This is a genomic window from Streptosporangium canum (assembly GCF_900113865.1).
In the GTDB taxonomy this organism is placed as follows: domain Bacteria; phylum Actinomycetota; class Actinomycetes; order Streptosporangiales; family Streptosporangiaceae; genus Streptosporangium; species Streptosporangium canum.
Window position 1 is genome coordinate 1 of record NZ_FOQY01000020.1, and the last position, 57,671, is coordinate 57,671.

49 protein-coding genes (1 of these 49 running past the window's edge) are annotated in these 57,671 nt (G+C 71.8%); 20 read left to right on the forward strand and 29 right to left on the reverse strand.

Going from position 1 to position 57,671, the window contains the following annotated elements; all coding sequences use genetic code 11:
- Positions 1-84 precede the first annotated feature (84 nt).
- The 4 genes from BM085_RS26080 (at position 85) to BM085_RS26095 (ending at position 5,697) form a co-directional block, all read left to right on the forward strand.
- Positions 85-216, forward strand: coding sequence for a SapB/AmfS family lanthipeptide (locus tag BM085_RS26080; protein ID WP_012892884.1), 132 nt, complete (start codon positions 85-87; stop codon positions 214-216).
- An 89-nt stretch (positions 217-305) separates the two neighbouring features.
- Positions 306-1,979 (forward strand): ABC transporter ATP-binding protein, encoded by a 1,674-nt coding sequence (locus tag BM085_RS26085; protein WP_093889555.1) that lies wholly within the window; start codon positions 306-308, stop codon positions 1,977-1,979.
- The gene (locus tag BM085_RS44635; protein WP_177245270.1) at positions 1,976-3,667 is read left to right on the forward strand and encodes an ATP-binding cassette domain-containing protein; all 1,692 of its coding nucleotides are present in this window, start codon (positions 1,976-1,978) and stop codon (positions 3,665-3,667) included. The genes BM085_RS26085 and BM085_RS44635 overlap by 4 nt, the downstream gene beginning before the upstream one ends.
- On the forward strand, positions 3,664-5,697 hold the full coding sequence (locus BM085_RS26095; RefSeq protein WP_093889556.1) for a prolyl oligopeptidase family serine peptidase: 2,034 nt from the start codon (positions 3,664-3,666) through the stop codon (positions 5,695-5,697). The genes BM085_RS44635 and BM085_RS26095 overlap by 4 nt, the downstream gene beginning before the upstream one ends.
- A gap of 68 nt (positions 5,698-5,765) precedes the next feature.
- Here the strand turns inward: BM085_RS26095 and BM085_RS26100 are convergent, their stop codons facing one another.
- From BM085_RS26100 to BM085_RS26120, 5 genes are all read right to left on the reverse strand, one after another.
- Positions 5,766-7,658, reverse strand: coding sequence for a CocE/NonD family hydrolase (locus BM085_RS26100; protein ID WP_093889557.1), 1,893 nt, complete (start codon positions 7,656-7,658; stop codon positions 5,766-5,768).
- 370 nt (positions 7,659-8,028) lie between these two features.
- Positions 8,029-8,226, reverse strand: coding sequence for a hypothetical protein (locus tag BM085_RS26105; protein ID WP_177245268.1), 198 nt, complete (start codon positions 8,224-8,226; stop codon positions 8,029-8,031).
- Positions 8,227-8,455: 229 nt separating this feature from the next.
- A complete protein-coding gene (locus BM085_RS26110; protein WP_093889559.1) occupies positions 8,456-8,839 on the reverse strand; it encodes a DUF1048 domain-containing protein in 384 nt (127 codons plus the stop codon).
- Between the two features lie 2 nt (positions 8,840-8,841).
- Positions 8,842-9,171 carry a PadR family transcriptional regulator gene (locus BM085_RS26115; protein WP_093889560.1) on the reverse strand — a complete coding sequence of 110 codons (330 nt, stop codon included), beginning with the start codon at positions 9,169-9,171 and terminating at the stop codon, positions 8,842-8,844.
- A gap of 214 nt (positions 9,172-9,385) precedes the next feature.
- A complete protein-coding gene (locus BM085_RS26120; RefSeq protein ID WP_093889561.1) occupies positions 9,386-10,069 on the reverse strand; it encodes a response regulator transcription factor in 684 nt (227 codons plus the stop codon).
- 298 nt (positions 10,070-10,367) lie between these two features.
- Between BM085_RS26120 and BM085_RS26125 the strand changes: the two genes are divergently transcribed.
- Positions 10,368-11,531 (forward strand): cytochrome P450, encoded by a 1,164-nt coding sequence (locus BM085_RS26125; RefSeq protein WP_093889562.1) that lies wholly within the window; start codon positions 10,368-10,370, stop codon positions 11,529-11,531.
- 177 nt (positions 11,532-11,708) lie between these two features.
- Here the strand turns inward: BM085_RS26125 and BM085_RS26130 are convergent, their stop codons facing one another.
- The 3 genes from BM085_RS26130 to BM085_RS45340 all read right to left on the reverse strand — a co-directional run bounded on the left by BM085_RS26130 (position 11,709) and on the right by BM085_RS45340 (position 14,680).
- On the reverse strand, positions 11,709-12,470 hold the full coding sequence (locus BM085_RS26130; protein WP_093889563.1) for an SAM-dependent methyltransferase: 762 nt from the start codon (positions 12,468-12,470) through the stop codon (positions 11,709-11,711).
- A gap of 96 nt (positions 12,471-12,566) precedes the next feature.
- Entirely contained in the window at positions 12,567-13,709 is a 1,143-nt protein-coding gene (locus BM085_RS26135; RefSeq protein WP_093889564.1) for a helix-turn-helix domain-containing protein, read from the reverse strand.
- Between the two features lie 431 nt (positions 13,710-14,140).
- Positions 14,141-14,680 carry a hypothetical protein gene (locus BM085_RS45340; protein ID WP_218158831.1) on the reverse strand — a complete coding sequence of 180 codons (540 nt, stop codon included), beginning with the start codon at positions 14,678-14,680 and terminating at the stop codon, positions 14,141-14,143.
- 2 nt (positions 14,681-14,682) lie between these two features.
- On the opposite strand from BM085_RS45340, the gene BM085_RS45345 reads away from it, so the two are divergent.
- Positions 14,683-15,111: a hypothetical protein gene (locus BM085_RS45345; RefSeq protein WP_218158832.1), complete on the forward strand. Its 429-nt coding sequence runs from the start codon at positions 14,683-14,685 to the stop codon at positions 15,109-15,111.
- 391 nt (positions 15,112-15,502) lie between these two features.
- Here the strand turns inward: BM085_RS45345 and BM085_RS44640 are convergent, their stop codons facing one another.
- Positions 15,503-15,676, reverse strand: coding sequence for a hypothetical protein (locus tag BM085_RS44640; RefSeq protein ID WP_177245272.1), 174 nt, complete (start codon positions 15,674-15,676; stop codon positions 15,503-15,505).
- Between the two features lie 116 nt (positions 15,677-15,792).
- On the opposite strand from BM085_RS44640, the gene BM085_RS26150 reads away from it, so the two are divergent.
- Positions 15,793-16,458 carry a phage minor capsid protein gene (locus BM085_RS26150; protein WP_093889566.1) on the forward strand — a complete coding sequence of 222 codons (666 nt, stop codon included), beginning with the start codon at positions 15,793-15,795 and terminating at the stop codon, positions 16,456-16,458.
- On the opposite strand, the gene BM085_RS47485 is transcribed toward BM085_RS26150, so the two are convergent.
- Together BM085_RS47485 and BM085_RS26160 are read right to left on the reverse strand one after the other, a co-directional pair.
- Positions 16,346-16,876 carry a DUF732 domain-containing protein gene (locus tag BM085_RS47485; RefSeq protein WP_093889567.1) on the reverse strand — a complete coding sequence of 177 codons (531 nt, stop codon included), beginning with the start codon at positions 16,874-16,876 and terminating at the stop codon, positions 16,346-16,348. The genes BM085_RS26150 and BM085_RS47485 overlap by 113 nt on opposite strands.
- A gap of 532 nt (positions 16,877-17,408) precedes the next feature.
- Entirely contained in the window at positions 17,409-18,569 is a 1,161-nt protein-coding gene (locus tag BM085_RS26160) for a winged helix DNA-binding domain-containing protein (protein WP_177245274.1), read from the reverse strand.
- A gap of 248 nt (positions 18,570-18,817) precedes the next feature.
- Between BM085_RS26160 and BM085_RS26165 the strand changes: the two genes are divergently transcribed.
- The 5 genes from BM085_RS26165 to BM085_RS26185 all read left to right on the forward strand — a co-directional run bounded on the left by BM085_RS26165 (position 18,818) and on the right by BM085_RS26185 (position 27,371).
- On the forward strand, positions 18,818-20,035 hold the full coding sequence (locus BM085_RS26165; RefSeq protein ID WP_093889569.1) for a hypothetical protein: 1,218 nt from the start codon (positions 18,818-18,820) through the stop codon (positions 20,033-20,035).
- Positions 20,025-21,221 (forward strand): hypothetical protein, encoded by a 1,197-nt coding sequence (locus BM085_RS26170; protein WP_093889570.1) that lies wholly within the window; start codon positions 20,025-20,027, stop codon positions 21,219-21,221. The genes BM085_RS26165 and BM085_RS26170 overlap by 11 nt, the downstream gene beginning before the upstream one ends.
- Before the next feature lie 217 nt (positions 21,222-21,438).
- Positions 21,439-22,905 carry an RNA-guided endonuclease IscB gene (iscB, locus tag BM085_RS26175; protein ID WP_245789704.1) on the forward strand — a complete coding sequence of 489 codons (1,467 nt, stop codon included), beginning with the start codon at positions 21,439-21,441 and terminating at the stop codon, positions 22,903-22,905.
- A gap of 122 nt (positions 22,906-23,027) precedes the next feature.
- On the forward strand, positions 23,028-25,985 hold the full coding sequence (locus BM085_RS26180; RefSeq protein ID WP_245789705.1) for a coiled-coil domain-containing protein: 2,958 nt from the start codon (positions 23,028-23,030) through the stop codon (positions 25,983-25,985).
- A gap of 39 nt (positions 25,986-26,024) precedes the next feature.
- Positions 26,025-27,371, forward strand: coding sequence for a threonine/serine exporter family protein (locus tag BM085_RS26185; RefSeq protein WP_093889573.1), 1,347 nt, complete (start codon positions 26,025-26,027; stop codon positions 27,369-27,371).
- Positions 27,372-27,500: 129 nt separating this feature from the next.
- Here the strand turns inward: BM085_RS26185 and BM085_RS26190 are convergent, their stop codons facing one another.
- From BM085_RS26190 to BM085_RS26205, 4 genes are all read right to left on the reverse strand, one after another.
- On the reverse strand, positions 27,501-28,109 hold the full coding sequence (locus BM085_RS26190; RefSeq protein ID WP_093889574.1) for a cupredoxin domain-containing protein: 609 nt from the start codon (positions 28,107-28,109) through the stop codon (positions 27,501-27,503).
- A 283-nt stretch (positions 28,110-28,392) separates the two neighbouring features.
- Positions 28,393-28,959 (reverse strand): TetR/AcrR family transcriptional regulator, encoded by a 567-nt coding sequence (locus tag BM085_RS26195; protein ID WP_218158833.1) that lies wholly within the window; start codon positions 28,957-28,959, stop codon positions 28,393-28,395.
- Positions 28,960-29,144: 185 nt separating this feature from the next.
- On the reverse strand, positions 29,145-33,047 hold the full coding sequence (locus tag BM085_RS46895) for an AAA family ATPase (protein ID WP_093889576.1): 3,903 nt from the start codon (positions 33,045-33,047) through the stop codon (positions 29,145-29,147).
- Positions 33,048-34,175, reverse strand: a complete 1,128-nt coding sequence (locus tag BM085_RS26205) for an exonuclease SbcCD subunit D (protein ID WP_093889577.1) — start codon at positions 34,173-34,175, stop codon at positions 33,048-33,050.
- A gap of 165 nt (positions 34,176-34,340) precedes the next feature.
- Between BM085_RS26205 and BM085_RS26210 the strand changes: the two genes are divergently transcribed.
- Positions 34,341-35,831 (forward strand): alpha/beta hydrolase family protein, encoded by a 1,491-nt coding sequence (locus tag BM085_RS26210; protein ID WP_093889578.1) that lies wholly within the window; start codon positions 34,341-34,343, stop codon positions 35,829-35,831.
- Here the strand turns inward: BM085_RS26210 and BM085_RS26215 are convergent.
- Together BM085_RS26215 and BM085_RS26220 are read right to left on the reverse strand one after the other, a co-directional pair.
- Positions 35,804-36,760, reverse strand: coding sequence for an alpha/beta hydrolase (locus BM085_RS26215; RefSeq protein WP_093889579.1), 957 nt, complete (start codon positions 36,758-36,760; stop codon positions 35,804-35,806). The two genes, BM085_RS26210 and BM085_RS26215, sit on opposite strands and share 28 nt — an antisense overlap.
- A 4-nt stretch (positions 36,761-36,764) precedes the next feature.
- The gene (locus BM085_RS26220; RefSeq protein WP_093889580.1) at positions 36,765-37,646 is read right to left on the reverse strand and encodes a crotonase/enoyl-CoA hydratase family protein; all 882 of its coding nucleotides are present in this window, start codon (positions 37,644-37,646) and stop codon (positions 36,765-36,767) included.
- A gap of 142 nt (positions 37,647-37,788) precedes the next feature.
- Here BM085_RS26220 and BM085_RS26225 point away from each other — a divergent pair, with 142 nt between their 5' ends.
- Entirely contained in the window at positions 37,789-39,342 is a 1,554-nt protein-coding gene (locus tag BM085_RS26225) for an LCP family protein (protein WP_245789706.1), read from the forward strand.
- A 190-nt stretch (positions 39,343-39,532) separates the two neighbouring features.
- On the opposite strand, the gene BM085_RS26230 is transcribed toward BM085_RS26225, so the two are convergent.
- Both BM085_RS26230 and BM085_RS26235 read right to left on the reverse strand, forming a co-directional pair.
- The gene (locus BM085_RS26230) at positions 39,533-39,733 is read right to left on the reverse strand and encodes a DUF397 domain-containing protein (protein ID WP_093889582.1); all 201 of its coding nucleotides are present in this window, start codon (positions 39,731-39,733) and stop codon (positions 39,533-39,535) included.
- Positions 39,724-40,551 carry a helix-turn-helix domain-containing protein gene (locus BM085_RS26235; protein ID WP_093889583.1) on the reverse strand — a complete coding sequence of 276 codons (828 nt, stop codon included), beginning with the start codon at positions 40,549-40,551 and terminating at the stop codon, positions 39,724-39,726. Before BM085_RS26235 ends, BM085_RS26230 begins: the two co-directional genes overlap by 10 nt.
- Positions 40,552-41,054: 503 nt before the next feature.
- On the opposite strand from BM085_RS26235, the gene BM085_RS43405 reads away from it, so the two are divergent.
- Positions 41,055-41,531: a hypothetical protein gene (locus BM085_RS43405; RefSeq protein ID WP_143121076.1), complete on the forward strand. Its 477-nt coding sequence runs from the start codon at positions 41,055-41,057 to the stop codon at positions 41,529-41,531.
- A 10-nt stretch (positions 41,532-41,541) separates the two neighbouring features.
- On the opposite strand, the gene BM085_RS26240 is transcribed toward BM085_RS43405, so the two are convergent.
- Both BM085_RS26240 and BM085_RS26245 read right to left on the reverse strand, forming a co-directional pair.
- Positions 41,542-43,524 (reverse strand): hypothetical protein, encoded by a 1,983-nt coding sequence (locus BM085_RS26240; RefSeq protein WP_093889584.1) that lies wholly within the window; start codon positions 43,522-43,524, stop codon positions 41,542-41,544.
- Between the two features lie 28 nt (positions 43,525-43,552).
- Complete coding sequence (locus BM085_RS26245) at positions 43,553-43,861, reverse strand: hypothetical protein (RefSeq protein WP_093889585.1); 309 nt, start codon at positions 43,859-43,861, stop codon at positions 43,553-43,555.
- Between the two features lie 209 nt (positions 43,862-44,070).
- Between BM085_RS26245 and BM085_RS26250 the strand changes: the two genes are divergently transcribed.
- The 4 genes from BM085_RS26250 (at position 44,071) to BM085_RS47490 (ending at position 46,047) form a co-directional block, all read left to right on the forward strand.
- Positions 44,071-44,367 carry a hypothetical protein gene (locus BM085_RS26250; protein ID WP_093889586.1) on the forward strand — a complete coding sequence of 99 codons (297 nt, stop codon included), beginning with the start codon at positions 44,071-44,073 and terminating at the stop codon, positions 44,365-44,367.
- Between the two features lie 211 nt (positions 44,368-44,578).
- Entirely contained in the window at positions 44,579-45,037 is a 459-nt protein-coding gene (locus BM085_RS26255) for a helix-turn-helix domain-containing protein (protein ID WP_093889587.1), read from the forward strand.
- Positions 45,038-45,039: 2 nt separating this feature from the next.
- On the forward strand, positions 45,040-45,606 hold the full coding sequence (locus BM085_RS26260) for a PIN domain-containing protein (protein ID WP_093889655.1): 567 nt from the start codon (positions 45,040-45,042) through the stop codon (positions 45,604-45,606).
- Positions 45,607-45,672: 66 nt separating this feature from the next.
- Positions 45,673-46,047 (forward strand): phospholipase D-like domain-containing protein, encoded by a 375-nt coding sequence (locus BM085_RS47490; RefSeq protein ID WP_093889588.1) that lies wholly within the window; start codon positions 45,673-45,675, stop codon positions 46,045-46,047.
- A gap of 3 nt (positions 46,048-46,050) precedes the next feature.
- Here BM085_RS47490 and BM085_RS26270 read toward each other — a convergent pair whose 3' ends face one another.
- From BM085_RS26270 to BM085_RS26280, 3 genes are all read right to left on the reverse strand, one after another.
- Positions 46,051-47,055: an enolase C-terminal domain-like protein gene (locus tag BM085_RS26270; protein WP_093889589.1), complete on the reverse strand. Its 1,005-nt coding sequence runs from the start codon at positions 47,053-47,055 to the stop codon at positions 46,051-46,053.
- A gap of 232 nt (positions 47,056-47,287) precedes the next feature.
- On the reverse strand, positions 47,288-48,640 hold the full coding sequence (locus BM085_RS26275) for an MFS transporter (protein ID WP_177245275.1): 1,353 nt from the start codon (positions 48,638-48,640) through the stop codon (positions 47,288-47,290).
- Between the two features lie 48 nt (positions 48,641-48,688).
- Positions 48,689-49,426 (reverse strand): TetR/AcrR family transcriptional regulator, encoded by a 738-nt coding sequence (locus tag BM085_RS26280; RefSeq protein ID WP_093889590.1) that lies wholly within the window; start codon positions 49,424-49,426, stop codon positions 48,689-48,691.
- A gap of 155 nt (positions 49,427-49,581) precedes the next feature.
- On the opposite strand from BM085_RS26280, the gene BM085_RS26285 reads away from it, so the two are divergent.
- The gene (locus tag BM085_RS26285; RefSeq protein ID WP_093889591.1) at positions 49,582-51,036 is read left to right on the forward strand and encodes an MFS transporter; all 1,455 of its coding nucleotides are present in this window, start codon (positions 49,582-49,584) and stop codon (positions 51,034-51,036) included.
- A gap of 337 nt (positions 51,037-51,373) precedes the next feature.
- On the opposite strand, the gene BM085_RS26290 is transcribed toward BM085_RS26285, so the two are convergent.
- From BM085_RS26290 to BM085_RS26310, 5 genes are all read right to left on the reverse strand, one after another.
- Positions 51,374-52,531, reverse strand: coding sequence for a VWA domain-containing protein (locus BM085_RS26290; RefSeq protein WP_093889592.1), 1,158 nt, complete (start codon positions 52,529-52,531; stop codon positions 51,374-51,376).
- Positions 52,531-54,843: a DUF5682 family protein gene (locus BM085_RS26295; protein WP_093889593.1), complete on the reverse strand. Its 2,313-nt coding sequence runs from the start codon at positions 54,841-54,843 to the stop codon at positions 52,531-52,533. Before BM085_RS26295 ends, BM085_RS26290 begins: the two co-directional genes overlap by 1 nt.
- A gap of 114 nt (positions 54,844-54,957) precedes the next feature.
- The gene (locus BM085_RS26300; RefSeq protein WP_031171235.1) at positions 54,958-56,025 is read right to left on the reverse strand and encodes an ATP-binding protein; all 1,068 of its coding nucleotides are present in this window, start codon (positions 56,023-56,025) and stop codon (positions 54,958-54,960) included.
- The gene (locus BM085_RS26305; protein ID WP_093889594.1) at positions 56,022-57,431 is read right to left on the reverse strand and encodes a DUF5691 domain-containing protein; all 1,410 of its coding nucleotides are present in this window, start codon (positions 57,429-57,431) and stop codon (positions 56,022-56,024) included. The genes BM085_RS26300 and BM085_RS26305 overlap by 4 nt, the downstream gene beginning before the upstream one ends.
- Positions 57,428-57,671: the final stretch of an SWIM zinc finger family protein gene (locus BM085_RS26310; RefSeq protein WP_093889595.1), read on the reverse strand. 1,130 nt of this gene lie beyond the right edge of the window; the window shows 244 of its 1,374 coding nt (coding positions 1,131-1,374); its start codon lies beyond the right edge, outside the window; the stop codon is at positions 57,428-57,430. Before BM085_RS26310 ends, BM085_RS26305 begins: the two co-directional genes overlap by 4 nt.

The window sequence follows — 57,671 nt, forward strand, 5'->3', positions numbered from 1 at the left end:
GGCTGCGAGTCCTACAAGCCGAGCAACCTCAGCCTCCTGCTCTGCCACTAACCCGTTCACACCCCCAAGAAGTGAGGTAATCCCATGGTTCTTCTCGACCTCCAGACCCTGGAAGCTCCCGGCGGCGGCCACGGCGGCGGCGGTGGCAGCACCCTGACCGTCCTGGGCTGCGAGTCCTACAAGCCGAGCAACCTCAGCCTCCTGCTCTGCCACTAGTGGACCGGGTGCCCGGGACGGCCAGCGACGGCGGCCGTCCCGGGCACCGCCCTTTCCCCCAGGAGGAACGAGCCAAGGAGGACCGAGCGGTGCGGACGGCAGATCGGCTGGTGCTCCAGACCGTACGGCGTGGTGGCCCCTGGCTGGGCGTCCTCGCCCTCACCTCCGTCGCCGGCTCCGTCGCGGAGCTGGCACTCCCCGCCGTCCTGGGCAGGACGGTCGACAGCCTCGTCGCCGCCGAGCCGGCGAGCGGGGCCTGGCTGGGCGTCTGCGCCGCGATCGTGGTCGTGGCGGTGGTCTGTGACACCCTCGGCGTCTGGGGCGCCGGCGCCGGCGGCGCCCAGGTCTCGGCGTGGCTGCGCCACCGGATCCTGCGGCACGTCCTCGGGGTCGGCCCCGCGATGACTCGCCGGTTCCCCGAAGGGGACCTGGTCACCCGGATAGGCGTGAACGCCGAGGAGGCCGGACGCGCGCCGGAGGCGATCGTCACCGGGGCGGCGCTGGTCATCCCCACCGCGGGCAGCATCGTGGCACTCTCCCTCATCGACTTCTGGCTGACCCTGACCCTGGTCGCCGGCCTCACCCTCATCGCGCTCGTGCTCCGGGCGTTCTTCCACGCGACCACCTCGATCGCCGGCGGCTACCAGGAGGCCCAGGGCGACATCGCCGCCCGCCTGGTCGACGCCCTCGCCGGAGCCCGGACGATCGCCGCGGCCGGCACCGCCGCCCAGGAGAAGTCACGGGTGCTCACCGCGCTTCCCCGGCTGCGCGCCCATGCCATGGACATGTGGCGGGCCAACGCCCGAGCCGGTGTCCAGGCGGGCGCCGTGGTGCCGCTGCTGGAGGTGGCCGTGCTGGGAGTGGGCGGCCTGCGCCTGGCGGCCGGTGACCTCACGGTCGGCGAGCTGTACTCCGCCGCCCGTTACGCCGTGCTCGGAGCCGGCCTCGGCGCCGCGCTGAGCTACGTCAACCGGCTGACCCGGGCCCGCGCGGCCGCCGGCCGGGTCGTCGAGCTGATCGGCGAGAGTCCGAGAACGTACGGCGGGCAGTCATTGGGCCCCGGCCCCGGCACCCTGGAGCTGCGCGGCGTCGCCGCGGACGGTCTCGGCGACGTCGACCTCGTCGTCCCCGGCGGATGCGCGGTGGCCGTGGTCGGCCGGTCCGGCAGCGGCAAGTCGCTGCTGGCCGCCCTCGCCGGCCGCCTGGTGGACCCCCCGCGCGGGACGGTCCGCCTCGACGGCGTGCCGCTGCCCGCCCTCTCCCCCGAGGCGCTGCGCCGAGCCGTCGGCTACGCCTTCGAGCGCCCCGTCCTGGTGGGCGACACCGTCGCCGACGCCATCGGCCTCGGCCTCGACCGCCCCGCCCCGGAGGCCGTGCGCGCGGCCGCCCGCGCAGCGTGCGCCGACACCTTCGTCCGGCGGCTCCCGCTGGGATACGACACCCCTCTGGAGGAGGCTCCGATGTCGGGTGGTGAGAGACAGCGGATCGGCCTGGCCCGTGCCTTCGCGCACGGGGAACGCCTGCTCATCCTGGACGACGCCACCTCCAGCCTGGACACCGTCACCGAACGGCAGGTCAGCGGGGCGCTCGCCGGCGAGCTGCGCGGCCGTACGCGGCTGATCGTGGCCCACCGGGTCGCGACCGCCGCGGCGGCCGACCGGGTGATCTGGCTGGACGGCGGCCGGGTGCGCGCCTACGACAGGCACCGCGTGCTGTGGGACGACCCCGGCTACCGCGCCGTCTTCCAGGTGGACGCCCCGTGAACCGGCCGATCCGCCGGGCGCTGCGGCGGGATCCGTACCAGCTGATCCGGCTCGGCGTCTGGTCCGTCGCGGAGACCGCGCCCGCTCTCATCATCGGCCTCGCCATCGCGCGGGCGATCGACGAGGGCTTCGCCGCCGGCCGGCCGGGCACCGGCTTCGCCTGGCTGGCCGTGCTCGCCGGCGCCTGGCTGGTCGCCGCGGCCGGCGCCCGGCAGGTCGTGCTGGCCGTCGCCTCCATCGTGGAGCCGTTCCGGGAGGATCTGCTCGGCCATGTCGTCGAGAGCACGCTGAACCGGTCGGCCGTGTCCGGGCGGGGGCCGGACACGGCGGCGGTGGCCCGGTCGAACCTGCAGGTCGAGCTGGCCCGTGACGCCTTCGCCTCCGTCATCACGGTCGTCAGGTCCTTCGTCTTCACCGTGGTGAGCGTGGTGCTCGGCCTGACGGCGCTGATACCGCAGGTGCTCGTGCTGGTGCTGCCGCCGTTCGTCGTCGGCCTCGGCCTGTTCCTGCTGTCGCTCCCGGCCCTGGCCCGGCGGCAGCGGGCGTTTCTCCTGGCCGACGAGCGCACCGCACAGGCGGTCACCGCCGTGACCGGCGGGCTGCGCGACATCGCCGCCTGCGTGGCGGGCGACCGGGTGGCCGCGCGGGTCGGCCGGCAGGTGACGGAGCAGGCGGGCGCGGGGCGCTCGCTGGCCAGGGTGACCGCCCTGCGCACGCTGTCGCTGGCGGTGGGGGGCTGGCTGCCGGTCCTGCTCGTGCTCGCCGGCACCCCCTGGCTGCTGCGCCAGGGGGCCGGGGCCGGGGTGATCCTCGGCGCGCTGGCCTACATCACGCAGTCGCTGGCCCCGGCGCTCGGCAACCTCGTGGAGGGCCTGGGCATCAGCGGGGTACGGCTGCGCGTCTCGCTCGGCCGCATCCTGCGCTCGGACGATCCCGCCCGCCCGGCGGCCGGACGGGACGCCGCCCGCGACGCGGGGGTCCGGCTGCGCGGGGTGACGTTCGCCTACGGACCGCACGCGGAACCGGTGATCTCCGATCTTGACCTGTCCGTCCCCGACGGGGACCACATCGCCGTGGTGGGGCCCAGCGGCATCGGCAAGTCCACGCTCGCCGCGCTCGTCACGGGCGTGCTCCGGCCGGACGCGGGGCGGATCCTGGTCGGCGGCGTGCCTGCCGACCGGCTCGACCCGGCCCACCGGGTGCTCATCCCCCAGGAGGCCTACGTCTTCCGGGGCTCCCTCATGGAGAACCTCACCTATCTGGCCCCGGCGTCGCGGGACGCCGTGGAGGAGGCCGTGACGGCGGTCGGCCTGACCGCCGTGGTGGAGCGGCTGGGCGGTTACTCCGCCGAGATCCGTTCCGGCCTGCTGTCGCCGGGCGAGCGCCAGCTCGTCGCCCTGGCCCGCGCCTACCTGACCCCGGCCCGCCTGGTGATCCTCGACGAGGCGACCTGCCATCTGGATCCGGTGGCCGAGGCCCGTGCGGAGGAGGCGTTCGCCCGCCGCGACGGCACCCTTCTCGTCATCGCCCACCGGCTGACCTCGGCGCTGCGCGCCCGGCGGATCCTCGTCATGGACGGCACGAGCGTCCGGCTGGGAGGGCACGCGGAGATGCTCGCCGCCTCACCGCTCTACGCGGACCTGGTCGGCCACTGGAACCCCACGGACACGCAGGAGCTGGTGCCATGATCTACCCGCCCGCCGAGCGGCAGCCGATCGTCGACCACCTCCACGGCCAGGCCGTACCCGATCCCTACCGGTGGCTGGAGGATCCGTCGAGCCCGGCGACGCGGAGCTGGCTGGCCGCCCAGGACGAGCTGTGGCGCGGTCACGCCGCCGCGCTCGCCGGGCGTGACGGATGGCACGCCCGGGTCGCCGAGCTCACCGGCGTCGGAACGGTCAGCCCGCCGGTCTGGCGCGGGGAGCGCCGGTTCTTCGTGCGCCGTACGGCCCGGCAGGAGCACGCGGTGCTCTACACCGCCGGGCCCGGCCAGGCCGAGCGGGCGCTGGTCGACCCGGTGGAGCTCGACCCCAGCGGCCTGACCACGCTGGACCAGTGGCAGCCCGGCCCGGACGGCGGGCTGCTGGCCTACCAGCTGTCCAGGAGCGGTGACGAGCGGTCGGAGCTGTACGTCATGGACGTCGGCACCCGGCGGATCGTCGACGGCCCCATCGACCGCTGCCGCTACGCGCCCGTGGCATGGCTGCCGGACGGGAAGGCGTTCTTCTACGTCCGCTCCCGCAAGGTGTGCCTGCACCGGCTCGGCACCTCGGCCGGGCAGGACGTGGTGATCTGCGGGGCCGACCGGTCCTACGGCCTGGGGATCAGCCACGACGGCCGCTGGCTGACGGTGTCGGCGGCGGCCGGCGGCGGCAACGACCTCTGGCTGGCCGACCTGGCCGCCTCCTCCCCGGAGCGCCCCGCGCTGCGGGTGATCCAGGAGGGGACGGACGCGGTGACGGCGCCGGCCGTCGGCCCCGACGGGCGCCTGTACCTCCTCACCACCATGGGCGCGCCCCGGGGCCGCCTGTGCGTCGCCGACCCGGCGCGTCCCGAGCCCGAGCACTGGCTCGACCTGGCCGGCCCGGATCCGGAGGCGGTGATCGGCGACTTCGCGATCCTCGGCGACTCGGTGCTCCTGGTCGGCTGGACCCGGCACGCGGTCAGCGAGATCAGCGTCCACGACCTGGCCACCGGTGAGCCACGCGGCCAGGTGCCGCTGCCCGGTCTCGGCTCGGCCGGGCGGATGTCCACCCGGCCCGGGGGCGGCCACGAGGTCTGGTTCACCTACACCGACAGCGTCACCCCCGGCAGCGTGCACCGCTACGACGCGCGCACCGGCCGGACCACGCTCTGGGCCGCCGCGCCCGGCGCCGCCGAGGTGCCGCGGCTGTCGGCCCGCCGGATCGTCTACCCCTCGGCCGACGGGACGCCGGTGCGGATGCTGGTGCTGGCACGGCCGGGGACCGGCCCCCGGCCGACGATCCTGTACGGCTACGGCGGGTTCGGGCTCTCGCTGACCCCCTCCTACTCCAGCTACATCCTGCCCTGGGTGGAGGCCGGAGGGGTCTTCGTCCTCGCCCAGCTGCGCGGCGGCGGCGAGGAGGGCGCGCAGTGGCACCGCGCCGGGATGCTCGACGGCAAGCAGAACGTCTTCGACGACTTCGTGGCGGCGGCGGAACGGCTCATCGCCGACGGGTGGACCACCGCCGCGCAGCTGGCCGCCTGCGGCGAGTCGAACGGCGGGCTGCTGGTCGGAGCCGCGGTGACGCAGCGGCCGGACCTGTTCGCCGCGGCGGTCTGCTCGGCCCCGCTGCTCGACATGGTCCGCTACGAGCGTTCCGGCCTGGGCCCCTCATGGCGCTCGGAGTACGGCTCGGCCTCCGATCCGGAGCAGCTGGGCTGGCTGCTGGGCTACTCCCCCTACCACCGGGTCAGGGACGGGGTCGACTATCCGGCGACGCTGCTGACCGCCTTCGGCGGCGACTCCCGCGTCGACCCCTTCCACGCCCGCAAGATGTGCGCGGCGATGCAGGGGGCGACCTCGGGCTCCCGGCCGATCCTGCTGCGCCATGAGAGCGACGTCGGGCACGGGGCACGGGCCACCAGCCGGGCGGTCGGGCTGGCGGCCGACATGCTCGCCTTCCTCGCCGCGCACACCGGTCTCACGGCCCTCCGCCCGGGTCCGCGCGATGCGCCCCGAAGCAACTCTCAGTAGTCGGCGTCAGCGGCACCTACGGTCACGGCCACGCCGGCCGCGACCGTAGGCGACGATCGATCCTGCTGTTACCCGATGGACGTGCCGGTGACCAGGGGCAGCGAGATCGACGTGCCGGCCAGGTCGACGGTGACCTTGGCCCCGGTGCCGGGTTCGACGTCGTCCCCGGAGCCGGTGCCGGTCACGTCGAGGTTGAAGTCGTCGTTGGTTCCGGTCAGCACCAGGCCCAGCCGGTGCCCGGCCTTGAACTCGTAGTCCAGTGGCAGCGTCTTCCAGGTGATCTGGTAGGACTTGCCCGGCGTCAGCGGCGTCTGGCGGCTGAGCGACTTGTGGTTCTGCGCGTCCATGATTCCGCGGGTGACGACGTGGAAGCCGGAGGCCGCCGTGTTGTCGCCGGCCTTGAGGTAGCAGCCGTCGTCATCAGCCGTACTCTGGCCGACGCAGTCTTCGCCGCCGATGAACTTGAGGCCTTCCGCGGATGTCGCGGTGCGTTCGCGGTAGTTGATGCGGGTGTCGGTGCCGTAGTCGACGAGCAGGACTCCCAGGTTGGCGGTCGGCTTGTCCAGCTTGAGGCGCAGGCTCACCGACGGCGTTCCGGACAGCCGCATCGCGTTCTTCAGCGGCGGGGTCAGGAAGGCCAGCCGGTTGGGGTTGGTGGTGGCGGGGTCGTCGGCCATCGCGATCTCGGTCTGGGCGGTGTCGAGGTAGCCGCCGGTGCCGGTCGAGGGCTTGCGGCCCAGGGAGCCGTCCTGCTGCGGGCGCAGGGTCGTCGTCCGCGTCGGTGCCGGCCAGCCGGCCTGGGTGATCCACCGGTCCGGGCCGAGCTGCACGTCGGCGCGCGGCCGGCGCATGATGTCGTTGGCGACGCCCATGAGTTCGTGGTCGAACCACTTGTGCAGGGTGGTGAGCCACACCTCGCGGCGGGCCCAGAACGGGTCGAGGTGCCCGTACTGCGTCACCCATTCCTTGCGCTGCACGGTGCGGGGCATCTTGGCCCACCATTCGGAGAACTGACTGCCCACGACGTTGCGGTCCTGCATGCCCATCACCGAGAAGACGCTGGCGCGGATGTTGCGCGCCTTCGAGACCGGCCCGGTCCGGTAGTTGCGTTCGTCCCAGTAGGCGTTGTAGTTGCCGGTGGCGTCGTCCGCGCCCTCGAGCAGGCGCTTGTGCACCGCCGCGCATTTCTCGTCCGGATCGAGGTCGATCCGCTTGGCCAGCTCTTCCTGCACGCCCTTCCACCAGGTGAGGACGCCGTTGTTGCGCGCCGTCTCGTATCCGCTGGTGTAGCCCGAGAGGTTCACGATCGTCTCCAGCCCCTGGACGCCGGTGCCGGCGACGCCGGCGCTGAGCGCTCCCTCGTAGGAGTGGCCGATCATCCCGGTGCGCCCGGTGGTCCAGGCGGCTTCGACCGGATCTCCCTTGTCGTCGTAGGCGGTCGCCCGGCCGTTCAGCCAGTCGACGACCGCCTTGCCGCCCAGCACGTCGGTGGCGCCGTAGGTGGTCGGGCAGCCGTCGGACAGCCTGGTGCCGAGCATGTCGACGGACACGAACGCGTACCCGCGCGGCACGAAGTAGTTGTCGTAATACATCGGGAACTTCGTCACGTTCCCGTTCGCGTCGTATTTCTTGTGTTCATTCTCGAAGCCGATGCCCGGTACGTCGTAATACGGGCTTTCGTGCATGATCGCCGGGACCTTGAGCCCGGAACCGCTCTCTTTCGGCCGGATGATGTCCACCCGGAGCAGATCCTTCTTGCCGTCGCCGTCGCTGTCGACCGGCGACTGCACCCGGACGTGCTCGCGGATGGCGTCCTCGTAGGAGAAGACCGGCTGCGTCACCCCGCCGGAGACTTCGATCTTCGGCTCCGCTGTCGCGGACGCGGCGGGTGTACCGGCGACCATGAGCGGGATCGCGAGTGCGACTGCGGCGAGGAACCCTCGCCGTTGGGCGTTTGGCATGTGTTTTCCTTCTGGGCTGGTTACTGTTGTCGGTGGCGTCGTCATGGCGCGCCAAGAAGGCGCCATGGCGAGGTCGTAGTGGCACCAGGAAGCGTTTTGCGCTTGTCGGTGCGGGGTGTGCCCCGGCCAGGCCGGCGGCATCGGCGGCGGCCGACGGAGCACGCGCAGGTGCCGGCGGGCGCGTCGGCGGGCAGCGGCATACCCGTCGTGGCGCGGGTGAATGATGCGAGGCGCGACCGGCGTCGGCCTTGGCGCAGCGTGAGCGCGGCGGGCAGCCGGCGCACCGGCCGGTGAAGAACGCCTTGCGCCGCTTCGGCCTGACGGCGCCGGCAGCGGGATCCGGTGTCCGGCAGGGCAGGTCACGGCACTTTCAGTGGCGCCGATGGCGAAGTGGCGTCGCCGGCGAAGTCATCAAGGTCGAACCCGCCGGGCACGGCCCGGCCCACACGTGCCCGACCAGGCCGGTCGCGGAGCACACGTGCCCGACCAGGCCGGTCGCGGAGGACAGGGCGATGGAGCCGTCGACGGCGGCCCGGTGGGGCCTGCCGGTGGCATCGGCGGCGGACATCAGCGTGACGGCGCCGGTCCAGTGGCTGCGAGAGCGCGGCCGGCGAGCAGAGTCCGGTCGCCATCGGCGGGTCGGCCGGCGGTGATGCCGCACGGTCTTCACCGTGACACCGGCCAAGGGCACCGCCTGGCTGATCGTCAGGTCATGTCTTCAACGCCGGCCGCGTCAGCCGTCTCGCAGGACTTCTCCAGAGGTCGCATGTAGATCGCCGGGGCTTGCCGGGGCGTCATCAGCCGGTCCCTTCTCCGTTTCCGGTGTCTTCGCCGGCGGCGCGCTCGATGGCGCTGACCAGCCGTTGCCGCTCCCGGAGTCTCCACTGGCCCTCCGAGTAGTTCGAAGCGAACGCCTCGACGAATTCCACGGGGTCGTCTCCGACGATCTCCCGGACCGGGGTGTCGTCCGCCGCGCTCTGCTCGAACAGGTCGAGGAGGTCCTCGTACATCGAAGCCGCGTCGGCACCGTCTCCCCGTCCGAAGTACATCAGGTACCGCTCCAGCGCCTCGACCGCCATGCGATAGCTCGCGGGAAGCTGTTGCGTGCGCGCCTTGTACTGCCGGTAGCGCCTCTTGTCCTCGAGCGATCCGGTGACCTTTTCGATCCACCCTGTGGCCATGTCTAACCGCCTCCTTCGCGGAGCTGTTCGAGCCGTTCGGCGAGGAAGCTCCAGGTCCTCCAGAACTCGTTGAGATATTCCCGGCCCTGCGCGTTCAGGGAGTACACCTTGCGGGGCGGCCCCTTCTCGGACGGGACCTTCTCCACATCGACGAGGCCGCGCTGCTCGACCCTGACCAGCAGCGCGTAGATGGTGCCCTCGGCGATGTCGGAGAAGCCCTGATCCCGCAGCCACGCCGTGATCTCGTAGCCGTACGCGGACCGGCCGGACAGGATCGCCAGGACGATGCCCTCCAGTGTCCCCTTGAGCATCTCCGTCGCCTGCTTGCCCATGGAACACCTCCCTTCAGCTACTCGGTGTTGCCAACTACCAGTAGACAGTAACACTGACTACTGGTACATAGCAACACTGAGTACCTGAGGGCGGACCGGGACCGCGGGCGGGGGCGACCCGATGGTACGCACGAGTCGCGATCACTACTTACCGAACCAATCCGCAGCTCCCAGTTGCTTCGGGGCTCATCGCACGGACCCGGGCGGTGGGCCTTCAGCTCCGCTCCGAAGAGCGGAGCGCCGGCCCGCCGTCCCGGTAGCGGATCAGACCGATCTCCCGCACACCGTCCGGCCACAGCCAGCCGGCCTCACGGGCGATGGTGACCGCCTCCACCCTGGTCCGGGCGCCGACCTTGACGAGGATTCGCGACAGGTAGTTGCGGACCGTGCCGCCGGACAGGAAGAGCCGGTCGGCGATCTCCCTGACCGGCGCCCCCTCCGCCGCGGCCTTGAGGACCTCCAGCTCACGGGTGGTGAGCGGGTTCTGCCCGGCGTTGAGCGCGGCGACGGCGAGCTCGGGGTCGACGACCCGCTCCCCGGCGACCACCCGGCGCACGCACTCGGCGAGCTGTCCCGCCGGGGTGTCCTTGACGACGAACCCGCGCGCCCCGGCGTCCAGCGCCCGCCGTAGCGCCGCCGGCGTCGCCAGCCCGGTCAGGATCACCGCCTTGCACGAGGGGAGCCTGCGGTGCAGCTCCGCCGTGGCGGACAGGCCGTCGGTGCCGGGCAGGCCGATGTCGACGAGCGCGATGTCGGGCCTGTGGACCAGGCACGAGGGCACCACGTCGTCACCGTGCCCGACCTCGTCGACCACCTTGATGTCATGTTCGGCGGAGAGCAGGGCGACCATCGCTCCACGGATGAGATGCATGTCCTCGGCGATCAGGACGCTTATCACCGGCCGTCTCCCCTTTTTCGGTGAGCCAATCGCGTCTCCCGGGCCACGATCACTACCCCGGGCAGTCGGACGACTACCCTGGATAGCGGAGTTAACCATCGGAGCGCCGATCCGGACGGGAAAACGTGATCCTGCCGGGCAGCGGCTCGCCGCCGCTCCACCGCGCCCTCCGGCGCGGGGTCCTCCGGCCGGATGTCCGGAACCCGGCGGGCGCGACAGGCGGGCATGACCGTATTGCCATGATCATCCGGCTCGCCGATGATGAGGGTCGTGTCCGCCGCGCCGGAATGAGGGCCTGTTGCTCTACAACCCGTTCGACCACGCGCTGCAAGAGAACCCCTACCCCACCTACGCGCGGCTCCGCGACGGAGCGCCGCTCTATCGCAACGACGACCTGGACTTCTGGGCGCTGTCCCGGCACGCCGACGTCAACGCGGCGTTCCGCGACCCGGCCCTGTTCTCCAGCGCCCACGGCGTCACCCTGGAGATGTGGGCCCCGGACGCGTCCGCCCTGGTGGGGTTCCTGGCGATGGACCCGCCCCGCCACACCCGTATGCGGGCGCTCGTCTCCCGGGGCTTCACGCCCGCCCGCGTGGCCGCCCTGGAGCCCGCCGTACGCGCGGTCGCCCGCGAGCGCCTGGCGCCGGCCCTGGAGGCGGGGACGTTCGACTTCGCCGAGGTCGTGTCGGCGATCCCGGTGTACGTCATCTCCGAGCTGCTCGGCGTCCCCCGGGAGGATCGGGCGGAGATGCTGCGCCTGTCCGAGATCCTCATCACCCGCTACGACGGCGACACCGAGATACCGCAGACGTTCTGGGAGGCCGCCGGCGCGCTGACCGCCGCCTACAAGGAGCTGATCGCCGAACGGCGGGCCCGGCCCCACGACGACCTCGTCAGCGCGCTCGTCCTGGCTGACATCGACGGGGACCGGCTCGGCGACGACGAGATCGTCGCCGTGCTCTCGCTGATCGGCGTCGCGGGCAACGAGTCGGTGACCAAGCTGGCGGCGAACGCCTGGTACCAGGCCTGGCTCCACCCCGCCCAGCGCGCGATCGCGTGGCGGGGGGCCATCGCGGCGTGGGTGGAGGAGACGCTCCGCTATGACGGGTCCGCGCAGATGGTCGCCCGCCGGCTCACCCGCGACACCGTCCTGCACGGCACGACGGTCCCGGCCGGCGCCCGGATGGTGCTGCTCGGCGCGTCCGCCAACCGCGACCCCCGCGTCTTCCCGCACGCGGACCGCTACGACCTGACCCGCGACACCGGGCAGGCGCTGGCCTTCGGGTCCGGCCCGCACTTCTGCCTCGGGGCGGCCCTGGCCCGCCTCCAGCTCAGGATCGTCCTGGAGGAGCTCGTCGCCGCGGTGGAGGGCTACGACGTCGACGAGACGGGCATCGGGTTCGTGCACTCGCCGAACCTGCGCGGCTTCCGCGCGCTGCCGACCACGGTCACGCTCCGCTAGCGCTCTGTTCCTCATCGGAAGCGCGCTTCCCCGCTGACCCGGGACGCCGGGAGCGGGGAAGGCCACCCCGGCGGCCTCGGATTCCCGGCCGCCTGTTCGCGACTCCCGCTGGGGAACATGCACGGGGGACCGGCCGGCGGCGCTCCGACGTCCCCGCCGTCCTGCTCGGGGCCGCGGTCACGTCCCGGCCGGGAGTCTGCCGACCCCGCCGTACAGTCCCGTGGGAGCGGGATCGGCGGCGGTGGGACGCCACAGCGCCAGATCGACCAGGCCCGGCTCCAGCAGTTCGAAGCCGGCGAACAGGCCGGCGATCTCCGCGCGGGTGCGCACGTAGGCCTGCGAGGCCTTCCGTATCTGCTCCTTGCGGTCCTCCCATCCCTCCACCCCGCCGTGGGAGATCGCCAGGAAGCTCCCCGCGGGCAGGGCGTCCCGGAAGGTTCCCACGATCCGCGCGGGGTCGTCCTCGTCTGAGACGAAGTGCAGCAGCGCCACCATCAGCAGGCCGACCGGCTGGGACCAGTCGATGAAGTCCCGCACCACGGGCTCGTCCAGGATCCTCTGCGGCTGCGTGGCGTCGCCGCCGACGACGCGCACCCTGTCGGAGCCGGCCATGAGCGCGCGGGCGTGCGCCAGGACGATCTCATCGTGGTCGACGTACACGACACGCGTGTGGGGCGCGATCGCGTGGGCGATCTCATGGACGTTGCCACTGGCCGGCAGTCCCGCTCCGATGTCGAGGAACTGGCGGATTCCCTGGTCCACGAGGTGGCTCACCACCCTGCCGAGGAATCGGCGGTTCTCCACGAACGACCTGCGCACGTCCGGGCTGAGCTCCAGGATCCGGCGCGCGGCCTCGCGGTCGGCGGGGAAGTTCTCCCGCCCGCCGATCATCCAGTCGTAGACGCGGGCCGGGTGCGGCTTGGACGTGTCGAAGTTCACGCGTGACCACCTTTCGCTGTCGGGGGCGGTGGGCGCCACAGTAGTTCTCAGCCGGGGCGCCGGTCTCCGGATGCGGCCGCCGGGGCGGAAGGCCGCTCACGCCAGGCAGCGGAGCCTGTCACGGACCTGCGTGAGCACGTCGGCCGTCTGCTGCGGCATGCACGCCACCACCGTCAACCTGGCGAACGCCTCGTGGTAGCCGTCGGCGTCCGGGCCGTCCAGCACGAAGTCGTTGTTGAACTGGTGGACCGAGACCACCGGGTCCATGCCGGGGATGCGGAACATCGTGAACGGCGCCGACCTCGGCAGGTAGGACGACGCGAGCCTCGTCACCTGCAGCGTGACGTGCGGCTGCTTCGACAGGCCGATCAGGTGGCTCAACTGGTCGGCCTGGACCTGCGGCCCGGCGATGCACCGCAGCAGCGCCGCCTCGTCGACGACCGCCCACAGCGTCGGCCCGCTCTCCCGGGCCAGCGCCTCCTGCCTCCGCACGGTCGTCTCCACCGCCCCCTCGACGAGGTCCGGCGGGGGGAAGGGGTTCTGGGACACGCGGACCGCGGCCGCCGCGTACTCGGCGGTCTGCAGCAGCGGGGGGACGAACTGGAGCTGGTAGGTGCGGATCAGCTCGGCGCGCTGCTCCAGGCCGAACGTCGCCGACACCCACAGCGGGATGGCGGGCAGGTCCCACCAGCCGGGCCCGCGCTCGCCGCGGGCGATCGACAGGATCGCCTCCCGCTGAAAGCGGGCGGTCACGCCGTAGAGGGTGAGCAGCGCTTCGACGTCGTCGAGTGGGGTCTCAGTCTCGGCGACGCCGTTCTCTATGGACGTGACCACCCGCTCATCGACGTCGACCATGTCCCCGGCTTGCGCCGGCGACAGCCCGCGCGCCTCCCGCAGGAGCCGCAGCCGCTCGCCCAGAACAGCGCGCTGGCCGACATCGAGCTTTCCGACGAGGCGCGGCGGGTTCTCCTCGATGTCGGGGAGGACCTGACCGCTGTCGCCGGAAGAGAAAGGGCTAGGGATGTCATCCCCCACAAGCCATCCCACAGGCACCCGGAGCAGCACGGCGAGCGCCGTGAGCTGCTCCAGGGTCGGATTGGTCCGCTGGCCCTTGCTCAGCTGGTGAATGTAGACGTGAGTGGTCTGCACTCCCGCGTCGGTGACGGCTCTCGCTGCCCTCCGGGTGGAGTAGCCGCGGTGACGCAGCGCCTCCCCCAGCCGCTCGGCGAGACTCGCCACGCATACCTCCTGTCCGGGAACGACCGTGTACGTGACGCGAGAAGCTCAGAATACGCGCGTTAACCCTCAGTTAACAAGGGTCGCTTTTGCTATCGACAAACGCTCTGATCTGCTGATATGGGCATCACGCCTAATCAAAACCCGGTGCATGTAGTCGATAGTCCTGATAATCGCCGTCTCCGCTGGTAACTCAGATTCGCACTGGCCCAACCAGGAGACGCCCATGCCCGACACCGCACGCGATACCGACAACATCGTCGTGTTCGCCCCCCGCGCCCAGCGCGCCCGCGAGAAGACCGGCCGCCGAACGACGACCGACGTCCCGGCCGGCGCCGGACTCGACGGCCTCACCGATTCCTGGCAGCTCGCCCTGGAAGCGGCCAACAAGAGCACCGAGACAATCCGCACCTACCTGCGCAACGCCCGCATGCTCATTGCCTTCTTGGCCGAGCAGGGGATGCCAACGGACGCCGCACGCGTCCGGCGACGAGCTTTCCACGCTGCCGGAGTCGTTCTTCGTCATGCTGCTCACCCGGCTCTCCATCCTGGGCGCTCGCCTGTTCGGCACAACGAACCCAGACGGCCCGCAGCACTGGCTGAAGACCAACCATCTCGACCGCGCCGCACTGTGGCTCGACCACGACGGCCGGCTCCACCGCCTCGACGGCGACGACCGACTCAGCCTCTCCCGGCTCTCCTTCAAGCTCGCCGACAACCCCAACCTCAGCCCCCAGTACGTGGCCGACGTCTCTTCCGAGTTCACCGGCCTCTGGTACCGCCGCCTCATCCTCGGCGAATGGCGCCTGGCCGAAGTCGTCGTCCACGAATCGTGGGATCCGGCCCGGCACGTCGTCGCCGAGCTGCCCGCCATCCCCCGGTGGCTCGCGCTCGCCCTGGACCACGGCACCACGAACCCGTTCCACACGCTCATGCTCGGCCTGGGCATCGACGATCGCCTGTACGTCGGGCACGAATGGCAGTGGGACTCGAAGAAGCAGCGTGGGCCCTCACTGACGCCGAGTACTCGGAGCGGCTCCGCGCCTGGGCGGACGGGCTCGGCATCCGGCCGGAGTCCACGATCGTCGACCCCAGCGCGAAGAGCTTTCGCGTGCGGCCGCACCGCGACGGGATCACCAGCACGCTCGCCGACAACGAGGTCGTCGACGGGATCCGCGCCACCGCGAGCCTGTGCGCCACCGGCCGGCTCCTCGTCAGCGCCCAGTGCCCGGAGCTGATCCGGGAGATTCCCGGCTACGCGTGGGATCCGGACGCGTCGGAGAAGGGCGAGGACAAGCCGATCAAGGTGGCGGACCACGGCGTGGACGCGCTGCGGTACGGGGTGCGGACGACGCGAAACATCTGGTCGTCGCTACTCACTGAGCCGATCACAAAATCCTCGTGATCTTGACATGACTACTGCGCGAACGGGTCGGGAGGCAGGTTCAAGATGATGAGGACCGCCACCGCGACGATGGATACCGCGAGCACCACTATCCGTGTAGGGACTGCGACAGGCTGATCACCAGACCGCGTGATGTCAAGCCATCGTTGGAACCACGTTCGCACCATAGATCCATTGTGACCGGTTTCCGTGCGCCACTTGCCCCACCCTCATCATTTAGAGCGCTGCTCTAGCAATGATAGCTTGCGGGAATCCTTATTCCCGTGAGTCCATTGGTGATGGACCCGTTCGCGCTGCCCGGGGAGATGACCGGGCAAGGCGGCAAGGGGCGGGCGGCCGAGAAGCAGGACGGGCCCGATTAGAAACCGATATGTAGGGGGTCACCGACCGCTTACGCCTTATCTCGTTCATGAAGGAACTGAGCAATGGCTACCCACGAGTCAGCGAGACGTTCAAGTCGCTCCATCAGCGCCAGATCAGTGATCGTTTCTGCGTTGTAGAGCAGACGAGCAGCATTCGCGATCGCGATATCCACTGTTGTGGTGATGTCTGGCTGGTTCGCCATAGGTTCCATCCATCTTGCTGGCAAAGGGGTCCGGCGGCGCGCCGCAGCATGAGGAGCCTAAGGCACGACGATATGCCCGGTCGCCAGGGTTTTGACCGTCCTGAGGAGGCCTTCTCGTGGCTGTGGATCAGGACCTCCTCGACCAGATCGCCGGCACCGTCGCCGACCTCTACCGGGAAGTCGAGGCCAGCCTCGTCACGGTCATCGCCGACGAGCTCAAGGCTGCGCGGCAGCGCCTCATGGACCGCGGCATCGTCTCGTTCACGGACCGGGCCGACCGCACCTGGCGCCTGTCCTCCTACGCCGAGATGATCGGCCGCACCAACGCCGCCCGCGCCGCGATCCAAGGTCAGATGGACCAGCTCGCCAGCGCGGGCATTGACCTGGTCTACGTGTCCGACAACACGCAGGAGTGCAAGAGGTGCCGGCCCTTCGAGTCGAAAGTCTTGAGGCGCGGCTCCGGCCCCATCGGCCGGATTCAGGTCGAGCACGGTACCCGCGACGGCGAGCTCGTCACCGTCGATGTGCTCGACACCCTCGACGGCGCCCAGTCGAAGGGCTTCCAGCACCCGAATTGCAGACATTCGGTGCCGGCGTCATCCCGCCCGCAGGCGGGCCCAAGGGCGGCCCCGTCGGCGACCTGCAGCCGCCCGTGGCCCAACGCCTGCTCTAGCTGGGGATCTTGTCCCGGTGACGCGGGCACAAGGCGACGACAGCCGCGCCTACCACGTATCCAGAGGTTTCAGCGCCAAGCTCATCGGCGTTGTTCATTGCGACTTTGATGAGGCTCTGCCCTCCGTCCATGGCTTTGCACATCGCTCGGCCGAGCCGTAGGAGGTCAGCCGAGCTCTTGCCCTTCAGGTCAGCCCGCTGCCGCACGGTGACCATAAACGTGGCTACGTCCTCCTTGTTCTTCCCGCCTGGCAGATCAGTCAAGGTCGGCTTCTCGCTCGGCTCAGCCTCGGCCGTACGAGACGGCCTCTCGCTCGGCTCAGCCTCGGCCGTACGGGACGGCTTCGCGCTCACTGATGCGCTCGTTGACGCGACCGGCTTCTTATCCCCGCCCAACAGGGCGACCAGTCCACCCACCAGGGCGAGCACGCCCACCACCGCGACGATCACACCGATCACCACGCCTTTCCCGCTCTTTTTCGGAGGAGGCGGAGGCGGGCCCGGCTGCCATCCCGGCGGCGGCCCCATCGGAGGCTGCTGCCACCCCTGGGGCGAGCCGGGCTGAGGGTATGGCGCCGTCGGTGGCGACCCAGGCTGCGGATACTGCTGAGTCGGCTGGCCGTACTGCTGCGGGTACTGCTGCGGAGGTTGCCCCGGCCACTGCTGGGGCTGCTGCGGGTACGGCTGCGGAGGTTGCCCCGGCCACTGCTGGGGCTGCTGCGGAGGTTGCCCCGGCCACTGCTGGGGCTGCTGCGGAGGTTGCACCCGCGCACCATACGCCCCACCCCTGACATTCCGCCCGGATCTCCTGGACGGATACCCGAAAAGGAGCGCCCGGAGCGGTCCAAACCTTCGGATCGGCCAGGCGCCGGTCCCCCATCATCGCGCTCCCCTGGAGGGGCCGCATGACCATGCCCGCTCAACCGATCCCGGACACCCAGCCCAGCCCGGCCCGGCCCCGACGACCGACCCCGTCCAGCAGCCGCCCGCGCCCACCGCGCCCCCGGCCGCCGCAGCTCCCCCGCCGGTTCGGCGCGACGGCGGGCCCGCGCCCGGCGCGTCAGCGGCCGTGGCCGGAGGAGGGCTCCCGGTGGGACACCGCCGGCGTGACGGGGCGGCCGAGGAAGCGGAAGACGTCCTCGGCCTCCGCCTGGACGGGGAGCCGCTCCGCCTCGAACGGGGAGACCGTGAGCGTGGGGCCGTTCAGGCTCCAGGTGCCCCGGATCACGCCGTCGACCAGCACCGTGGGACGCAGGACGCCTCCGCCGGGGTGCACCGCGCGGGCGTGGGCGTCGGCCAGGACGCCGGAGCGGGTGCGCCAGCCCAGGAGATACTCGTCGAAGGCGGGCAGGAGCCGTACGGCGTGCGGCGCCGGCGCGGTTCCGGACGCGGTCTCAATCCCGGCTCCGGTTCCGGACGCGGTTCCGGACACGGTCTCAATCCCGGTCCCGGAATCGGTCCCCCGCAGGCGCCAGCATCCCCCGGGCAGCTCGTCGAGCGAGCCGGCGATCAGCCGCCAGCCGGTCCGGGCGTCCCTGAGCGGAAGACCGGACCAGGCGGCCAGGTCGGCCGGGGTGGCGGGGGCATGGGCGCGCAGATAGCGGCGGGCGAGTTCGGCCAGGGAGCGATCCCGGTCGAGAGAGGAGACCACCGGGGCGCCGAGCCAGTCGGCCGCGTGCACGTAGGTCGGCTTACCCGCGCCGGGCGCCCCGTCCCGCACGCCGGGGCCGAGGACGACGAGGCCGTGGGCCGCGCCCAGGGCGGCCAGGTGGACGATCGCCTGGCCGGTGGCGGGGAGGCCGCGCGCGGACAGCCGTTCCCCCAGCTCGGCCTTCGTCAGCGGCCCCTGCCCTTCGAGGGCCCGCACGACCGCCGGGAGCAACGTCTCCGGCGACCCGGCCACCCCCTCCTGGCCGATCCGGCGGATCGCGCCGCGCGCCAGCGCCGGGCCGGACAGGGAGGTCAGCCAGCCCAGGTCCTCGGGCAGCATGTAGTGCAGGGTGCCGCGCGGCCCCCAGGCGCGGACGATCGAACGCTCCCGGACGGCGGTCTCGACGTCCTCCCGGGTCAGGCTGGTCGAGCGGACGCGGAAGGCCAGGGCCGCGGCGGTGACGTCCTGGGCCTGTACGGCCAGCAGCCGCCCGACGAGGCCGGGCACTCCCAGGAGAGCGGGCCGGTGCAGCGACTGCGCCGCGAGCCGTTCTCCGCGGAGGTCGCTCACGCCGCCTCCCGCGCGGGCCGTCCGGCGGAGTGCGTGCCGCCGGGACCGGGCGGCGGGGCCGGATCCGGGCCGGGAGCGCCCTCCGGCCTGGGGATCCTCACCCGTCACCCACCCCGCATGCCGAAACGAAACCGCTCACTCCCCCGCCCACCGGGTTACCCTAGCGTGCCGGCGCCGACCGTCGCAGTGTCACCGTCCACGCGGCGTACGGGCCGGGATTGTCGTGCGAAAGCCTTACGGTAGGGCGCGTGCCAGAGACGAACCACGAGATCACCCTCGACTCGGCCCTCACCGAGGAGGCCGTGCTCGCGACCTACCGCCGGATGTTCGCCGCGCTCGCGCGCGACAGCGGCGCGGTGGTCGACGAGCCCGCGCTGGTCGACATCGCCGAAACGCTGTTCGCGGCGTTCGCCGAGGCCGGTGAGGAGTGGCTGACCCACGAGCAGATGCGCCACGTCTGCCGGGCCTATCCGCTCGACCGGTTCGAGAACCGGCTGCGGGTGCTCAAGGGCCTCGGCGCGATCCGCGAGGTGTTCCCCAAGCCCAACCAGCTCCGTTACCGCGCGTCGTTCACCAGCGTGGTGGGGCTGATGTTCATCCGGCGGATGATGGACGACGGCGGCCAGTCGGAGATGCACCGGCTGCTCGCGCTCGAGGACCTCAACGTCGCCGACCCCCGCACGACCATGGAGGAGGCCCGCCTCAGCGCCCAGAACCTGTCGCGGGCGTTCCGGCTCTGGGCGCTGGAGCTGATCACGCTGACCGGCGGCACCATCGAGGAGCTGCGCGAGCAGGCCCCCAAGCTCTGGGGCACCGAGGAGATCGCCCGCAGGGCGCAGAGCCTGCACGGCACGATCCTCACCCGCTGGCCGGATCTCGACCGCACCTGCACCGAGCTGCGCGCCGCCATCTACTCCTACAGCGACGCCTCCCGCCGCGCCGCCGGGCGCCTGGCCGACTCCGCCGGCACCACCAGGAACCTGACCCTGCTGCCCGCGGAGACCTGGCGCACCTTCGCGCAGACCGCCAGCAAGGAGCGTCTCGCCGCCGTGCTCGACGGGTTCGTCTTCGACGCCCCCGCCCCCTGGCACGACCCCGCGGCGATCGTCCGCGCGGTGGACGAGAGTCCCCGGCCGGCGCCCGCCCAGCCCACTCCCCCGCGCTCGGCCCTGCCCGATCCCGGCCCCGCCGACTCCCACGACCCCGGCACCGGAGGTCTCGACCACCTGACCTCCGTCGCCGAGGCCGCGCTCGCCGGACGCTCCTCCGCCCGGCTGGAGGAGCTGCTCACCGCCGACGGCGAGTGGGTCTCCGCCCGCCGCCTGCTGGCCGATCTCGTCTCGGCCGACCTGCGCCCGGAGTCCCCCTACCGCCTGCGCTGGTCCGACTCCCTCACCGCCACCCCCGACACCGAGCCCGCCTGGCTGTCCCACGGCTACCTGGAGAGGACGGGCCATGACGCCTGAGCAGGCACACGCGCGGGCCAGGGCGACCGGCCCGCTCCCGCTCGGCCCCGGTGAGCCCGCCCCCCGGGGCATGGTCCGGCTGGCGCACGGCGACGGGACGGGCCTGGCGCTGCCGGTCTGGCCGGACGGGGCGACCCCGTCGCTCCTGGAGGAATACCAGGTCGCACCGGTGAACGTGGAACGATCCGGGGAGACCCGGCGGGTGCTGGCCGCGGCGCTGAAGTGCTGCTGGAGCGATCTGGGCGCCGACCCGTGGCCGGGCGTCCCCGCGCCGGTGGAGGACGTGCTGTCGGCCTACCGGGCCCTGATCGGCCGCGGCGACGACCTCATGCGCAACTGGGCGGTCGGCGCGCTGCGCCGCCTGCACGACTCGGCCTGGCTGACGGTGGAGGACGGTGTCGTACGGCTCGGCCCCCGCTGCGCCTGCTGGCCTCCTGAGTCCCACGCCCAGCTCAGGGAGTTGATGCGCCGGCTGCCCACCGGCGACGAGGGGTTCACCGGGCTGGAGGTGCTCCCGGCGGCCGGGAGTCCCCCCGCCGAGACGGCCGCGAGCGTCGCGGTTCCCGAGGGCGTGGACGAGGATCTGCTCGGCCCGTTCGACGAGCGGCGCCGGGCCGAGATCGTGGCGGCGTTCATGGCGGTGGAGCACGCCGCCGAGCCGGTCCACGAGGCACGCCTGCCCGCGCTGCGCGACCCGGTGCTCCGCCGTGCTCTCACGGAGATGCTGCAACGGCGCGGTCGCGTCCTGATCCAGGACCGCGAGGCGTGGACCTCCGGCTACGCCCCCGAGGTGACCGCCGTGACGGGCACGACGGTGGGCGAGGCCGAGCGGGCGGTGCTGGTGCTCGTGCTGATCCATTCGGTGGCGATCCCCCGGGCCGACGGCCTGCTGCCCGCCGACAGCTGGCTGTCGCCGTTCCCCGCCCAGCTCGAGGAGCTGCGGCGGCACACCAGGCTCCCCATCGGGGAGTTGGAGGCCGCGCTCCGGACCCTGCGCCACGCGGGTCTGGTGAGCCAGGTCAAGGCGGGAGAGGAGGCCGGGGGATACACCCCGGGCCCGCAGTTCCATCGACTGACCCCGCAGGCCAGACGGGGCCTGCAGGAAGAGCTGATCCTCGCCGCGGGGCCGCACACCCCGCTGGCGGCGGCAGTGAGGGCGAATCGTCGGTCAACGACCCCCTCCTGAAGGAGGGGGCTTGAGGTGCGGTGATGCGCCTTGAAGCCCCGCGTTGACCAGCCCGAGTCGATCACTTTGAAGGAGGTGCATTCGATTGACTACGTTTCACGTAGGCCAGCAGACCCACCAGCGGGTGCTTCCTCAGCCCGCTGCTCTGGAATCCACGTCAGCAGACACGCCCGAGGGTGGGCACGAAACGGGACGTGGAGGCCGTAAGGCATCCGGCGTGGAACACGGGCGAGGGGAGATCGGAACAGACGGCACCCGTCCGCTCCGGCGTCACCCCGACCCGGCGCAAGCCGGGCAGGGAGCGGCCCGTGAGGGCCATCCGGCCGTGTTCGTCCTGGACAGACGCAGCCATCCGCTTGACCCGTGTCATCCCGCTCGTGCCCGCCGCCTGCTGGCGTCCGGCCGGGCGGTGGTGGTCCGGCACACCCCGTTCGTCATCCGGCTCAAAGACCGCGCCGCCGAACAGTCCACCGTTCAGGGCGTCGCGGTCGGCGTGAACCCCGGATCGAAGCACACCGGGATCGCGGTGTTCACCGAAACGGGCGCCGGCCGTATGGGACGATTCGCCCTTCAGCTCGACCATCGCGGATCGGCCATCCGCGGCAGGCTCACCGCGCGGGCCGCGTTGCGCCGGGGACGCCGTTCCCGGAACCTGCGCTACCGCGCGCCCCGTTTCGCCAACCGGGCCAAGCCGCAGGGGTGGCTTGCGCCGTCCCTGCGCCACCGGGTGGACACCACCATGTCGTGGGTGGTGCGGCTCACCCGCTGGGCACCCGTGCGCGCCGTCCACGTGGAGCGGGTCTCCTTCGACACCCATGCCCTGTCGGCCGGACGACCGCTGGAAGGCGTCGAATACCAGCAGGGCACCCTCGCCGGCTACGAGGTGCGCGAATACCTGCTGGCCAAATGGGGCCGCAGGTGTGCCTACTGCGGCATCCAGAACGTCCCACTGAACATCGACCACATCCGCCCGCGCAGCCGAGGCGGCTCCGACCGGATCGGCAATCTCACCCTGGCTTGCATCCCGTGCAACCAGGCCAAGGGCGCCACCCCGGTCGAGGAGTTCCTGACCGGCAGGCCGAGGGGCCTGGCCCGAGTGCTCGCCAGGGCGAAGGCACCGTTACGGGACGCCGCGGCGGTCAACGCCACCCGGCGGGCGCTGTGGCGGGCGCTGGCCGCCACCGGGCTGCGGGTGCACCCCTCAAGCGGTGGCCGCACGAAGTGGAACCGATCGCGGACCGGCGCGGCCAAGTCGCACACCTTGGACGCTTTGCACGTCGGCCACCTGCAGGCGGTGACCGGCTGGCCCGGGACGGTCCTCGTGGTCAAGGCCACCGGACGTGGCGGCTACGCCCGCACCCGCACCGACCGCTACGGGTTGCCTCGACTGCGACTGCCCCGCACCAAGTCCGTCCACGGCTACGCGACCGGAGACCTGGTCCGGGCGAGCGTCCCGTCGGGAAAGAACGCCGGGGTCCACACCGGCCGGATCGCGGTCCGGACAAGCGGCAGCTTCAACGTCCGCACCCGGCACGCCCTCGTGCAGGGCATCCACCACCGCCATGTCCGTCTGCTCCAGCGAGCCGACGGCTACGGCTACACCACCCACCCGGAAACGCGACACCGTTCCGCGTTTCCTTCCCCGCCTGAAGGCGGGGGTCTCCACGCTGGAGATATTCGATGAAGGGAAAGACGGGGTTGACCGAACAGCCGGGCCAAGCTGCGAAGAGCTTGCGAAAAAGCGGAGCAGGCGCGGCTCAGGACACCGAGACCACGACGCCGGGGCTCGGGAGCCAGGCCAGCCTGATGCCGGTGGAGACACGGGCCGCTCCGAGCGAGAACGTGGTCGGGGACCGCGTGCTGATCGCCGTGCAGGCGGTCAACATCTCCCGGCTGTCGACCCACCCGGTGCCGATCGTGCCGGGCACGCTGATCGTGGTCGCGGGCGCGGGGCCGAAGGACTCCAACGGCGCGGGCAAGTCCTCGTTCATCGCGATGATCACCGCGTTGCTCGGCGACGAGCAGTGGCGTTTCGCCTCCGGCGCCAAGTCGGTCTCGGAGCTGCTGTTCAACGCCGAGCTCGCCGCCGGTGGCGGCGGCAGGTCGTGGGCCAGCGCCGACCACGGCTACATCGTCGGCGTCTTCGCCGGGGCCCACTCCGTGGACGACGCGGTGACGGTGTGGCTCCGGGTCAACCAGGAGGCGCCGCACCTGGAGATCAGGTGGATCCAGGGGGTGCGCGTGGCGGCGGCCGCCTCGGAGGCGGAGCGGGTGGCGCGGGCCGACGAGGTGTGGGCGACGCTGCCCCGCTCGGCGGGACGCCGCGACGTGGTGGCGCGCGACCTGACCAGGTTCCTCTACGGCGACCGGGTCAGGTGCGTGTCGTTCCTGTCCACCTCGGTGCGGAGCAAGGTCGCCACGAACCTGCTCTCCCAGCCGCTCAACGAGATCTCCCCGGAGCGGGTCTTCGAGGCGATCGCCGCGCTGACCGGGCTGGACGCCGAGCTCGACCAGGAGCGGGAGGCCCGGCGCGACGAGCACGTCAAGCGGGTGCGGGCGGCGCGGGCCGTGGAGCTGCTCAAGGAGTTCGAGGACGAGTCGCGGACGCTGCTGGAGACCTTCGACCGGCGCGACCGGGCCCGGGTACGGCTGGCGGACGCGCTGCGCTGCTGGCGGGGGCGGCTGGCCCGCAGGCTCGCCGACGCGGCGCGGCGGGACGAGTCGCTCGCCGGTGACCTGGAGCGCTCGCGCGCGGCGGGCGAGCGCGCGGCTGAGGCGATCGGCATGGTCAGGGCGGAGATCGCCACGCTCAAGGACGACACGATGGAGCGCGCCCTGGCCGAGGCCCGCAGGGAGCTGACCGCCCTGCAGTCCCGCGCGGCCAAGCTGGACGCCGACCGGGCCGTGGCGGAGAACGCGGTGGACGAGCTGCGCGGCTGGATCCCCGGGCTGGAGGAGCGGCGGCGGCTGGCCGACGGCCGCGACGTGGAGACCGCCGACGCCGAGCTGGCCCAGGCCAGACTGCGGCTCAACGAGGCGCTGAAGGCGCTGGGCGTGGCCGACCGGGAGGTCGAGGGGGCCGGGGCCGCCCTCGACGACGCCGAGGGCGGCCCGGCGGCGGCCCAGCTCAACGCGCTCACCGAGGCCGGCGTCGGGGCGACCGGCCTGCTCGACGCGATCGACGTGGCCGAGCATGCCCGCGACGACGAGACCACGTCCGGCCCCGCGGGGCGGAAGGTGGCGGCCCTGGGGGCTCGCGGGTGGCCTCAGGAGCACGCGGTGATCGTGGACGCGGCCGATCTGGAGACCGCGGCGCGGGCTCTGCGGGCCCTGCCCGGGTCGGTGCTGGTCAGCGCGGCGGGGGTCACCGTCGTGGGCTCGTTCGAGGCGGTGGCCACCGGCCGGGAGGCTCGCATCAAGGCCGCCGAGCAGCGGCTGCATCGGGCACGGGACACGCAGGAGACGGCCGCCGGAGCCGTACGGGTCGCCGAGGACGGGGTGGCCGAGGCGGGCCGGCGGCTGGAGGGCGCCCGGGCCGCCGTGCAGCTGGCCGACATCGAGCGGCGGCTGGCCGAGCGGCGGGCCACGCTCGCCGAGCTGGCCGGGGCGCTGGCCGAGGTCGGGCCGAAGGTGGGCGAGGCCGAGCGGCGGGCGAGCACGCTGGACTTCCGCGCCCGGACCAGGAACATGGAGGTCGAGCGGCTGGAGGGCCGCCGGGCCCGGCACGAGGCCGACCGGGACCAGGCCAGGGACCAGGCGGCGAAGATCACCTCGGACCGTGACGCGCTGGGGATGGACGCGCTGGCCGGGGAGTGGGGCGGCACGGTCGACGGGGCCCGCGAGTGGCTGGAGGCGCTGAGCGAGCAGGAGCGCCCGCTGACGGCCGAGGAGTGGTGGCGGGCCGCGGAGCGGCAGCTCGACGGGGCACTGCGCGACACCTTCCCGGGCGAGGACGAGGAGATGCCCGAGGAGCTGCGCTTCCTGGTCAGGCAGCGTGGCGAGCCCGGCGCCGGGCGCACGGCGCGCGAGCAGGCGACGTTCCCCGGCGTCTGCGCGGCCCTGTCGTCCTATCTGCGCGGCCAGGAGGAGTACGAACGGCACCAGCGCCGCCAGATCGAGTCCCAGATCGCCACCCGGCAGTGGGACCTGACCGCCTCGGCCAAGGGCGCCGAGGAGGCCGCCCAGTCCACCGCCGTGCACCGGGCCGCGCTGACCGCGGCGATCAAGGCGCGGCTGACCCGGGTCGCCGAGGAGTTCGAGAAGCTGGACACCTCCTACGGAGGCTACGGCGCGACGCTGGAGTTCCCGGTGCCGCCCGCGCCCGCCGACCCGGAGCAGCGCTGGGCGTGGCGGGTCACGCCCAAGTGGCGCCGGGGCGAGGGGCAGGGCTTCGTGCCGTACAACCGGCGGGCCAACACGGCGCTGATGGACGAGAAGGCGGTGAAGCTGGTCTGCGCGGCGGCGATCGCGTCCTCCGGCGGCGGCCACCTGTGCCTGGTCCTGGACGAGCTGGGCCGCAATCTCGGCAAGGAGCACCGCAGGGAGGCCGTGGCGCTGTTCCGCCGGATCGGCGAGACCTACGGGATCACGGTGATCGGCGCGCTCCAGGACGACATGGAGCCCTACGCGGTCGACGCCTGCGGGCAGTACATCAAGCTGCGCCGTTCCTCCGACGCCATGCCGTACAACGAGCCACCGGTGATCATCGGTCATGACCGCCACGGTGAGCGCGTGCGTGTCCTCGCCTCCGCGGTGAGCCGATAACCTCGGCAGGGATTGGCTCAGGAAAAGTCGGGAGGTTCGGTGTCGGCGTCGCCTCTGGAGCAGACCCCGGCCCGGCACGACCTCTACCGGTCCATGGCGCTGGCCCTGCGGGTGGGCGAGCTGCTGCTCGGCAGCGGGGAGGGCACCGAGACGGTCTCCGGCAGCATGCGCAAGATCACCAACGCCTACGGCGTGCCGCACTGTGAGGCCGACGTCAACCTGTCGGCCATCACGCTGTCGCACGTCCCCTCGGACGGCGGCGCGCCGGTCACCGCCGAGCGCCGGGTCCGCCGCCGCCTGCCCGACTACGACCGGCTGATCGCGGTCCACGACATGGTCAGGGAGGCTTCCGGCGGGTCGTTGCCGCTCGACGACGCCGAGATCCGGCTGCGGGAGATCACCCGGCGCGTGCCGGTCTACCCGAACTGGGTCCTGATCACGGCGCTCGCCCTGATCGCCTCCTCGGCGAGCATCCTGGTCGGCGGCGGCGTGCTCGTCGCGGTGGCCGCGTTCGCCGCCACCGTGCTGGGCGACCGGGCCGGCGCCTGGCTGGCCCGGCGGGGCGTGGCGGAGTTCTTCCAGCTCGCGGTGGCGGCGATGCTCGGCTCGCTGGTCGCGGTGCTGATGATCTGGATCGACGCGCCGGTGCAGGCCTCGGCCGTGGTGGTCGGCGCGGTCGTCGCGCTGCTGCCCGGACGTCCCATGGTGGCCTGCGTGCAGGACGGCATCGCCGGTGAGTACGTCACGGCGACCGGCCGGCTGTTCGAGATCTTCTTCATGCTGACCGCGATCATCTCCGGGATCGGCGTCACGCTCTACGCGGCGGTCCGCCTCGGCGTGCCGCTGAGCGTGGAGAACGTGCCCGCCGCTCCCCTGGTGATCAGACCCGAGCAACTGCTGGGCGCCGTCGGCCTGACGCTGTCGTTCGCCGTCGCCCTGCTGGTGCCGCCCCGCCACCTGATCCCCGCGGCGGTCGGCGGCGGGATCGTCTGGGTGGTCTTCGTGCAGCTCCACGTCTGGCAGGTCCCGGTCATCCTGGCGACGGCCGTCTCGGCGGCGGTGGTGGGCCTGTTCGGCAGTGCCTACGCCAGACGCGCCCGGGTGCCCTCGATGGTGGTCACGATCCCGGCGATCGGCTCGCTGCTGCCCGGCACCGCGCTCTACCGGGGCATGCTCGAAGCCAGCCTCGGCCACACCGACGAGGGGCTGGTCAGCCTGTTGCAGGCCCTGTCGACCGCTCTCGCCCTGGGTGCCGGGGTCATCCTCGGCGCGGAGGTGCTGCGCGCGGTCACCGGCTCCGACCTGACCAGGCGGGTGCGCCGGCCGTCCGGCCGGCGCAGGCCGTTCATCACCCGCCCGGCCGCCCGCCGCACCCGTGGCTTCTGAAGAGCCGCTGACGCAGTCACGCAAGAAGGTGGTTGTGTCGCCGCGTAGCCCGAAGCCCTGACACGCCTGCCAAACCGGGGCGACTCCATCCATGAGACGACGGCGGTCTCGACGCCCGGCCGGCGTCCGCTACCGCCCGGTGACGTTGAGCTCGGCGTACATACCTCTGGCATAGTGATCGGGGAAGTTGCATACCAGCTCGTAACGGCCGGGGCGCAGCGTCAGTGTGATCCAGCCCTTGGAGCCCGGGGCGATGCCGTCCCCCTTGCCCGCGGCGCAGTCATGTGACGCCTCTCCCAGGCTGTCCGCCTCGTCGACGCGCTGATCGGAGCCCGGCTCCCGCTGTCCGATGGTCTGCCCTGACGGAAGTGGCAGCACCAATACCTCATGAGCGAGGGCCCCCGTGTTGACCACCCGCAGCGACACGGTCCCCGCCGGGACTGTGGCGGGGGTGACGGACAGGCGCATCCTCGTATCCTGCGGTCCGGGGCTGCCGCTCATCGTCCCGGGCGGTCCGGGACTGCCGGACGGACCGGGACTACGGCTCATCATCCCCGATCCGGGGTCGGCCAGAGTCACATCCACCACGTGACCTGGCAGCGACGGTACGGTGCACTCCGGCCGATGCTGTGCCTCCGTCGCCGTCGTCGCGCCCATCGCCGCCGGTTCACCGACGACGGCCGCGGCGAGCATGACCGCGGTCACCATCCCGGCAAGCCGTACATCATGCGTCCGCATCGGCCCCACCCCCGCAACTACACGAGCCGTGCCCCTGCCCACCCATCTCCCACGGACGGATCCGCGCTCGATCGGTGAGTCATATCCTTCAGCGTACGACCAGCCTGATGACCATGACCAACCGAGGTGGGGTCCCCCTGGTCCTGGAGAAGGTTCCAGCGGATCCGCCTGACCTGCGGTGACAGGATCAGGATCAGGGTGTGGAGATGTACGTGGCATCGGCGTCACAGTCTCCCGTCACCGGGCTCCCGTCATCCTGCTTGACCTCTCGTGCCGGTGGCCGTCACCGATCGCGCGTCCGCAGGCCGTCCGCCACCAGGTCGAGGAGGCGGTCGGCCTCGTTCTCTCCGTGCTCGCCCGCCCAGGCGATCGCGTTGACCAGCTTGACGAGGTCGGTGCCGGTGAGGTCCGGGCGGATGGCGCCCGCGCGCTGGGCGTTGGCGAGCAGCCGGGCTCCGCTGGTCTGCAGCGTCTCGCACGAGCCGTACAGCTCGGAGCCCGGATCATGGATGCTGCTCATCAGCGCCGCGGCCAGGCCCCGGTAGGTGGTGGCGTGCGCCATCAGATGGCGCAGCCATTCCAGGAGGGCCTCCTCGGGGGACGGGGACTCCAGCAGCTCGCGGGCTTGGGCGTCGAGCGTGACGATGCCGTCGTGGAGCACCGCCTCGATCAGTGCGCGCCGGGTGGGGAAATGCCGGTAGAGGGTGCCGATGCCCACTTCCGCCGAGCGGGCGATGTCCTCCAGCGACGCCTCGGTGCCCTGCCCGGCGAAGGCGTCCCTGGCCGCGGCGAGCAGCCGTTCGTAGTTGCGGCGCGCGTCGGCGCGCATGGGGCGCTGTACGGTCGTCACCACGGCTCCTTGCTGATCGGAGACCCCTCCGTATACATAGCGGAGCAAGCCTCCGAAAAGGCTATCGCGCGCGCGGACGGAGCACCGTCATGCCCACCACCCCCTGCCGGTCCGAGGCGCCGCACCGGCGCGGAGCGGCTCCCCACGCTGCCAGGCCCCGCGCGACTCCGTCGAGGAACGTCGCGCTAGGTGACCGTGGACAGGGTGGAGCCGTGGCGTTCCTTGCGGACGCGTAGTTGCGCGGGGACGCGGGTGCGCAGCTCGGCGACGTGGCTGACGATGCCGACGGCCCGGCCGCCGTCACGCAGGCCGTCGAGGATGTCGAGCACCCCGTCGAGGGTGTCCTCGTCCAGGGTGCCGAAGCCCTCGTCGACGAAGAGCGTGCCGAGCTCCACTCCCCCCGCCTCGGCGGTGACCACGTCGGCCAGGCCGAGGGCGAGTGCCAGCGAGGTGACAAAGCTCTCGCCGCCGGACAGGGTGGCCGGATCGCGGTCCACCCCGGTCCAGCCGTCCAGGATCCGCAGGCCGAGCCCTCCGCCCGACTTGCTCCGGTCGCCCGCCGAACGGCTGAGATTGTGTTCGAGGAGGTAGCGCCCGCCCGACATGCGGTCGAGCCGTTCGTTGGCCGACTCGACCACCTGGCGCAGGCGCTCGCCGAGCACGTAGGACGACAGCCGCATGTTCCACCGGTTGTCGGTGGAGTTTCCCCCTGTCAGGGCCGCGAGCCGGTCGGCGAGGCGGTGCCGTCCGGCGGCGGGCAGCCAGCGCTCCAGGCACTCGGCCAGCTCGGCGCGGAGGGCGGCCAGCCGGGCCTGGCGGGTCTCGGCCTGGTGCCGGGCGGAGAGCAGGCCGGCGTGGGCCGCGTCGGCGGCGTCCCGCGCGCTCTGCAGAGCGTCGAGGTCGGGCTCGTCCTCGGCCGCGGCGGCGATCAGCTCCGGATCGGCCAGCACCGCGGCGACCGCGGCGCGCTCCTTGTCGAGCTCCCGGAGCCGTTCGGCCTTCTCCTCCTGCTCGGCCGGAGGGCGGGCCGCCGCGCGGGCGTCGTCGGGCCCGAGGAATCCCGCCTCGGCGACGGCGGCCTCGGCCCGGTCCCGGGCCGCCGCCAGCTCGGTGGCGGTGATCCGCTCCTCCCGGGTGGCCTCGACCGCCTCCTTGAGCAGCTCGGCCTCGTCCGCCAGCCGCTCCAGCCTGGCGGCCAGGGTCGCGTCCTCGCCCCGGGCCCCGTCCACGCGCGCGGTCAGCCGCTCGGCCTCGGCGGTGAGCCTGTCCACGTCCGTACGGCAGGCGGCCAGCGTGACCGCGAGCTCGCGCGAGCGCTCCTCCAGCTCTCCCTGCTCGGCCGCGATCCGGCCGGCCTCGGCCACCAGCGCCGGCTCGGCTCCGGCCGACTCGCGCAGCCGGCCCAGGGCGAGCTCGGCCTCCCGCAGCTCGCGCGCCGCGAGGTCCAGGGAGAGATCGGTCCTCTCGCTCGCCTCGCGGTGCCCGGCCGCCAGGTCGGCGGTGCGGACGGCCGCGGTGAGGGCGGCGGCGAAAAGGGCCGCCTCCCCGGTGAGGCGGTCGCGGCGGGCCTGGACGGTGGGGTCGGCGCCACGGGCCTCGTCCAGGCGGCCGGCCAGCCGGTCGCGCTCGGCCAGCCATCCGGCCTGGCGGGCACGGCCCTCGGCCAGCAGCCGGGCCGTCTCCGCGGCCCGTGCCCGCACACCTTCCAGCTCGGCCGCGACGTGGTCCGCCGCCGCGCTGAGCGCCGCCTCGGTGCCGGCGGCGGCGGTCAGGGCCGCCAGCTCCCGCCCGGCCTCGGCGAGAGCCTCCTGCGCGTGGTCGGCACCCAGCTCGCCCGCGACGGCGAGCGCCTCCTCCAGCCGCGAGGCCAGGGCCGCGACGGCGCTCTCGGCGGTCCTGCGCCGGTCCGTGGCGATGTCGTAGGCGCTCTGGGCGGCGCGCTCGTCCTCTGCGGTGGGCGCCGCGTCGGCGGGGGCGGCGGGGGCCGGGTGGTCGGGTGAGCCGCAGACCGCGCAGGGCTCACCCGGGGTGAGCTTGAGGGCGAGCTCGGCGGCCATGCCGTCGATCCTGGCCTGGCGGAGGTCCAGGTGGCGGTCGCGGAGACGCTGGGCGTGGTCGGTGGCCTCGGCCTGGGCCGCGCGCGCGGACTCCAGCTCGACGCGGAGGGCGTCGCGCCGCCGGGCGGCGTCGAGGCCGGCGGCGGCGGCGTCCGCGCCCGCCTGGGCGGCGGGGATCCTGGCCGCCTGCGCCCTGACCGCCGCCAGCCGCGCCGAGGCGTCCGCCAGCGCGGCGGGCAGTGTCTCCTGGGCCTCGCGGAGCGCGGACTCCTGCCCGGCCGCCTCGCGCAGCTCGACGTCGAGCGCGGCGAGCAGCCCGGCCAGCTCGGCGAGCCGGGCCTCGTCGGCGCGCAGCCCCTCCAGCCCGGCGCTCTCCTCCCTGCGCTCGCGCTCCCGGGAGGCCAGCAGCTCGCGGACCTCGGTCCCTTCCGGGACGGCGGGCACGCCGGTGCCGTCCGCGAGGGCGGGCACGCCGCCGTCCGTGAGAGGAGGCAGGGTGGTGCCGTCCGCGAGGGCGGGCAGGTCACTGAGCCTGGCCGCCAGGTCGTGGCGGGCGGCGGCCAGCTCGGCGGCGAGGCCGTCGCGGTGCTCGGCGGCCCGCAGGCGGACGGCCGCGGCCTCCTCGGCGGACTCGGCGGCCGGGATACGGGCGGCGTCCAGGCGGGCGGCCGTGAGGCGGGCGTCCACGTCGCGGCGGAGCCCGGGAAGGACCGCCAGGCGGGCGTCGGTCCCGGCCTGCGCGGCGGTCAGCTCGGTGATCTCACGACCGGACTCCTCCCGGTCCTGGAGGATCTTCGCCAGGCGTGACTCCTCGGCGCGCAGCTCGCCCAGCCGGGTGATCTCGTGGTGCCGGTCGCGCTCCAGCGTGGCCAGATGGTCCGGGGTGGTGTCGCGGCCGTCACGGAGGAGGGGAAGGGCGCGGGCGACGGCGTCGGCGGCCAGCCGGTGGGCCTTGGCCGCCGCCTCGGCCCGCTGCTCGGCGGCCTGGAGCTGGGGCAGCACCCGGTCGGCCCGGGCCGCCTCCGCCAGGATGGTCTCCAGATCCGCCCGCTCCTCGGCGCTCTCCTCCAGCACCCGGCTCCGCGTCAGCGCCTCGGCGTGACGGCGCCGCCGCTCGGCCAGCGCGGCGCCGTGCTCCAGCCTCGCGCGTGCCTGCCGTACCGCCTCCTCGCCCTCGCCGTGGCCCCGGCTCATCCGGGCGACCGCCTCGGCGGCCAGCTCCTCCAGCGTCCGGGCCCACTCCAGCGGATCGTCCTGCGCGGAGACCGCCGGCGCGCAGGGCGCGGCGTCGTCGGCGGGGAGCTCGAACAGCCCTGCCGCCCCGGCCTCCGCGGCTCCGGCCAGGGACGCGAGGAGGTCGGGGCCCGCGGCCTCCTCCAGGCGCTTGACCGCGAAGTCCACCTCCTTGCGGAGGGCCTGCTGCTCGCGGTGGGCCTCGGTCCGCCTGTCGGCGAGCCAGGACTCGGCGGCGGCGTAGATCCTGACGGAGAAGAGGCGTTCGAGGACCTTGCGGCGGTCCTCGCCGTCGGCGCGCAGGAACTTCGCGAAATCCCCCTGGGGCAACATCGCGACCTGGAAGAACTGCTCGGCGTTCATGCCCAGCAGGGTGCCGATGAGCTCTCCGGCCTCGTCGACCCGCGTGGTCAGCCCGGTCCACTCCCCCGAAGGCGTGAGCTCCTGCAGCAGGGCCTTCTCGTTCTCCCTGGTGGTGCCGGTCCCCCTGAGCTTGGGACGCTGCCAGGCCGGCGATCGGGTGATCTTCAGCCGCCTGCCCCTGATCGTGACCTCCAGCGCCACGCTGGGCCCCCGGCCCGGGGGCGCGTGGTCACAGCGCAGGCTCTTGGCGCTGTCGCGCTTGCCCGGCACCCTGCCGTACAGGGCGTAGCAGAGCGCGTCCAGCACGGTGGTCTTGCCCGCGCCGGTGGGGCCGTGGATGAGGAACAGCCCGGCCTCGGCGAGGGCGTCGAAGTCGACCTCCTCCTCGGCGGGGAAGGAGCCGAACGCGCTGATCCACAGACGGTGCGGGCGCATCTACGCCATCGCCTCCTTGGTACGGCAGGCCTCGACGGCCTCCTGGATCAACCGGGTCTCCTCGGCGTCGGCGGCCTCGCCGCGCACCTCCCGGACGAAGTCGAGGGCGACCTCGATCTCGGGGCGCCCGGCCAGCTTCGGCCGCGCCGCGGTCTCCCGGACGCCGCCCTCGGGTGCGAAGGAGAGGGTGAGGGTGTGCTCGAAACGGGACCTGAGCCGCTCCATGGCGCTCCTGGGCCGGATCGGGTCGGTGAGCGTCACCTGCAGCCAGTGGTCCTCGTAGGGGGCGTGCTCGGCGGAGGTCAGCAGGTCGTCGAGACGGCCGCTGAGCCGGTGGACCGGCCGGGGCACCGGCGCCTCGACGAACTCCGCGGCCACCTGCCCGCCGGGAGCGAGGTCCACCAGCCAGGAGCCCTTCAGCTGGCCGGCCTCGGAGAAGGAGTAGGCGATCGGGGATCCGGAGTAGCGGACGGTCTCGCTCATCCGCTGGCGTCCGTGGAGATGGCCCAGCGCCACGTAGTCGACGCCGTCGAAGGCCGAGACCGGGACGTGGGCGACCCCGCCGACGCTGATGTCGCGCTCGCTGTCGCTGGCCTGCCCTCCGGTCACGAACGCGTGGGCGAGGACGACCGACCGGGGGCCCCGGCGGCCGAGGTCGGCGCGGATCAGGGACATGGCGTGGCCGATCGCGGCGGTGTGGGTGCGCTCGGGCAGCTCCCAGGGCCCGCGCACCAGCTCGGGCTCCAGATAGGGGATGCCGTAGAAGGCCACGTCGTCGATCACCACGGGCTCGCCCACCCGCCCGGCGTCGGTGCGCAGGTGGACGCCCGCGGCGTCGATCAGGTCGGCGCCGAAGCCGAGGCGGCGCGCCGAGTCGTGGTTGCCGCTGATCAGCACGGTGCGGACCCGTTCGGCGACCAGCCGCCGCAGGACCTGGTTGCACAGGTCCACCGCGTCGACCGAGGGCAGCGCCCGGTCGTAGACGTCGCCGGAGACGACGACCACGTCGACCCGCTCCGCCCTGACCGTCTCGATCAGGTGGTCGACGAAGACCCCCTGGGCGGCCAGGAGGCTCTCACGATGGAACGAACGGCCCAGATGCCAGTCCGATGTGTGCAGCACGCGCATGTCGCTTGAAGCTAACAGGCCCCAGCCACAAATGCGTCCACTCTGACCACACCGCCCCCACCCTCTGTCATGCGATTGCGGGGGTGAGTAGGCTTGTTGATCAGAGGGAACGATACCGGCATACGGTCCTCACGGAGGCGGGCGACGATCGGGGAGCGGATCGGCATGCAGGTTGGCCGGGGCGTTTTGAGCGTGGCCGCGGGCTTGATCCTGGTGGCTCTCGCGACAGTGGGCTATGCTCTGCCGCCGCCGTTCGATCCGCCGCCGCTGAGCGTCGATCCGGTCTTCCAGACCCTGCCGGTCCAGCCACCGGCCGAGATCCGCCCCATCTCCACGACCGCGCAGATCGTCACGCAGGACATCACCGTCGACGTCGGGGACACCACCCTCGAGGCCACGATCCGCGCGCCGCTCACCCCCGGCAAGCACCCCGCCCTGGTCTTCGTGCAGGGCGCCGGGCCGGGCGTGCGGGGCGAGTTCACCACGCAGGCGGAGCTGCTGGCCAGGGCGGGCATCGTCACCCTCGTCTACGACAAGCGGACCGTGCGCTACGACTTCCGCAACCGCGACTTCGGCCTGCTCGCCGACGACGCGCTGCGCGTCCTGGCGCGCCTGCGCACGCGCGCCGACGTCGACCCGGCGCGCACCGGGCTCTGGGGGGTGAGCGAGGGGAGCTGGGTGGTCCCGATCGCGGCCGCCAAGAGCGACGCGGTGGGGTTCACCGTGCTGGTCTCGGCGCCCAACGTCTCGCCCATGCGGCAGGTCACCTGGGCCATGGGCGAGCAGCTCGACCGGCTGCACGCGCCCAGCGGGGTGCGCGAGCTGGTCACCAGGGCGATGAGCGCGGTCCACATGAACTTCCTGCGCTACGACGGCCTGCCCGCGCTGCGCGGGATCCGGCAGCCGGTCCTGGCCCTGTACGGCACGCGCGACCCGTCGATCCCGTTCGTGGAGAGCAGCCGGGCGCTCACCCGCGCGCTCGCCGAGGGCGGCAACGCCGACTACACGATCCGCTACCTCGCCGGCGCCGACCACGGCATGCGCATCCACGGCGGGCCGTTCGCGCCCGGCTACCTGGAGACGCTGTCCAACTGGGTCAAGGGCCTGCCGGGCACGGCCAGGCCCGCGGTGCACATCGCGGGCGCCACCCCGGTCCAGCGCTACGAGGCCAGCGAGGTCCCCACCGCTCCGTGGTACGCCGGGGGCGCGGTCCTGGGGTTCACGCTCTGCCTGGCCGCCGTCGGATACGTGGTCGGCCCGGTGGCCGAGATGGTCGTACGGCTGCGCGGCCGGCGGCTGCCCGCCGAGGCCAACGCCCTGATCTGGCCGCCCATCCGGCGCAGGTTCCGCCGGATGGCCTGGACCGGGCTCGGGCTGCTGGTGTCGGTGCTGGCGTTCATCACGCTGCTGGTGCTGTTCTCGGTCAACCAGGCCGGGGCCTGGCCGGCGGTGCTCGCCGGATGGCTGGTCATCCGGATCCTGGCGGTGCTCATGCTGCTGCAGGAGGTCACCTCCGTGGCGGCGGTCGTCTCGGGGCTGCGCGAGGGGTGGCAGCCCAGCCGCCCCCAGCTCGTCGCGATCGCCGGCGTGCTGGGGGGCACGGGCCTGCTGCTGGTCGCGGCGGCCTACTACAGCCTCTTCGCGTTCCCGTGGTAGCAGTTGAGCCAGCGGTCCATCTCGGCGAACACCACCTCGCGGGCGGGTTCCGGTGACAGCACCAGGTCGTGCATGCCGCCCGGCACCCGGACGCACGTCACGTGAGGGCCGATCCTGGTCGCCCAGTGCGCGATCTGCTCGGGGTCGAGCACGACGTCGGCCCCCTGGGCCTCCGGCGCGAAGTCGCGCAGCTGCAATCCCTTCTCCGCGCAGAGCACCAGGGTCGGGACGTCGGCCCGGAGGCCGCCGTGCAGGCGCCGCTGGGCCCGGCGGATCGCGGCCAGCCAGGCGGCGTGCACCGCGAACCCGCCGATCGGCTTCCACTCCAGGTCGAAGTCCCACTCGCCGTGGTGGTCGCGGTGCAGGCTCGTGCCATAGGCGGTGGCCGGCCCGAGGGGCAGGACGGCGCGTGGCGACATCCTGGACATCGGCCCCTTGAGCAGGTCGGCGGCGACCCGCAGGGGTGAGGGGACGTTGAGGTCGAGGAAGGGGCTGTTGAGCACCAGGCTCTGGATCAGCCCCCGGCCGCGGACCCGGTCGGCCCAGAGGGCGGCGATCAGGCCGCCGGTGGAGTGGCCGTTGAGGATCACCTCGTCGTGGCCGTCCTCCTCGCGGATGACCCGGACCGCCTCGTCGAGCTCCGGGAAGTACTCGGTGAGGCTGCGCACGAAGCCCCGGGTCTGGTGCGGCAGCAGCGAGCGGCCGTACTTGCGCAGGTCCAGACCGTAGAAGTCGACGCCCCGGGCGACGAAGTGGTCGGCCAGATGGGTCTGAAAAAAGTAGTCGGTGAACCCGTGGAGGTAGAGCACGGCCCTGCCGGTGGGCTCGGGGGCGCGCCGCCGTACCAGCGAGGCGACCACCGCTCCCTCGTAGTCGTCGGCCATGGGCAGGACCGTGAGCTCGTAGTCGGGACCGAGAACGTCAGGCATGCGGTCAGGGTAGTTCGTAGGGGTTGGCGGGCCACGAGGGGATCGCGTCCGGAAGATCCTCGCTGACCTTCATCGGGAACTTCGCCGGGCGCTTCTCCAGGAAGGCCGTGACGCCCTCGGCGGCGTCGGGGGCGGCGCCGAGGGCGTTCATGAGGTGGGAGTCGGCACGGTGGGCCTCCCAGGGGGAGGCGGCCGACAGGCCTGACCACATGAGGCGCCGGATGGCGGCGACCGAGACCGCCGAGGTGGTGTCGGCGATCTCACGCGCCAGCGCGTAGGCGGCCGGGAGCAGCTCGTCCGGGGCGTGGACCTTCGAGACCAGCCGGCCTTCGAGGGCCTCGGAGGCGGGGAAGACCCGGCCGGTGGCGGCCCACTCCATGGCCTGGGCGATGCCGACGATCCGGGGCAGGAACCAGCTGGAGGCCGCCTCGGTCACGATGCCGCGCCGGGCGAAGACGAAGCCGAACCTGGCCGTGTCGGAGGCGAGCCTGATGTCCATCGGGAGCGTCATCGTCACCCCGACGCCCACGGCGGGGCCGTTGATCGCGCCGATGACCGGTTTGAGCGAGCGGGCGATGCGGAGCGCGACCGTGCCGCCGCCGTCGCGGGGCGAGCCGTCGACGGTGTCCTCGCCGCCGTACATCTCCTCGGTCCTGTGGTGGTTGAAGGTGTCGCCGCCGCCGCCGAGGTCCGCTCCGGCGCAGAAGGCGCGGCCCGCGCCGGTGACCACCACCGCGCGCACCTCGTCGTCGGCGTCGGCCCTGTCGAAGGCCTCGATCAGCTCGCCGCGCATGGCGTAGGTGAAGGCGTTGAGGCGGTGGGGGCGGTTCAGCGTGACGGTGGCGACCCCGTCGGCCACGCCGTACTCGATCTCGGTAAAAGACATGACCGAACCTTATTCCAGTGGAAATGAGAGGATAAGGGCGGATTTGATTCTCATACTGTTCACTCATTCGCCGCCCGCGGGCTCCGATCCTCGTCCTACCATCTCCGGTGCAGCGCTCAAGCGCGGAGGAATCGGGGAGCAGGTGCGGGACAGATCAAGGCCGTCCGGGGTCGGCACGGTCATCGGGTGGACGGCCCTGTCCGTCGTCGCGCCGGGAGCCGCGCATCTGCGCGCCGGATGGCGCAGGACCGGGCTGGCACTGCTGTCCGTCCACGCCGTGCTACTGCTGGGACTGCTGTGGATCGGGCTCACCTCCGACCTCACCGACTTCGCCGACCTCGCCGGGTGGCTGGCCGCGTCGTCCTGGCTGACCGCCGTCACCGTGGCCTCCGTCGCGCTGGGCGTCGCCTGGTTCGCGCTGGTCGTGCACTCGTTCGTGGTGCTGAATCCGGGCACGCTCCCCGGAGCCGGCCAGGCGATCACCGGGACCCTCGCGGGCGCGCTCGCGGTGGCCGTGCTACTGCCCTTCGGCCTGGTCGGGCAGTACGCCGCGGTCTCGCAGTCGGCGCTGGACAAGGTCTTCAACGCCCCGGCCACGCCGCTGTCCCCGACCGGCCCGACCGGTGCGGAAGACCCGTGGTCGGGCCGGGACCGGGTGAACATCCTGCTGCTCGGCGGCGACGCCGACACCCATCGGGTGGGCGTGCGGACCGACAGCATCAACGTGGCCAGCATCGACGTCGAGACCGGCAACACCGTGCTGCTGAGCCTGCCGCGCAACCTGGAGAACGTGCGCTTCGTCCCGGGCTCGCCGATGGCCAGGCGCTTCCCCGACGGCTTCCGGCTGCCCGCCAACCCGGACGGCTCGCGCGAGGACCTGCTCTTCGCGGTCTGGGAGTACGCCGACGCCCACCCGGAGATCTTCGGTGGCCGCAAAGGCCAGGGCACCCAGACGCTCGTGGAGACGATCGGCCACACGCTGGGGCTGAAGATCGATTGGTATGCCCTGGTGAACATGTGGGGCTTCGCCCGCCTGATCGACGCGATCGGGGGCGTCCGGCTGACCGTGCCGCAGGACGTGGTCTTCGGCAAGTACAACGAGGGCCTGGTCAAGGCGGGCACCCGCAAGCTCCGCGGCGCCGACGCGATGTGGTTCGCCCGCTCGCGCACCAACAGCGATGACTTCACCCGGATGGGGCGCCAGCGCTGCGTGCTGGGCGCCCTGCTCACCCAGGCCGACCCGGCGACCGTGCTGTCCCGGTTCAACCGGATCGCGCTGGCCACCAAGGAGCTCCTGCGGACCGACATCCCGCGTCCGATGCTGGAGCATTTGGTGCCGCTGGCCGTGAAGGTGAAGAGCGCCAAGGTGACCAGCGTGCAGTTCGTCCCGCCGCTGATCAACACCGGCTACCCCGACTGGGTCAAGATCCGCACCGTCACCGCCAAGGCCATTCGCGCCTCGGCCGCCCCCGCCGCCCCGCGCCGCCACCTGGCCGCCACCACCCGGCCCACAGCTCCGGCCGCCACCCCCGGTCCCGGCTCTGACGGGACCACGACCGCCACGCCCGGCCCCGGCGCCACCTTCTCCCCCAGGTCCCGCGCCACCCCCACCTCCGCCGTCACGCCCGGTCCGCAGTCCAGCACCGGGACGGCGGACACGACTGAGCCCAAGGGAATCACCGACGGCTGCGCCTGATCCGGCCCCGCCACGCAGCGGGCGTTCCGATGACATCCGACACGTCCGATGACGCTCGACAGCGGAGAACCTCCGACCAAGGTGGACGAGCGGCTTGCCCGCATTGACGGGAGGGTACGGCACTGCTCTGATCTCGGCCTGGACCGTCCATCCTGGTTCGGATGGACGGCTTCTCCCGACCGGGACCAGATCAGCGGTCGAACTCGCCGGTCTTGACGCCGCTGACGAACGCTCCCCACTCGGCGGGGGTGAAGAACAGCTTGGGTCCGTCCGGGTTCTTACTGTCGCGGACCGCGATCACCCCGGGCAGATTGGCGGCGACCTCGACGCACTGGCCACCATTTCCCGAAGATCGCGACGACTTCCGCCAGATGGCGGCGCTCAGGTCCATTCGCGTCTCACTTCCTCGATCATCTTGAGGGATATGCGCTCAGGATAGGCCCACAGTCGTATCGCCTCATATCGTTCCTGAATGGAAGCTACGAATTCGCAGTCATTCGTGACGTGCCCCTGAGCCGGTGAGTCTGCGTGGATGGTGATCGGCTGCCCGTTCGGAAGCTCAGCGATCATGAAAGCACCCGCCAGACCAGGGAGGCACTCCGGGTCGACAACTTGAACGGAGACAGAGGGGCGCTCAGAAACTTCCAGCAGGTGATCGAGTTGTCCGCACATCACCTCGGCTTCACCGACCTTCCGGCGCAGCACGCCCGCGTCGATAAGCACAAGGACGAAGGGAGGATTGTCCCGGTCGAGGATCTGTTGCCGCCGCATCCGGGCCTCGACCCGTTCCTCCACCGCCTGGGGAGTTGCTCTGGGCTCCAGGTTGAAGATGCGTCGGGCGTAGGACTCCGTCTGCAGGAGGCCCGGCACCAGGAGGGGATCCCAGGAGCGCAGGACGAGGGCGCTGGGCTCGACCTCCTCGGCCCAGTCTCGGAACCAGACAGGACCGCCAGGCTGGGCGATGATGTGTTGGTAGAGCCGGACGAAGGAGACCCCGCCGGCTGCCTCGAATAGACGGTCCAGCCTCTCAGCGTCGGACCTCGACGGGGTGCGGGTGGCTTTCTCCAGGCGGCTGACCTGGGTCTGGGTGCAGCCAAGACGCGAGGCGACGGCGACCTGCGAGAGCTCCGCGGCCTCCCGCAGGCGGCGCATCTCGGCGCCGAACAACACGCGAGGGGAGCCGGGGTCGAGAGAGTGCCCACCATCCATCGCATTTCCTCCCGAATAAGAAAAAACGGACCTATCATTCGATCGGCGATACTGAGTCCGGCGCGAATATACCAACGGCTGTCATCATTCGCTCTAGCCTGGATTATCGATCCAGTAGCCGATCAACTACCCATACGACATTCTAGGCACAGAAATTCTCTCCGCGACAGCATGGGAAAGAAAGCAGTTCATCACCTTCTCAACCGGAGGTGAATCAGCCTGCACATGAATGCGACAGCACTCTTCAACGCCCCGGTCACAGAAAATCGGCAAGCACCCGAAAGGTGAAACCATGGTGGTGGTCAAGCTGACGGCCGGGCGGATCGCAGCCCCAGCCCGCGAGGACATGCACCCGCCAGAGCCGATGATGGCAGGTGGATCCTGTCGATCGACGCGAAGTCGGCTATCACTGACGAACGAATATGGGGAGGGTGTGGCGAAGGTGGGCCGAGTGGGTAAGAATTGACTACGTCCCGGTCTCAGCCATCCTCCGGAGGTATTTGATGCGTTTCACCCGGCTAACGGTCGTCGGTTTGGCGCTGGTGATGGCAGCATCGGGATGCACTTCCGAGCCTTCACTGAAGGAGGCGGCAGCGGAGCTGCAGAAAGATGCACAGCGACTGGAGACAAATGATGTCTTCAAGAACCCTCTAAAGAAACTTCGCATCCTACAGCGCCCAGACAAAGACATCCGCTGCGACAAGGACAAGTTCAGACGGGTATTGCGGGCCACGGCCGACTATGAACGCATCAACGAACCGCTGGACTCTCACCTAGGCCGATCCCAAGCGCTAATGGAAAACGTCCTTGTCCAGGACTTCGGATACAAGTTGGAGCATGACTTCAGCCAGGCGGATACCGATGAAGGACGATTCATCCACGGCGCCAAAAAGGACCTAGGCATCACGGTGACCGTATATGTAGCTCCTGAGGCTCCCACCTGGCGACTGAATGCGATGACTCCCTGCCTGCCGCAGTGAGGAAACCTACTCAGTTCCAGACTCGTAGCTGCTCTTTGGCTTGGTCGCTGGTTTGGAATTTTGAAGCATCTTCGATCTTGGTATCTAAAGCATTGTTACTGTCCATCCAACGTTCATAAGGGGTCAATTTTTCCCGCAGCACCTGCTCCCATTTCTTGTCCTCGCTGGCTTCCCGCTTCGCCTCTGCCAAGAACTCGTCATAAGTCTTGAGATTGCCGGTGCTCTTGCTGATAAGTTCGGCGGGCGGCTCACTCGCCGGATAGCCGGCCTCGTGAAGGATGTATGCGATGTCGTACTTCTGGCGCAGGACGAAGTCCGATCGAGTACCGGTGACCTCCTCGACCCGTGTCTCGAAGCTGTCGGCCCAGCCGTCGAGGGCAGTGCTGATTCCATATGCCTTGGTCAGCTCCCATCCCGCTTTAACGCCCTCGTTCGCGAGGGGACCCACGAGGGGAATCCGGTCGATCCCGAGGGCAAGGGTGTTTTTAGTGATGTCGCGGATCAGATCGTCGGTGGCGTCCTGCTCACCGCGCACATCCAATGTCGCCTTGAACTCCGCGCTGGCGAGATCGCCGAACATCCTCGCTGTGTCCTCGAAGTATCTGGTCCCACCTTGCGCGTCCAGCCGCGCCGCTGCCATCAGCGTGTCACGGCGGAATTGGGCTGCGGTCGCATCGAAGTCATCAGTGAGCTGCTTGTCCCCGACAAAGGTCTTGAGGAAGCGATGAGTGTCACCTGGGCTGAGGTAGAACGCTGGGGTCACCCCCGGAAGGGGGACCCAATTCGCCGGGACCCCCGCTCCGGAGGCCCGATCCACGGCCTTGTCGAAGCGGGCGCCCGAGGCCAGCTCATGGATGTAGGACTTCGCGATGGTGACCATGGAGTCCTTGGCGACCGTCGGCAGGCCGTCGCCGAAGGGGCCCGCGGCCTTGATCGCGTCCAGGGCGAAGGCGGCGGCGGCCGGGCTGTGCTGACCGGGTTTCTCGGTCGTGGCCTCCGTGCCCGCCTCCAGCACCCGGCCGAACGCGTCGGCCACCTCGTCCCCGGTTCCCGCGCTCTTGGCGTAGTCGAGGAACCGCTTCATCTTCTCGGTCTGGCTCAGCTTGACATCGGCTCCGCCCAGCTTGGCGAACACGTCCCGCACGGCTGTGCCGTCTCCGGCGAGCACCTCCAGCCCCAGCGCGACCACATCGGGGGGCAGGCCGTACGCCTTCATCTCGGTGGGTCCAGCTGCGCGCCAGTCCTGCCGGGGCTTCTTCGCGAAGTCATCCAGGACCAGGGCGCGGGCCGCCGCGCTGCGGACGCCGGAGGGGGCGTTCGCGCCCTTGAGCAGTGCGAGCCGGTTCCACGCGGCGACCTTGCTGCCGGCCGGTCTCACCAGGTCGGTTCTGACCTTGGCGAACGCCGGGACGAGGGCGGGGGCGCGCAGGGCCGCGCCGAGGGCCGCGCTGAAGGCGGCCAGGTCCTGTTTGGCGGTCTTGCTGCCGGTGCTCGCAATGAGGCTTGGCAGACTGTCGCGTACCTTCGGAGACAGCAGGGCAAAGAAGGCGGCGGCAGCCTGGGGATTCTCCGCCAGTTTGGCGACCTTGTCAGCGTGGTTGTGGATGATCTCGCCCTGGAGCTCGCCGTCGAAGTTGACGAAGATGTCGTTGCCGTACATGTTCGCCAGGCCTCGGGCGGTCTCGAAGTCCTCCAGTTCGTCGGGCAGCCGCACCAGCGACGACCGGTCCCCTCCGCCGCCCAGCTCCGGGGCGCCCTCGCCCAGGGCGTTGATCAGGTCGATCCGGCCGTGGAGCATGGAGACCTGTGTGCCGCCCCAGTCGGCGATGTCGGCGATCTCCCGCAGCGCGGGGGTGCTGATCCCGTGCTGGCGGAGCTTTCCGTCGAACTCCTTGCTGAACGCGGTCAGCCGGTCGGCCGCGCCGCGCAGGGAGGTGGCGAGCTGCCCCATCCCCTCGGGATCGATGCCGCAGAACTCGGCGGTGGGTGCCATGGAGCGTTCCCCCTCACGGTCACGACGGTCATGTGCGCCCGGCCATCTCCCGGCGCGCGGCGTTCGCCTGGGCTTCGGTCACCAGCGGAGGAGTGCGGCGCAACTCCTCCGCGATCGCGTCGACCACGCGCTGCGCGAGCCGCCCCAGCCGCTGGTGCCGGTCTTCCAGCTCGGTGGTCCATTTGTCTGCCGTCGGCCCCGTCCAGACCCTGCCCGACCGCATCGCCGAGGAGGCGCGCTGGTAGGCCTGCCGTACCTCGTGAGCCCTGTCCTCGGCCTCCGCCAGGAGGCGCTGCAGCTCCGCGTGCCGGGGATTGGGCACCATCGGCTCGGCCACGCCGCCCCCGTCCTCTCCAGGACCCCGTGATGAAAGAAAAAATTAATACCACAGTAGGTATAGATCGTCTATGTCGACAAGGCCAGGACGCCGCCGGCGTAGCGCTTCTGTCGTTGAAGCCATAACCACGAGAGCGAACTGGTCTGATATTTCGGTCATTTCATCCCACGCCGAAACGACTGCTCCACCCAACAGCATCGGAGTAACGGATGTCGCTGTTCGAAGAGCACATCGACGCGATAGAAATCGCTGCGAAAACCGCGTCATGGGTGTGTTTCATCGCCATTTTCGCGCTGGTCTTCACCGGCCATGTGAGCACGCCCCTGGCCGTCGCGGTCGTCATCATCTGGGTGTCCCGCATCACCCAGTACCAGATCAAGGAGACCCGGGCGCGCTGGGACGCGGAGGCCGCCGAAGAAGGGGAGCTCCGCCGCGAGCAGCAGCGCGCGAACCGTGAACGGGAGCTACGCCTCCAGATCCAGCGGCTACAGCGGCCGGACCGTTAGCCATCCGCCGCTGCCCCGATCATCCATGTCGACACCTGCGACACCGCCGGTACCGCGTTCCCATCGCCGCAGCAGTGAGAGCGGACGGGCCGGGTGGAAGCCGAACGGGGTGAGTTCTGCGGCAAGATCGTACAGCGCCCCGACCACATCTGTTGCGTTTATTTCGTTTGCTTCACATAATGCGATGAGGAGTGACGAGAGGGAGGCAGACATGACCGGCATCCAAGTCAAGCGCTCGATCGAGCCAGGAGCAATAGACGCCCAGGTCGCGGCACGTGCCGTCAGGCGGATCAAGGACTACCTCATGCGGTGCCCCGGCAAGGAGGCCATCCCGGTCGCCGGGGAACTCGGCGACGAAGATGCTCTGATTCTCCCGCGCGAGGCTGTGAGCCTGCTCGCCTACATCCTGACCCAGGCTGCGGAAGGGCGCGGCGTCTCGGTCATTCCTTCCCACGCCGAACTGACCACCCAGCAGGCGGCGGACATGCTGAACGTATCCCGCCCCTACCTGATCGGATTGCTGGAGTCGGGAACGATCCCCTACCGGATGGTGGGAAAGCACCGTCGCGTCACTGCTGAAGATCTCATGGAGTACAAGCGGCGCGATGATCTGAAGCGGCGGACCACCGCTGACGATCTCGCCGCGCTCGGCCAAGAGCTGGGGCTTTGACCGTGGCCTTCGTTGTGGTCTACGACGCTAACGCCCTCTACGGCAACACGCTCCGAGACCTGCTCATCCGCATCGCCCAGGCAGGCCTGGTGCAGGCCAGATGGACGAACAAAATCCTGGACGAGGCGATCAAAAACCTCGCGTCCAACCGTCCCGATATCCCGGCGGACAAGCTGTCACGATTGCGCGATCTCATGAACGCCGCTGTGCGAGATTGTCTGGTCGAGGGATACGAGCCGCTGATGGAAGGGCTGAAGCTTCCCGATCCAGATGACCGGCATGTGCTTGCAGCCGCGATCAAGGCAGGTGCGCAGGTCATCGTCACATCCAACCTCAAGGATTTCCCGGCGGAGGAGCTGACCGTCTGGAACCTGGAGGCCAGGTCACCGGACGACTTCGTACTCGGCCAGATCGACATGGATGATCGGATCGTGTGGGCCTGCGTCCAGCAGATCGTGGACTCCCGAGTGAATCCACCGGAGACGATCGAGGACGTGCTCCACGCTTTGGAGAACGCCGGACTCGTGGAATCGGTCGCCGCGCTGAGGAACGGCCGGTACAACATGTGATGTCCTCTCCGACGTGAACCCCCGCCGACGGTGGCGGGGCCGTGCCGTGCCGCCCGGTGAGATTCCTTGATCTCCACGGCCCCTTCGGGGGCGAGGAAGAGAGGTCGATCTGGCCCTGGAGGGCACCGCCGAGGACGGCGGCGCGCTGCGCGGTGGGTCCACCGCGATCGCGCCGTTCGAAGCGCTCCGCCCGCTGGCCACGTTCTGGGCCTGGACGGACAGGCCAGGGCCGGCGGCTCGGTTTCCGCGCTGCACGCGAAGCTTGTCGCCGCAGGCGAGGATGTCGCACTGCTCGGCAGCGCGAACCTCACCGATCGGGCGCTCGCCAACAACCTCGAAGTCGGCGTGGTTCTCCGTGATCCCGACGTGGTGCGCAGGCTCGTCAGGCATTTCCGCGCGCTCATGCGACCCCAGGACGGTCCGCTGCGTCCCACCGGGTGAGGCTCAGGTGGCGTAGGACTCCTTGGCGAGCCGGCGGACGCGGTCCACGTCGACGGTGTGCCCCAGGCCCGGCTGGGTGAGCGGGACGGCCACGACGCCGCCGGTGGCGCCGACCGGCGGGGTGACGATCTGCGCGCTGCGCGGGGGCTCGGCCACGTCACAGGGCAGGTCGCAGCCGGGCAGGCTGGCCGCGGCGACCGTGGCCGCCCGGGCCAGGCCGGTGCCCTGGCCTCCGGCGCAGGCGATCTCCCAGCCCGCCGCCACGGCGTGGTCGTGTGCCCGCCGTACCTCGCGCAGGGAGCCCAGGGCGGCGGGGCGCAGCAGCAGCGCCCGGCCCGCGTTGACGAGGATCGCCTCGTCGAGCTCGGCCAGCGAGGAGACCTCCAGCAGGACCGGGGCGGCGACGCGTTCCTGCAGCTCGGCATGGTCGGTGAGGTTGGCGAACGGGCGCTCGATGGACGAGAGCGTGTAGGCGTCCAGCGCCTCGAGGGCGCCGATGTCGGTGTAGGCGCCGCGGGCGTCCACGCCGATGCCCAGCGCCGGGTAGGCCTGGCGGACGGCGCGCAGCGGCTCGATGTCCCAGCCGGGGTGGACGTCCAGGGTGATGTGGGCGTATCCGCCGCAGACGTGGCGGTTCACCCGCGCGACCAGGCTCTCCAGGTTGCGCTCGGCGCCGATCCTGACGGTGGCCATCAGCGAGGTACGGCTGCCGCCCAGCGCGTGGGAGAGCGGCACGCCGCGCATCCTGGCCCACAGATCCCAGCAGGCCATGTCGGCGGCGGGGCCGCCGGGGACGGCTCCCAGCTCGTCGGGGTGCTCCCAGTCGACGCCGATCAGCGCCCGGCCAAGCCCCTCCTCCAGGAACGCCCAGGTCTTCGGGTCGGGGTCGACGACCTCTCCCCACCCGGCCATGCCCCCGTAGTCGGTGAGCCGGACGAGGATGCTCTCCGGCCGCCTGCCGTACGGCAGGACCAGGCGGAACACCTCAAGCTCACGCACGCGTGGCATGGACCCCCCTCGATCTCTGCTCGGGAAAACGCGAATCCCGCCCGAGGGCGGGACTCACCCCTCAACACGGAGAGGGGCGGCGTTCTTCCCATAGTGTCACGGGAGTCAGGTCCCGAACGGCCCCAGCCTCACGAGGGCCAGGCCCCGAACCGGCCCAGCGCCACGGTAGTCAGGTCCCGAACCGGTCCAGCGTCACGGGAGTCAGGTCCCGAACGGCCCCACTGTCACGGGGTCAGGTCCTGAACCGGCCCGCGACCAGCACACCCATGCTCGCCAGCAGCGCGGTCAGCGCGAAGCACACCAGGTAGACGAGGGCGGCGGCGCCGAAGGCGGCGACGATCGCGCCGACGACGGCGACCGTGACCACGGTGAAGACCGACTCCCCGATCCCCATCGAGGCGCTGTTCTCGCCCTCCTCGCCGGGGCGCGACAGCTCCAGGACGAGCACCGACAGCGTCGGGTAGACGATCCCGATGCCGAATCCGAGCACGGCCTCGCCGATGAAGGCCAGTGCCACGGGGACGGCGGCGAAGACGGTCAGGGCCATCAGCACGAGACCCGCGGCGATCAGGGCGGAGCCGATCCGCAGGACCACGACCCGGTCGTAGCGCCTGCGCCCGACGACCCACGAGCCGAGCGACCAAGCGAGCGCGCCGCCGGTGAGCACCATTCCGGCCTGGGTGAGCGACAGGCCGCGCTCCTCGGTGAGGATGCGCGGCAGGAAGACCTCGCCGCCGAAGACGGTGCCGGCGGCGATCCCGCGCAGGGTGATCACCGAGGGCAGGCCGCGTGCGGCGCGCAGCGTGCCGGGCGGCAGCAGCCGGGGCAGCGTGAGAACGAGAAGGAGCAGGCCGACGACCAGCAGGACCAGTCCGGCGCCACGTGCCGCCCCGCCGTACTGCATGAGCGCGGCGCCCACGGCCGCCAGCACCGCCCAGCCCAGCCGCCGCAGGATGGGGCTGCGCTCGCTCACCTCGGAGTGGTCGTCCATCGGCGCGGAGGACAGGCCGCGCCACAGCAGCAGTGCCGCGGGGGCGACGAGCAGCGGCACGCCCAGGAAGACCCAGCGCCAGCCGAGCTGCTCCGTCACGACACCGGTGATCGCCGGTCCGACCATGGACGGCACCACCCAGGCTCCGGCGAAGACGGAGAAGACCTTGGGGTGCATGGCCGGCGGGTAGACCCGTGAGACCAGCACGTACATCGAGACCTGGAAGATCCCGCCGCCGAAGCCCTGCACGAACCGGCCCATGATGAACACGTCCATGGTGGGCGCCAGGCCCGCGATCAGCAGTCCCGCGACAAAGGCGCCGACACCCGTCCAGAGCGGGCCGACCGGCCCCCGGATGTCGGCCCAGCGCCCGCCCAGCACGGTGGCGATCATTCCGGCGGCCAGCGCACCGCTGAAGGCCAGGGCGTACAGCGCGAGCCCGTCGAGCTCGCGCCCCACGACCGGCATGGCGGTCGCCACCGCGAGCGCCTCGAAGGCCACCAGGACGATCAACGCGACCATGCCCACCGTCAGCGCGCGGTAACGCTGGGCAAATATCCCCTCAACCGGGGTTGAAATCGTCGTAGCAGTCATGATCGGACACTACGGCCGCCGCCCCGTGCCGGGCATCGGCCCGGGAGGTCAGCCCTTGGTCGTAGGACCCGCCGCCTCGACATGGGAGGCCAGGCCGCGCAGGAGCAGGTCCAGGCCGAACTCGAACCGCTCGGCGCCGCCGGCCTCCATCAGGTTGTCGATCTGGGCGACGAGGTGGGGGAAGCGGTCGGCGGGCAGGCTGCGGTAGAACTCCTCGATCTGCCCGAAGAACTCCCCCAGGAAGCTCTCCAGGTCGCTGCCGCCGGCGCGCTGCCTGTTGAGGTAGAGGGAGCCCTCGTAGGCGTCGGAGCAGACGTAGAGGCCGAGGCGGTCGATCATCAGGGCCGCGACCTTGGGCGGCACCCCGCCGGCGAGCATGACGGCCAGCTGGGCGTCGGCTATCCGCAGCGCGTTGGGCCCGGTCGGGATGGTGGCCAGCCCGACCTTGGCGATGTCGGCATGGGCCCGGAACACCCGCGACGCCTCCATGATCATCTCCCTGAGCTGCTCCAGCCAGCGCTCCGGCTCGGGCTCGGGCACCTGGATCTCACCCATGACCTCGTCGTAGATCAGGTCGAGCAGCTCCTCCTTGTTCTCCACGTGGGCGTAGAGGGAGGCGGGGCCGGTGCCGAGCTCCTGGGCGACCCGGCGCATGCTCACCGCGTCAAGCCCTTCGGCGTCGAGGATCCGCAGGCCGGCGGCGACGATGAGATCCCTGCTCAGGACGGCTCGGGGAGCGCTCGCCCTGCGGGTCTTGCGCCACGGCGGAGCCGGGATGTCGGTCATCGGCCGATCCTATACCGCCCCGGACCTCTTTCACGAACACCGTACTAGCTTCGAACGGTGTACTTGACGCGAACAGTGTTCGCCATTAAAACGATGTTCGTAGATAACGAACGGCGTTCGCCGAACGTCTCCCCTCCCTTGGATCGGAGCCCCCGATGACCCATGCGATCGACACCGGACCACCCGCCACCGCCGGGCCGTACCGGTGGCGATGGATCGCCCTGTGCGTGATCCTCGCCGCCGAGGCGATGGACCTGCTCGACGCGATGATCACCACCATCGCGGCGCCGTCCATCCAGGCCGACCTGGGCGGCCCGTCGAGCATGATCCAATGGCTCAGCGCCGGATACACCCTGGCGATGGCCGTCGGCCTCGTCACCGGCGGCCGCCTCGGCGACCTCTACGGCCGCAGGCGCATGTTCGCCGTCGGCGCGCTCGGGTTCACTCTGTGCTCGCTGCTGTGCGGGCTGGCCGCCTCCCCCGAGACGCTGATCGGCTCGCGGGTGCTGCAGGGCCTGTTCGGCGCGGTGATGGTGCCGCAGGGGCTCGGCATGATCAAGGAGATGTTCCCGCCCGGGGAGCTGGCCGCCGCGTTCGGCGCGTTCGGCCCGATCATGGCCCTGTCCACGGTGGCCGGACCGGTCCTCGCGGGCTGGCTGATCGACGCCGACCTCTTCGGCGCCGGCTGGCGCATGATCTTCCTGATCAACCTGCCGATCGGCCTGATCGCCCTCCTCGGCGCGATCCGCTACCTGCCGGAGTCGAAACCCCCGCACGCCGCACGGCTGGACCTGACCGGGGTGGGACTGGTCTCGGCCGCCTCGTTCCTGCTGATCTTCCCGCTGGTCCAGGGCCGCGACCTCGGCTGGCCCGCCTGGACCTTCGCCTCGATGGCCGCCTCGATCGTGATCTTCATCTTCTTCGGCCGCCACCAGTCCCGCAAGGAGCACGCGGGCGGCGCCCCGCTGGTCGTGATGAGCCTGTTCCGCAAGCGCGCCTTCAGCGGGGGCCTGGTCACCGGCCTCGCCTTCTTCTCCGGGATGATCGGCTTCTCGCTGGTGTTCGGCCTCTACACCCAGATCGCCCTGGGTTACGACCCGCTGAAGGCGGGTCTCGCCGGTCTGCCGAACGCCGTCGGCGCCCTGGCCGGGTTCATCGTCGTCAACGCCTCGGGACTGGCCCGGAAGGTGGGCCGCAAGCTGATCCACCTGGGCACGGTCGTCATGGCGGCGGGCGTCGCCGGGGTCGGCGTCACCCTCGGCCTCGCCGGCATGGGCGTCACCCCGTGGCAGCTCGCCCCCGCCCTGGCCGTCACCGGCGTCGGGATGAGCATGGTCATGGCCCCCTTCTTCGACATCGTGCTGGCCGGGGTGGAGCCCCACGAGTCCGGCTCGGCCTCCGGCACCCTGACCGCCGTCCAGCAGCTCGGCGGCGCGCTGGGGGTGGCCGCCGTCGGCACGGTCTTCTTCGGCCTGCTCAAGCAGGGCTGGAGCTTCGAGGACACGATGCGGCTGACCATCTGGATCGAGGTCGGCCTGCTCGCCGTCACCTTCCTGACCGCCTTCCTGCTCCCGCTCCGCGCCCGGCCCGAGGAGGAGGCCGCCCACTGAACGCAATCCCGTCGGCGACCGTCTCCACTTCTCCTCCGAGCGCGGCACCTCCGGTTCCTCCTCCGGCGGGATCACCTACTGCGTGACCGGCCCGTTCCGCACCTGACGAACCGCCCGTCAGCACGGGTTCACCGGCCCGTACGGCATGGAGGAAAGGGCCGGCCGCCGGTCGCGTACACCGGCCGGTCGTGTGCGTGGGGATGACGGGCGTGAGGGCACAGTCCCGTCCGGTGTGCCAGCGGGGCCGGGCGCGCCGACGCGCGACCCGGCGGGGATGGCCTGCGGCCATGGCGCTCTGACAAGGACGGGCCTCCGTGCCATCCTCGTCAGAGCGGGATCATGTGGCCGAGCGCTCCAGCTCCTTCTCGGCCCACTGGCCGATGTCGCGGCGTTCGATCGCCGCGGCCATCAGGGCGGGGAAGGCGTCGGGGGTGCAGGCGAAGGCGGGCACTCCCAGGGCCGCCAGGGCGGCGGCGTTGTCGCGGTCGTAGAAGGGAGCTCCCTCGTCCGACAGCGCGAGCAGCACGATGACCTGGACTCCGGCCGCGGTCATCTGGGCGACCCTGCGGAGCATCTCCTGCCGGACTCCGCCCTCGTAGAGGTCGCTGATCAGGATGAAGATCGAGTCGGTGGGCCGGGTGATGAGGCCCTGGCTGTAGGCGATGGCCCGGTTGATGTCGGTGCCGCCGCCGAGCTGGGTGCCGAACAGCAGCTCCACCGGGTCGTGGAGCTGGTCGGTGAGGTCGACGACCGCGGTGTCGAAGACCACCAGCGACGTCCTGAGCGAGCGCATCGAGGCGAGCACCGCCCCGAAGACGCTCGAATAGACGACCGAGGCGGCCATCGACCCGCTCTGGTCGATGCAGAGCACGACCTCGCGCTGGACGGCCCGCTGCCGCCGGCCGTACCCGACCAGCCTCGACGGCACCACGGTGTTCCGCTCGGGCAGGTAGTTCTTCAGGTTGGCCCGGATCGTGCGGTCCCAGTCGATGTCGGCGACCCGCTTGGGCCGGTGGGTGCGCGCCGACCGGTCGAGCGCGCCGGTGACGGCCGCCTTCGTCTTCTGCACCAGCCGCCGCTCCAGCTCGGAGACGACCTTGCGGACCAGCGCGCGGGCCGACTCGCGGGCCTTCTCCGGCATCACCCGGTTGAGCGACAGCAGCGTGCCGACCATGTGGACGTCGGGCTCGACCGCCTCCAGCATCTCCGGCTCCAGCAGCAGCCGGGTCAGGTTCAGCCGCTCGACGGCGTCCTTCTGCATGACCTGGACGACGGTCGAGGGGAAGTAGGACCGGATGTCGCCCAGCCAGCGCGCCACCCTGGGCGCGGAGGCGCCCAGGCCGCCGCTCCGTTCGCCCGCGCCCTCGCCGCCACCGCCGTTGTAGAGCGCGGCCAGGGCTCCGTCCATCTGGGCGTCGGTCCCGCCGAGGGCGCATCCCGTGCCGTCGGCGTCGCCGCCGAGCACCAGCCGCCAGCGGCGCAGTCTGTCGTCCATCACTCGGCCTCCGTCTTCCCCAGGATCATCAGCACGGTCCGCACGGCCGCCGCCGCCCGCTCCTCGTCGAGCTCCGCGACGTCCTCCCCGCCCGGGACCGCCCCGGTCGTGAGCGAGCGGACCCGCGAGCCGATCGAGCGCCGCTCCGGTGCGGCGAAGGCGCCGAACGTCCGGCGGAGCAGGGGCAGCACGTCCACGAACGTCTCCGGGGCGAGCCCGGTGAGCCATCCGTCGATCAGGGCGAGCAGCCGGGCGTCGTGGACGAGCAGCAGGCCGCCGCCCGACAGGAATCCCTCGATCCAGGCCGCCGCCCGAGCGGGCGGGTGCCCGGCCGACATGGCCCGCGACATCCGCGGGCCCACCTGATCGGCGTCGAGGTCACCGGCGTCCAGCAGGATCCTGGTGAGCCGGCCCTCGATCAGCCCGTGCAGGTCGGAGCGGCCCGACGCGCCGCGCAGCGTGGCCAGCCAGCGGGCCTGGGGCGCTTCCGTGCCGGAGGCCGCGTCGAGCAGGGCCACCGCGGCGTGCACCCCGTCGATGTGGCGCAGCAGGTCGCGGGCGGCGTCGTCGTCCAGCCCGGTGACCGCTCCGCCCAGCCCGACGCAGACCCTGGTGAGCAGGGCGTCGACGATGGCGGCCAGGCCGGTGGCGGGGGTGCCGCGCACGTCGCCGTAGCGCTGCGCGCGGACCATCGCGGGCAGCGCCGCCATCAGGTGCGTGACGTCGCTGTCGAGTGCGGCCCGCGCCGACAGCGCGTCGAGCACGTACGGCAGCGCGTCCGGCAGGTCCGCGAGCAGGCACCGCTCCACCAGCCCGGTGAGGCCGGCCAGCGAGACCCCGGCGGGTGCGCCCCCGGGCCCCGGTCCGGCGGCCCCCTGCGGCGCGGCCGGGCCGGGCGGCCGTCCTCCGTCCGCGAGATCGCGGACGCGGGCGCCGGCCGCCGCGGGGACCGTGGTGCCCCAGGCGCTCGCCTCGATCAGCTCGATGTCGAACTCGGGACGCCAGGCGAGCGTCCACGATTCGCGGAAGGTGCCCTTGCTCCGGCTCTCCTGGGGCGTGCCCCACTCCACGCCGAGCAGCCGCAGCCGGTGCAGCAGCCTGCTGCGCTCCAGGTCGAGGGGCTTGCGCAGGTCGAGATCGTGCTCGCGGTCCAGGGCCTCGGGTTTGAGCTTCAGCCGCCGCTGCTCCTCGCGGAGGTGGCGCTGGAGGGGGACCATCGGGGTCGCGTCGGGGACGTGGCCGAGCCGCTCCCCTACGACCATGCGCCGCTGGATCAGCTCCACCGGCAGGTCGTCGCCCTCGCACAGCACGGCCCTGGCCGCCTCGGTGACCTCCGCCAGCCCCGCCAGCGGCCGTCCCCGGAGCACGGCCAGGCTCTGCGTGAGCCGTACCGCCTCGATGACGTGCGCCGAGGAGACCGGCAGGTCCTCCTCGCGCAGCACCCCCGCGGCGGCGGTCAGCCACCGCTCCACCGGACGGTCGGCGGAGGCGAACAGGTGGTGGTACCAGCCGGGTGACGTCACCCCTGCGCCGTATCCGCTCCAGGCTGCCAGCCGCCCGTAGGTCCACGGCACCCAGGTCATCTCGGCCTTGACCTTGGGCAGTCCGCGCAGCAACGCGTCGTCGGCCTTCACCGTGGGCAGCCCGGCGCCCCAGGCCGCGCCCTCCCGCGACGGCCCGGCCAGCGCGGGCACGTGCCACGCGCCGCAGACGACGGCGATCCGCTCGAACCCGTCCTTGACCGCCCTGCGGATGGTGCGCCGCATGAAGGCCTCCCGCCGGGCCTCGTAGGCGTCGGCCACATGCCCCTCACGGACCGCCGCCATCGCCTCGGCGATCACCTGGAACGGTGTGTCCCCGCGGTGCTCGACCACGTCCTCCCACCAGCGCTCCGGATCGTCGTATCCGGCGGCGCGGGCGAGCGTCCCGATCGGATCGGTCCGTACGGCCGGCGTCCCGGGGTCCGGGCCCTGTCCGGCAGGCTCCTCCCGCTCGGCGGCGAGGCTGTGGGCGGCGGGCAGGTCGCAGAACCGGACCGGGATGCCCGCCTCCACCGCGTGGCGGATCGCCTGCCACTCCGGCGAGAAGACCGCGAACGGCCAGAAGGCGGCCTTGGACGGCTCCCCCGGCACGTGGGCCAGCAGCGCCACCGGGGGTTCGAGACCGGGGTCCTTGGCCAGCTCGACCAGCCCGTCGGCCTCGGGCGGGCCCTCGATGAGCACGATGTCCGGCTTGAGGCGTTCCAGCTCGTCTCTGAGGGAGCGCGCCGATCCCGGTCCGTGGTGCCGGACCCCCAGCACGGAGACGCTCATGGGCGGCCTCCGGCCACCGGGCCACCCGTCCGCGCGTCCGGGGACGGGCCGCGACGGGCGTCACGTGGCGTGGTCGCTGTGAGACGGGACGGCCCCGCTCCGGCGGCCCGCGCCTCAGCCCGCGTCACGGCAGGCCCGGTAGAAGTCGCGCCAGTCCTGGCGCTCGCGGACGACGGTCTCGAGATACTCCCGCCAGACGACGCGGTCGGAGACCGGGTCCTGGATCACGGCGCCGACGATGCCGGCGGCCACGTCGGAGGGGCGGAGCACGCCGTCGCCGAAATGGGCGGCCAGGGCGATGCCGTTGGTGAGGACCGAGATGGCCTCGGCCGTGCTGAGGGTCCCGCTGGGAGACTTGACCTTGGTCCGGCCGTCCTCGGTGACACCGGTGCGCAGCTCGCGGAAGACCGTGACGACGCGGCGGATCTCCTCCAGGCCGGTCATGGTCTGGGGCAGCTCCAGGGAGCGGCCGAGCTGGTCGACGCGGCGGGAGACGATGTCCACCTCCTCCTCGGCGGTGGCGGGGACCGGCAGCACGACGGTGTTGAACCTGCGGCGCAGGGCGCTGGACAGGTCGTTGACGCCCCGGTCGCGGTCGTTGGCGGTGGCGATGATGTTGAAGCCGCGCGAGGCCTGGACCTCCTCGTTGAGCTCGGGGATCGGCAGCGTCTTCTCCGACAGCACCGTGATCAGCGCGTCCTGGACGTCGGAGGGCATGCGGGTCAGCTCCTCCACCCGGGCGATCCGCCCCTCGGCCATCGCGCGCATCACCGGGCTGGGGGTGAGCGCCTGCCTGGACGGCCCCTCCGACAGCAGCCGGGCGTAGTTCCAGCCGTAGCGGATGGCCTCCTCGGCGGTGCCCGCCGTCCCCTGCACGAGCAGGGTGGAGTCGCCGCTGATCGCGGCGGCCAGGTGCTCCGACAGCCAGGTCTTGGCGGTGCCCGGCACACCGAGCAGCAGCAGCGCGCGGTCGGTGGCGAGGGTCGCCACGGCCACCTCCACGATGCGGCGGGGTCCGATGTATTTCGGGGTGATCCGGTCGCCGTCGCCCAGGATGTAGGCGGTCACCGCCCAGGGGGAGAGTTTCCAGCCCGGCGGCCGGACCCGGTCGTCGTCCTTGGCCAGGATCGCCAGCTCCTCGGCGTACTGGTCTTCGGCGTGGGCCCGCAGAACCGTTGTCACAGAAGCTCCTTCAGCATGTCGTCACGGAAACGCAGGAGGGCGGCGACCTCCTGGATGGGCGGTTCGAGCGAGAGCCGTTCGGCCACGCCGTACAGGGCGGGGTCGATGCGTTCGCCGGCGAGCTTGGTCAGCTCGCCGAGGTTCCAGGGCTGGGTGCCGGAGACCTCGATGATCTTCTGCAGCACGGCCCCGGCCAGGCCCGGCCCCCAGGGCGCCGCGGCGCCGCCGAGGACCATGATGAGCTGGCCGTCCAGGCCGTGCCGCCGGACGAAGTCGGCGGCGACGCTCTCCTGCTCGGCGGGGGGCAGCGCGGCCAGCAGGTCGGCGAGCGGGTCCCAGGCGAACAGTTCCCTGGCCCATTCGGGGTCGCCCTGGAGCACGGTGGCCCTGACCCATCCCGCCATGACCTCGCGACCCCAGTCGACGATCTTCATCCGGACGAGCTCGCCGGGTGAGTGGCCGAGCAGGCGGGGCCAGACCTCCAGCGGGGTGCGCGCGACGGCCTGCTGCAGCCACCAGCTCCGCTCGCCCGTCCCCCTGGGCGGCTTGGCCCGGATGCCGTCGCGCTCCATCGCGGCGTCGCAGGCGGCGGGCGGGGTGACCTGGATCTCGCCGTCCTCGACGGAGAGACAGCCGGCGACCCGCCCGGCCATCCGCAGGGCCAGCCGCGAGTCCGGCAGGCGGGTCAGCAGGTCGGCGGCCTGGTGGCGGACCTCGCGGCGGCGGTCGTCGAGAGCGGCCTCCAGGAACGGCTCGTCGTCGGAGGAGAGCCGGTCGGCGAGAACCTCCAGGAAGGACGCCCTGTCGTCGGGGGTCTCCTTCTCCCATGTCGCCTCGAGCAGCCGCCTGGCCTCCGCCGGGGCCACCGCCCGCAGCGCGGCCAGATGGGCGCGGCGGTCGCCGGAGGTCCCCAGCTCCCAGACCTCCCGGGCGCCGCCGGCCCCGGCGGGGGCGGCCGCGGTGACCTCCTCCAGCAGGAAGCTCCACGCCGGGTTGAGCCCGGCCAGCCAGCGGCCCCGGTTTCCGGCGAGGACGCCGAGGTGCGGGCGGATCGACCGGTCCCTGGCCCCCTGGTCGAGAAGCTCGGGCAGCAGGTGAGGCGAGATCCGGTAGCCGTGGCCGGCCGCGGTCTCCAGCCATTCGGCGAGCAGCCTCGGCCGTTCGCCGCCGAGGATCCGGGCGAGCCGGTCGGCCGCCGCGCGCGAGACCGCGGGCTGCTCCTCGGGGGGCGCGACGCTCAGCGGCTCGCCGCCGGCCGGCCGGCGGCCGGCCCGCATCCGCAGCGTGTGCACGGCGGCGCGTTCGAGGAGCTCGATCTCGCCGGCCGGCTGTCCGGGGAGGGGACGGCGGTCGGTGCCGACGAGCGCGGTGGAGACCAGGTCCTCCCATTCGGTCGAGACGTTCACAGGACGATCACCTGACCCTCCTCGTCCCAGGTCGTGAGGGGCCGCAGGCCCCTGGGAGTCCATTCGGCGGCGACGGTCAGCGGATGGCCGCCGGAGGCCGCGATCAGCCGCCAGGGAGTGCCGGCGGACGGGTGCAGCGCGAGCCCCCCGGAGGGGCCGGCGAGCTGCCAGGAGGGGCTCCCCGCCGGGGTCACCGAGGCGACGACGACGGGCCAGGAGTCCAGCCAGGGGTCTCCCGCC

Coding starts and splice junctions, on each gene's coding strand:
- BM085_RS26295 (WP_093889593.1), bottom strand. CDS start 54,843: ATGAGCGTCTCCGTGCTGGGGGTCCGGCACCACGGACCGGGATCGGCG.
- BM085_RS26100 (WP_093889557.1), bottom strand. CDS start 7,658: ATGCCAAACGCCCAACGGCGAGGGTTCCTCGCCGCAGTCGCACTCGCG.
- BM085_RS26215 (WP_093889579.1), bottom strand. CDS start 36,760: ATGCCTGACGTTCTCGGTCCCGACTACGAGCTCACGGTCCTGCCCATG.
- BM085_RS26190 (WP_093889574.1), bottom strand. CDS start 28,109: ATGCGGACGCATGATGTACGGCTTGCCGGGATGGTGACCGCGGTCATG.
- BM085_RS26285 (WP_093889591.1), top strand. CDS start 49,582: ATGACCCATGCGATCGACACCGGACCACCCGCCACCGCCGGGCCGTAC.
- BM085_RS26205 (WP_093889577.1), bottom strand. CDS start 34,175: ATGCGCGTGCTGCACACATCGGACTGGCATCTGGGCCGTTCGTTCCAT.
- BM085_RS26105 (WP_177245268.1), bottom strand. CDS start 8,226: ATGTCCGCCGCCGATGCCACCGGCAGGCCCCACCGGGCCGCCGTCGAC.
- BM085_RS26250 (WP_093889586.1), top strand. CDS start 44,071: ATGTCGCTGTTCGAAGAGCACATCGACGCGATAGAAATCGCTGCGAAA.
- BM085_RS47485 (WP_093889567.1), bottom strand. CDS start 16,876: ATGGGGCCGCCGCCGGGATGGCAGCCGGGCCCGCCTCCGCCTCCTCCG.
- BM085_RS26220 (WP_093889580.1), bottom strand. CDS start 37,646: ATGTCTTTTACCGAGATCGAGTACGGCGTGGCCGACGGGGTCGCCACC.
- BM085_RS26110 (WP_093889559.1), bottom strand. CDS start 8,839: ATGGCCACAGGGTGGATCGAAAAGGTCACCGGATCGCTCGAGGACAAG.
- BM085_RS26235 (WP_093889583.1), bottom strand. CDS start 40,551: ATGGATGGTGGGCACTCTCTCGACCCCGGCTCCCCTCGCGTGTTGTTC.
- BM085_RS26230 (WP_093889582.1), bottom strand. CDS start 39,733: ATGGACCTGAGCGCCGCCATCTGGCGGAAGTCGTCGCGATCTTCGGGA.
- BM085_RS26290 (WP_093889592.1), bottom strand. CDS start 52,531: ATGGACGACAGACTGCGCCGCTGGCGGCTGGTGCTCGGCGGCGACGCC.
- BM085_RS26115 (WP_093889560.1), bottom strand. CDS start 9,171: ATGGGCAAGCAGGCGACGGAGATGCTCAAGGGGACACTGGAGGGCATC.
- BM085_RS45345 (WP_218158832.1), top strand. CDS start 14,683: ATGGCAGTGGGACTCGAAGAAGCAGCGTGGGCCCTCACTGACGCCGAG.
- BM085_RS26170 (WP_093889570.1), top strand. CDS start 20,025: ATGACGCCTGAGCAGGCACACGCGCGGGCCAGGGCGACCGGCCCGCTC.
- BM085_RS26080 (WP_012892884.1), top strand. CDS start 85: ATGGTTCTTCTCGACCTCCAGACCCTGGAAGCTCCCGGCGGCGGCCAC.
- BM085_RS43405 (WP_143121076.1), top strand. CDS start 41,055: ATGCGTTTCACCCGGCTAACGGTCGTCGGTTTGGCGCTGGTGATGGCA.
- BM085_RS26255 (WP_093889587.1), top strand. CDS start 44,579: ATGACCGGCATCCAAGTCAAGCGCTCGATCGAGCCAGGAGCAATAGAC.
- BM085_RS26240 (WP_093889584.1), bottom strand. CDS start 43,524: ATGGCACCCACCGCCGAGTTCTGCGGCATCGATCCCGAGGGGATGGGG.
- BM085_RS26270 (WP_093889589.1), bottom strand. CDS start 47,055: ATGCCACGCGTGCGTGAGCTTGAGGTGTTCCGCCTGGTCCTGCCGTAC.
- BM085_RS26095 (WP_093889556.1), top strand. CDS start 3,664: ATGATCTACCCGCCCGCCGAGCGGCAGCCGATCGTCGACCACCTCCAC.
- BM085_RS26275 (WP_177245275.1), bottom strand. CDS start 48,640: ATGACTGCTACGACGATTTCAACCCCGGTTGAGGGGATATTTGCCCAG.
- BM085_RS26210 (WP_093889578.1), top strand. CDS start 34,341: ATGCAGGTTGGCCGGGGCGTTTTGAGCGTGGCCGCGGGCTTGATCCTG.
- BM085_RS46895 (WP_093889576.1), bottom strand. CDS start 33,047: ATGCGCCCGCACCGTCTGTGGATCAGCGCGTTCGGCTCCTTCCCCGCC.
- BM085_RS44640 (WP_177245272.1), bottom strand. CDS start 15,676: ATGGCGAACCAGCCAGACATCACCACAACAGTGGATATCGCGATCGCG.
- BM085_RS26280 (WP_093889590.1), bottom strand. CDS start 49,426: ATGACCGACATCCCGGCTCCGCCGTGGCGCAAGACCCGCAGGGCGAGC.
- BM085_RS26180 (WP_245789705.1), top strand. CDS start 23,028: ATGCCGGTGGAGACACGGGCCGCTCCGAGCGAGAACGTGGTCGGGGAC.